This window comes from Parasporobacterium paucivorans DSM 15970 (assembly GCF_900141895.1).
Classification (GTDB): Bacteria; Bacillota; Clostridia; order Lachnospirales; family Lachnospiraceae; genus Parasporobacterium; species Parasporobacterium paucivorans.
This window is the reverse complement of record NZ_FQYT01000018.1, coordinates 1-57,671: the sequence shown is the minus strand read 5'-3', so window position 1 is coordinate 57,671 and position 57,671 is coordinate 1. Positions and strand designations below refer to the sequence as shown.

52 protein-coding genes, 1 tRNA gene, 1 pseudogene and 1 other annotated feature (1 of these 55 running past the window's edge) are annotated in these 57,671 nt (G+C 46.5%); of the genes and pseudogenes, 5 read left to right on the top strand and 49 right to left on the bottom strand.

Annotated elements, in window-relative coordinates; all coding sequences use genetic code 11:
* From BUA79_RS08915 to nifH, 12 genes are all read right to left on the bottom strand, one after another.
* On the bottom strand, nt 1-315 hold the start of the coding sequence (locus BUA79_RS08915) for a hypothetical protein (RefSeq protein ID WP_073994084.1). It extends 621 nt beyond the left edge of the window; only the first 315 of its 936 coding nucleotides appear in the window; it begins with the start codon at nt 313-315; the stop codon falls past the left edge of the window.
* Complete coding sequence (locus tag BUA79_RS08910; protein ID WP_073994083.1) at nt 308-961, bottom strand: Fe-only nitrogenase accessory AnfO family protein; 654 nt, start codon at nt 959-961, stop codon at nt 308-310. Before BUA79_RS08910 ends, BUA79_RS08915 begins: the two co-directional genes overlap by 8 nt.
* 1 nt (nt 962) lies before the next feature.
* Nucleotides 963-1,781 (bottom strand): beta/alpha barrel domain-containing protein, encoded by an 819-nt coding sequence (locus BUA79_RS08905; protein WP_073994082.1) that lies wholly within the window; start codon nt 1,779-1,781, stop codon nt 963-965.
* Nucleotides 1,756-2,739, bottom strand: a complete 984-nt coding sequence (locus tag BUA79_RS08900) for a homocitrate synthase/isopropylmalate synthase family protein (protein WP_073994081.1) — start codon at nt 2,737-2,739, stop codon at nt 1,756-1,758. Before BUA79_RS08900 ends, BUA79_RS08905 begins: the two co-directional genes overlap by 26 nt.
* 75 nt (nt 2,740-2,814) lie before the next feature.
* Nucleotides 2,815-3,123 (bottom strand): 2Fe-2S ferredoxin, encoded by a 309-nt coding sequence (locus BUA79_RS08895; protein ID WP_073994080.1) that lies wholly within the window; start codon nt 3,121-3,123, stop codon nt 2,815-2,817.
* Nucleotides 3,124-3,138: 15 nt separating this feature from the next.
* Nucleotides 3,139-5,790 carry a nitrogenase cofactor biosynthesis protein NifB gene (gene nifB / locus BUA79_RS08890; RefSeq protein WP_073994096.1) on the bottom strand — a complete coding sequence of 884 codons (2,652 nt, stop codon included), beginning with the start codon at nt 5,788-5,790 and terminating at the stop codon, nt 3,139-3,141.
* A gap of 8 nt (nt 5,791-5,798) precedes the next feature.
* Entirely contained in the window at nt 5,799-7,160 is a 1,362-nt protein-coding gene (gene nifE, locus BUA79_RS08885) for a nitrogenase iron-molybdenum cofactor biosynthesis protein NifE (RefSeq protein WP_073994079.1), read from the bottom strand.
* A gap of 26 nt (nt 7,161-7,186) precedes the next feature.
* Nucleotides 7,187-8,551, bottom strand: a complete 1,365-nt coding sequence (locus BUA79_RS08880) for a nitrogenase component 1 (RefSeq protein ID WP_073994078.1) — start codon at nt 8,549-8,551, stop codon at nt 7,187-7,189.
* Nucleotides 8,551-10,155, bottom strand: a complete 1,605-nt coding sequence (locus BUA79_RS08875) for a nitrogenase component I subunit alpha (RefSeq protein ID WP_073994077.1) — start codon at nt 10,153-10,155, stop codon at nt 8,551-8,553. The genes BUA79_RS08880 and BUA79_RS08875 overlap by 1 nt, the downstream gene beginning before the upstream one ends.
* Nucleotides 10,156-10,166: 11 nt before the next feature.
* Entirely contained in the window at nt 10,167-10,556 is a 390-nt protein-coding gene (locus BUA79_RS08870) for a P-II family nitrogen regulator (RefSeq protein WP_073994076.1), read from the bottom strand.
* 20 nt (nt 10,557-10,576) lie between these two features.
* Complete coding sequence (locus BUA79_RS08865) at nt 10,577-10,903, bottom strand: P-II family nitrogen regulator (RefSeq protein WP_073994075.1); 327 nt, start codon at nt 10,901-10,903, stop codon at nt 10,577-10,579.
* Between the two features lie 25 nt (nt 10,904-10,928).
* Entirely contained in the window at nt 10,929-11,747 is an 819-nt protein-coding gene (gene nifH, locus BUA79_RS08860; protein WP_073994074.1) for a nitrogenase iron protein, read from the bottom strand.
* 340 nt (nt 11,748-12,087) lie between these two features.
* Between nifH and BUA79_RS08855 the strand changes: the two genes are divergently transcribed.
* On the top strand, nt 12,088-12,507 hold the full coding sequence (locus tag BUA79_RS08855; RefSeq protein ID WP_073994073.1) for a hypothetical protein: 420 nt from the start codon (nt 12,088-12,090) through the stop codon (nt 12,505-12,507).
* 79 nt (nt 12,508-12,586) lie between these two features.
* Nucleotides 12,587-12,832, top strand: coding sequence for a hypothetical protein (locus BUA79_RS08850; protein WP_073994072.1), 246 nt, complete (start codon nt 12,587-12,589; stop codon nt 12,830-12,832).
* A 62-nt stretch (nt 12,833-12,894) separates the two neighbouring features.
* On the opposite strand, the gene pdxR is transcribed toward BUA79_RS08850, so the two are convergent.
* The 10 genes and pseudogenes from pdxR to BUA79_RS08795 all read right to left on the bottom strand — a co-directional run bounded on the left by pdxR (nt 12,895) and on the right by BUA79_RS08795 (nt 24,184).
* Nucleotides 12,895-14,310, bottom strand: a complete 1,416-nt coding sequence (gene pdxR, locus BUA79_RS08845; RefSeq protein ID WP_073994071.1) for a MocR-like pyridoxine biosynthesis transcription factor PdxR — start codon at nt 14,308-14,310, stop codon at nt 12,895-12,897.
* 1 nt (nt 14,311) lies between these two features.
* On the bottom strand, nt 14,312-14,950 hold the full coding sequence (locus BUA79_RS08840; protein WP_073994070.1) for a vitamin B12 dependent methionine synthase: 639 nt from the start codon (nt 14,948-14,950) through the stop codon (nt 14,312-14,314).
* Nucleotides 14,951-14,985: 35 nt separating this feature from the next.
* Entirely contained in the window at nt 14,986-15,828 is an 843-nt protein-coding gene (gene pylSc / locus BUA79_RS08835; protein ID WP_094757396.1) for a pyrrolysine--tRNA(Pyl) ligase large subunit, read from the bottom strand.
* Nucleotides 15,829-15,838: 10 nt separating this feature from the next.
* The gene (gene pylSn / locus BUA79_RS08830; protein ID WP_073994068.1) at nt 15,839-16,147 is read right to left on the bottom strand and encodes a pyrrolysine--tRNA(Pyl) ligase small subunit; all 309 of its coding nucleotides are present in this window, start codon (nt 16,145-16,147) and stop codon (nt 15,839-15,841) included.
* Between the two features lie 3 nt (nt 16,148-16,150).
* Complete coding sequence (pylD, locus tag BUA79_RS08825) at nt 16,151-16,966, bottom strand: 3-methylornithyl-N6-L-lysine dehydrogenase PylD (protein WP_143147899.1); 816 nt, start codon at nt 16,964-16,966, stop codon at nt 16,151-16,153.
* A 10-nt stretch (nt 16,967-16,976) separates the two neighbouring features.
* Nucleotides 16,977-18,122, bottom strand: a complete 1,146-nt coding sequence (gene pylC, locus BUA79_RS08820; protein ID WP_073994066.1) for a 3-methylornithine--L-lysine ligase PylC — start codon at nt 18,120-18,122, stop codon at nt 16,977-16,979.
* A 30-nt stretch (nt 18,123-18,152) separates the two neighbouring features.
* Nucleotides 18,153-19,226 carry a methylornithine synthase PylB gene (gene pylB / locus BUA79_RS08815; RefSeq protein WP_094757395.1) on the bottom strand — a complete coding sequence of 358 codons (1,074 nt, stop codon included), beginning with the start codon at nt 19,224-19,226 and terminating at the stop codon, nt 18,153-18,155.
* 17 nt (nt 19,227-19,243) lie between these two features.
* The gene (locus tag BUA79_RS08810; protein ID WP_073994064.1) at nt 19,244-21,808 is read right to left on the bottom strand and encodes an ASKHA domain-containing protein; all 2,565 of its coding nucleotides are present in this window, start codon (nt 21,806-21,808) and stop codon (nt 19,244-19,246) included.
* A gap of 319 nt (nt 21,809-22,127) precedes the next feature.
* Nucleotides 22,128-23,519: pseudogene (locus BUA79_RS12755) on the bottom strand (monomethylamine:corrinoid methyltransferase).
* 2 nt (nt 23,520-23,521) lie between these two features.
* Complete coding sequence (locus BUA79_RS08795) at nt 23,522-24,184, bottom strand: corrinoid protein (RefSeq protein ID WP_073994062.1); 663 nt, start codon at nt 24,182-24,184, stop codon at nt 23,522-23,524.
* Between the two features lie 452 nt (nt 24,185-24,636).
* Here BUA79_RS08795 and BUA79_RS08790 point away from each other — a divergent pair, with 452 nt between their 5' ends.
* Both BUA79_RS08790 and BUA79_RS08785 read left to right on the top strand, forming a co-directional pair.
* On the top strand, nt 24,637-26,025 hold the full coding sequence (locus tag BUA79_RS08790) for a uroporphyrinogen decarboxylase family protein (protein WP_073994061.1): 1,389 nt from the start codon (nt 24,637-24,639) through the stop codon (nt 26,023-26,025).
* A complete protein-coding gene (locus tag BUA79_RS08785) occupies nt 26,022-26,933 on the top strand; it encodes a CobW family GTP-binding protein (protein WP_073994060.1) in 912 nt (303 codons plus the stop codon). Before BUA79_RS08790 ends, BUA79_RS08785 begins: the two co-directional genes overlap by 4 nt.
* Nucleotides 26,934-27,012: 79 nt before the next feature.
* Here the strand turns inward: BUA79_RS08785 and BUA79_RS08780 are convergent, their stop codons facing one another.
* From BUA79_RS08780 to BUA79_RS08700, 16 genes are all read right to left on the bottom strand, one after another.
* Nucleotides 27,013-28,395, bottom strand: a complete 1,383-nt coding sequence (locus tag BUA79_RS08780) for an SLC13 family permease (protein ID WP_073994059.1) — start codon at nt 28,393-28,395, stop codon at nt 27,013-27,015.
* 34 nt (nt 28,396-28,429) lie between these two features.
* Nucleotides 28,430-28,924, bottom strand: a complete 495-nt coding sequence (locus tag BUA79_RS08775; protein WP_073994058.1) for a 4Fe-4S dicluster domain-containing protein — start codon at nt 28,922-28,924, stop codon at nt 28,430-28,432.
* A complete protein-coding gene (locus BUA79_RS08770; RefSeq protein ID WP_207647335.1) occupies nt 28,925-31,078 on the bottom strand; it encodes a molybdopterin-containing oxidoreductase family protein in 2,154 nt (717 codons plus the stop codon).
* A complete protein-coding gene (locus BUA79_RS08765) occupies nt 31,078-32,352 on the bottom strand; it encodes an NAD(P)/FAD-dependent oxidoreductase (protein ID WP_094757393.1) in 1,275 nt (424 codons plus the stop codon). The genes BUA79_RS08770 and BUA79_RS08765 overlap by 1 nt, the downstream gene beginning before the upstream one ends.
* Before the next feature lie 96 nt (nt 32,353-32,448).
* Nucleotides 32,449-33,147: a FadR/GntR family transcriptional regulator gene (locus BUA79_RS08760; protein ID WP_073994056.1), complete on the bottom strand. Its 699-nt coding sequence runs from the start codon at nt 33,145-33,147 to the stop codon at nt 32,449-32,451.
* 212 nt (nt 33,148-33,359) lie between these two features.
* A complete protein-coding gene (gene trpA / locus BUA79_RS08755) occupies nt 33,360-34,139 on the bottom strand; it encodes a tryptophan synthase subunit alpha (protein ID WP_073994055.1) in 780 nt (259 codons plus the stop codon).
* Complete coding sequence (gene trpB / locus BUA79_RS08750) at nt 34,132-35,316, bottom strand: tryptophan synthase subunit beta (RefSeq protein WP_073994054.1); 1,185 nt, start codon at nt 35,314-35,316, stop codon at nt 34,132-34,134. Before trpB ends, trpA begins: the two co-directional genes overlap by 8 nt.
* A gap of 30 nt (nt 35,317-35,346) precedes the next feature.
* Nucleotides 35,347-36,363, bottom strand: coding sequence for a 3-deoxy-7-phosphoheptulonate synthase (aroF, locus tag BUA79_RS08745; protein WP_073994053.1), 1,017 nt, complete (start codon nt 36,361-36,363; stop codon nt 35,347-35,349).
* A complete protein-coding gene (locus tag BUA79_RS08740) occupies nt 36,360-36,962 on the bottom strand; it encodes a phosphoribosylanthranilate isomerase (RefSeq protein WP_073994052.1) in 603 nt (200 codons plus the stop codon). The genes aroF and BUA79_RS08740 overlap by 4 nt, the downstream gene beginning before the upstream one ends.
* A 3-nt stretch (nt 36,963-36,965) precedes the next feature.
* Nucleotides 36,966-37,742, bottom strand: a complete 777-nt coding sequence (gene trpC, locus BUA79_RS08735; RefSeq protein ID WP_178138572.1) for an indole-3-glycerol phosphate synthase TrpC — start codon at nt 37,740-37,742, stop codon at nt 36,966-36,968.
* A 13-nt stretch (nt 37,743-37,755) separates the two neighbouring features.
* A complete protein-coding gene (gene trpD / locus BUA79_RS08730) occupies nt 37,756-38,769 on the bottom strand; it encodes an anthranilate phosphoribosyltransferase (RefSeq protein ID WP_073994051.1) in 1,014 nt (337 codons plus the stop codon).
* A gap of 21 nt (nt 38,770-38,790) precedes the next feature.
* Nucleotides 38,791-39,357 carry an anthranilate synthase component II gene (locus tag BUA79_RS08725; protein WP_073994050.1) on the bottom strand — a complete coding sequence of 189 codons (567 nt, stop codon included), beginning with the start codon at nt 39,355-39,357 and terminating at the stop codon, nt 38,791-38,793.
* Nucleotides 39,358-40,830: an anthranilate synthase component I gene (gene trpE / locus BUA79_RS08720; RefSeq protein ID WP_178138571.1), complete on the bottom strand. Its 1,473-nt coding sequence runs from the start codon at nt 40,828-40,830 to the stop codon at nt 39,358-39,360.
* A 55-nt stretch (nt 40,831-40,885) separates the two neighbouring features.
* Nucleotides 40,886-41,137: a binding site (T-box leader), on the bottom strand.
* A 120-nt stretch (nt 41,138-41,257) separates the two neighbouring features.
* Nucleotides 41,258-42,088 carry a deoxyribonuclease IV gene (locus BUA79_RS08715; protein ID WP_073994049.1) on the bottom strand — a complete coding sequence of 277 codons (831 nt, stop codon included), beginning with the start codon at nt 42,086-42,088 and terminating at the stop codon, nt 41,258-41,260.
* Between the two features lie 73 nt (nt 42,089-42,161).
* On the bottom strand, nt 42,162-44,051 hold the full coding sequence (locus tag BUA79_RS08710; RefSeq protein ID WP_094757392.1) for an AMP-binding protein: 1,890 nt from the start codon (nt 44,049-44,051) through the stop codon (nt 42,162-42,164).
* 161 nt (nt 44,052-44,212) lie between these two features.
* Nucleotides 44,213-45,859: an AMP-binding protein gene (locus tag BUA79_RS08700; protein ID WP_207647334.1), complete on the bottom strand. Its 1,647-nt coding sequence runs from the start codon at nt 45,857-45,859 to the stop codon at nt 44,213-44,215.
* A gap of 676 nt (nt 45,860-46,535) precedes the next feature.
* Here BUA79_RS08700 and BUA79_RS08695 point away from each other — a divergent pair.
* A tRNA-Ala gene (locus tag BUA79_RS08695) sits at nt 46,536-46,608 on the top strand.
* A 38-nt stretch (nt 46,609-46,646) separates the two neighbouring features.
* On the opposite strand, the gene BUA79_RS08690 is transcribed toward BUA79_RS08695, so the two are convergent.
* The 11 genes from BUA79_RS08690 to ltrA all read right to left on the bottom strand — a co-directional run.
* Complete coding sequence (locus BUA79_RS08690) at nt 46,647-47,405, bottom strand: hypothetical protein (RefSeq protein ID WP_073994048.1); 759 nt, start codon at nt 47,403-47,405, stop codon at nt 46,647-46,649.
* Nucleotides 47,406-47,458: 53 nt separating this feature from the next.
* Nucleotides 47,459-48,811, bottom strand: coding sequence for a ClC family H(+)/Cl(-) exchange transporter (locus BUA79_RS08685; RefSeq protein WP_330389238.1), 1,353 nt, complete (start codon nt 48,809-48,811; stop codon nt 47,459-47,461).
* Nucleotides 48,812-49,145: 334 nt separating this feature from the next.
* Nucleotides 49,146-51,854, bottom strand: a complete 2,709-nt coding sequence (locus BUA79_RS08680) for an ATP-binding protein (RefSeq protein ID WP_073994046.1) — start codon at nt 51,852-51,854, stop codon at nt 49,146-49,148.
* Nucleotides 51,851-52,933: a metallophosphoesterase family protein gene (locus BUA79_RS08675; RefSeq protein WP_073994045.1), complete on the bottom strand. Its 1,083-nt coding sequence runs from the start codon at nt 52,931-52,933 to the stop codon at nt 51,851-51,853. Before BUA79_RS08675 ends, BUA79_RS08680 begins: the two co-directional genes overlap by 4 nt.
* Before the next feature lie 143 nt (nt 52,934-53,076).
* A complete protein-coding gene (gene pgsA, locus BUA79_RS08670) occupies nt 53,077-53,622 on the bottom strand; it encodes a CDP-diacylglycerol--glycerol-3-phosphate 3-phosphatidyltransferase (protein WP_073994044.1) in 546 nt (181 codons plus the stop codon).
* Between the two features lie 24 nt (nt 53,623-53,646).
* The gene (locus BUA79_RS08665; protein WP_073994043.1) at nt 53,647-54,195 is read right to left on the bottom strand and encodes a flavodoxin family protein; all 549 of its coding nucleotides are present in this window, start codon (nt 54,193-54,195) and stop codon (nt 53,647-53,649) included.
* Nucleotides 54,196-54,217: 22 nt separating this feature from the next.
* On the bottom strand, nt 54,218-55,066 hold the full coding sequence (locus tag BUA79_RS08660) for a pirin family protein (protein WP_073994042.1): 849 nt from the start codon (nt 55,064-55,066) through the stop codon (nt 54,218-54,220).
* A gap of 104 nt (nt 55,067-55,170) precedes the next feature.
* A complete protein-coding gene (locus BUA79_RS08655) occupies nt 55,171-55,530 on the bottom strand; it encodes a nucleotide pyrophosphohydrolase (RefSeq protein ID WP_073994041.1) in 360 nt (119 codons plus the stop codon).
* Nucleotides 55,527-56,021, bottom strand: coding sequence for a VOC family protein (locus BUA79_RS08650; protein ID WP_073994040.1), 495 nt, complete (start codon nt 56,019-56,021; stop codon nt 55,527-55,529). Before BUA79_RS08650 ends, BUA79_RS08655 begins: the two co-directional genes overlap by 4 nt.
* 15 nt (nt 56,022-56,036) lie before the next feature.
* Entirely contained in the window at nt 56,037-56,348 is a 312-nt protein-coding gene (locus tag BUA79_RS08645; RefSeq protein WP_073994039.1) for a hypothetical protein, read from the bottom strand.
* A gap of 213 nt (nt 56,349-56,561) precedes the next feature.
* Nucleotides 56,562-57,671, bottom strand: a 1,110-nt coding sequence (gene ltrA, locus BUA79_RS08640) for a group II intron reverse transcriptase/maturase (RefSeq protein ID WP_073994038.1), incomplete at its 5' end; no start/stop codon positions are given.

The window sequence follows — 57,671 nt, the reverse complement described above, 5'->3', positions numbered from 1 at the left end:
AGTAGGAAATACTCTCCGTATACTGCCCCCTTCGTAGAAGGTCACCATCTCTGCCATGATTTTCCCAAAAGGCGTTTCTATTTGCTGCCTTTTTTCCAGGTATGCGCTTTTAAGTTCCCCCGATGCATAAAACTCCATGGCATTCCTGCTTTTGGTCCTTGTCTCATAGAAATCATATTTCGGAATCAAAATACCTGCTTCCGTACTGATCCGGTTTTCTTCAACCAGCCTGCACTCCCTCAGCTGTCCGTCCGGATAATAGCTGGCACGGGTGATTCCCTTTATCACTCCATACTTGGATTTAAATTCACTCATTGCACATTTCCTCCTGATTTCTGCAGATTTTATGGAAAATCTTAATTGTATACAGACCTTCGTTTCGTCTCGATTCCATTTGAAGATTGCTCTGTTCGAGGAAGGAATCTATCCACGGCATGATGTGGGTGCATATTATTGTTACGCTCTGGAATAGCTCATTGCTGAAAAATGGAAGCAGAGCTTTTTTCGAAGTGAGCTCCGGATATTTTTTCGCTGCCGCGGCATAATCAAAGTAGTAATTCCCCTCGTTATCTGTCGACACGGGTCCCAATGGGATCTCCTTTTTGTCCTCCTCCGCAGCACCCTCTTTTACATCATAGAAATCTGTTCCCATCTGTTCGAGAAGTTCGTCAGAGAATTCATCCGCCTCGCAGACTATGAATCTGTTTTTTTCCAGTATATAATAGGGTACTCCGGTTATGATGCTTCCCACCAGGGCTTTGCACTCACCCAGCCGGCATATGATTTCATTCATATGTGTCCGGATGCCCTCGCCGTCGCGCCCCTCCATCCGGACGCCCTTCAGTTCCTCCGCCACAGACCAGGAATCCCCCATTTTCCCATAAACCACAATGTGGTCTGCATGGATGAAATCAGTGATCTTATTCTCATTATCGAACAATACAGCTATCATCTTCTTCATGTCATCTGCTTCCTTTCGAATTATTTTCCAACAGGTCCAGCACTTCCTTTTCCAGGGAAAGAACCTTGTTCTTATCGATTCCAAAATCAAAGCAGCCTTCTGCCGCCTTAAGAAACTGATAAAAGTTGCAGTTTCCTCCCCGTTCGCCGATTCCGGCCAGAGTGCAGTCAATATATCTGACACCCGCAGCCGCGGCCACGATGGAATTGGCTACTGCCATCCCCAGGTCATTATGGACGTGGATTTCCAGATCGATATCCGTCTGGGAGGATATCTCTTCTATTATCCGTCTGGTCCTTTCGGGGGTAAGCACTCCAACGGTGTCCGCGATCCGGATGGTGTCCACTCCCAGATTTTTCAGCATTATTGCGGTATTTATCAGAAATCCGACATCCGCCCTGGATGCGTCCTCAAATCCCACTGTCACGCTTGCTCCTTTTGTGAGGGCTGCATCCACACATTCGCATAAGTTTTTCCGGAACCAGACCTTGTTTTTTCTGAGCCTGCTGTATATCTGGGCGTACGAGACAGGCGTTCCTATATGGATGATATCCGGGCATTTTGTGTTCATTCCCAAGATGTCTTCCTTGATTGCCCTGCTCCAGATGGATATTTTTGCATATTCCCTTCTGCGCATGATTTCTTCTATATAATCCCTCTGTTCCGCTTTAGAACCCAGTATACCGGCTTCAATCTCGCCGACATGGATTTCATCCAGCTTCAATGCAATCCTGATTTTATCCTCCGCGTTAAAAACTATGCCCGCCCTCTGCTCGCCGTCACGCAATGTGGTGTCAACTATCCATTTTTTTTCCTTCATCGGCACATACCTCGTTTACGATACTTAAGAATTCCACATCCTTCAGACCCCTCTTCAGGTCTGAACCTTGTTTTTTTACTTCCGAAAGAATGGCGAGTATATCTTTTTCCTCCTCCATCTTTATTCCGGCCTCGCCCAGTTTGTAAATGACTGCGTTCTTTCCGGAATGTTTGCCTACCCGGATGCCGAACTTCCGTCCTACCTGCTCCGGAAGAAACGGAACGAAATTTGATGGGTTTTTTATAATCCCATCCACGTGTACGCCTGCTTCAAACTCAAATATTGCTTCGCCTATCACTGGTTTGTTAGGGGAGACTCTCTCCGTCGTCACATCTTCAAACATTTCTTTCAGCCGGATCAGGGGAGAAAGGTCCTGATTCACCTTATACCTGGAAGAAATCCTTAAGGCCATCAGCACTTCCTCCGTGGCGGCCCTGTTTCCAATGCCGGTAAAGCTCGTTGATATTTCATTATTGCCGTCGAGAATCCATTGTACAGCCAGGGCGGTCGCGCACCCGAAGCTGTTTTCCGGACAGAATATTATCCTGGCTTTCCCGGCATTCTCCTTGATATTTTTCATGATTCCACTGTATTTGTGGCAGATCATATCATCCAGACCCTTGATCCGCAGGCACGCATAATCCTGATAGGATTTGATCTGTATTACCTCCCGGATATCGTTTATCTGAAGCTGGCAAATCAGATCTTCCCCTGGGATTCCTTTCTGGTGCAGGAATTTGTATATGCCCGGGTAATCATGTCTCTTTTCAGGCATGCCGATCATCATGTACAGACGTATGCCCTCCGGCAGTTCCCCCATCTTTCCATAGATATCCTCGGAGATTTCCAAATCCAGTATCCCGATGCTCTTCATCAGGCTGCAGAAATCAGCAATCTGGTCGGGAAGCCACTCGAATCGGTCCATCATGGCCAGTGTTGAATCAATAATTCTTATCATATATCAGCCTGCCTCTCAAAACGCCTTTAACCTGCCGCATTTATATGCAGCAGGCTATCGGATCAATTTCTTGTGTTATATCATGAGGTCCTTCACGGGGTTGCCATTTTCAAAATGTTCTTCGAAGATCCGTTCCACGTCTTCCTCGGATACACTCCCATACCAGACCGCATCCGGATAGACCACCACGATCGGGCCTCTGTCACAGATACCAAAGCATCCGGTATTGTTGATGACTACATCTCCCGAAAGTCCTCTGTCCTCTATCTCTTCCATAAACCTTTCCACGAGGTCGACGGCTCCCTTCGAATGGCAGAAACCCTTCTGCTGTCCGTTGATTCTGCAGCTCGTACAGATAAACACGTGATATTTTGGCTGAACCATACCATCACTCCTTTCTTAAATCATTGAAGTCGCCTTTTTGACGGCGTCCTCAATTCTGTCATAAGTGGGGTATACGAATATTCCCTTTTCCGTGAGTTTATTGCGGGGTTCTTCTCCGATTCTCATCGCTATCACCCCTTTGCAGTCCTCTATCATGCTTATGATGCTGTCGATCTTGCCTTCTTTATGGTCACAGTTTTCGGCACCCGTACAATACTGGTCGATCTTCCTTCTTTCGACAAATCTGACCTCATCATTTTTGCTCTCATATATGTATACTTCCTGGATCTGTCCGAAATGCTGGTCAACCAGCGTTCCGCTTTTTGAGGCTACGGCGAACCGGGCTGACTGTTCCTGATCCCTGCTCTGCTCCGCCGGTTCTCCCTGCTGTTTCTCGTTTACTTCAAGCGAAATGTCGTTGTCCAGCCTGCCGACTGCGTCGGCCCTGCACTGTCTGCAGTGGTACATCTGAAGCATTGTTTCGCCGCAGATATCCCTGATTGCATTGACTTCCTTGTTGCTTGCCGGAACCAGATTCTCGAATGCGCTGCCTTTTACGGGTATCATTGGCATGATGTTGGTGACGTAGCATCCCAGGCTTTTCATTTTGCTGACAACTTCCGGGATATGTGTATCGTTAATTCCCTTGAGCGTCACAATGTTGACCTTGCAAATTATTCCTTGGGAAGCAAGCAGCCGGATTCCGTTGAGCTGGTTCGACAGAAGGATGGCGCCGGCATTTTCCCCTGTGAATCGGATGCCCATGTAATCGATAAATTTATAGATTTTGGCGCTTATTCTGGGGTCAACTGCATTGATGGTTACCGTAACATGGCTCACGCCGAGTTTTATCAGCTCATCCGCATATTTCGGGAGCATGAGGCCGTTGGTGGAGAGACAGAATGTCACCTTCGGATCGTATTCCCTGATCAGTTCGAGCGTCCGCTTCGTATCCCCAAAATTGGCCAGCGCGTCTCCGGGACCCGCTATCCCCACGACAGAAAGATTTGGGACTTTTTCCTTGACGCTTATGTACCGGTCGAAAGCTTCCTCCGGGGTCATGACTTTCGTCGTCACACCGGGTCTGCTTTCGTTGGGACAGTCAAATTTTCTGACACAATAGTTGCACTGGACGTTGCAGTGTGGAGCGACCGGGAGGTGGATCCTTGCATACTCATGTGCCCCGCAGTTATAGCAGGGATGGGTTTTTGTCTTTTCTTCAATCTCCCGTTTTTTAATCGCAGCCGTATCCAGGACCTCTTCCCTTATCCCCTGGTCGATGGGGGTATCTTTATAATATTCATTATACAATTCTTTTCTGAATCCCCTTTCCTTACAGGCTAACACCGCGTTTGTAATCTCATCCAGGTACATAAGGCTTCCTGCAAATCCAAGCATCCGCAGGCGCTGGCCGCCAACCCTGTCATGAATGGGGAATCCCCTCCTGACTAAAGGTATGCTCATGTTCTCTTCAATCCTTCTGCCATCTGAATTGCCTATCATCAGATTGGCATTTCCTGAAACTGCCAGCTCTTCCATCGTCTTGAAATCTATATCATCAACTATGCAATAGTTTTCTTCAAATATCATATCTCCCAGCGGCTTGATTTCTTTTTCCAGAAGGGGCTTCAGCATCTTGCAGGTGCTGCCTGTTGCCGCTACTACCGGCATAACTCCATTTTCCACGCACAGCCTTACCGTAGACAGGACGAAATCAGGATCTCCATAGATTACTGCTCTTCCGTCACCGCTGTATTTATGGGAATCGATCATCGCATCCAGGTATCTGCCTCGCTCAAGTTCCACTTCCTCTGGGATTTTCATTCCGGAAAGCTCAGACAGCCCCCGGTAAAATTCATCCGTATCCCTGAGCCCAACAGGGAGCATCAGCTTTTTGAGGGGAACACCGAACCGGTCGGCCAGGTATTGTCCGGGGGAGTATTCCAAATCCATCCCCACAAACTCAACCGTGCAGGCCGCCCCTCCCATCTGCTCTATTTCGCTTACGGAAGTACCCCCTGATGGGAGCCGGCTGTATTTTTCCGAATATCCGCCGTCCAGATTGTCCGACAAATCAGACAGAAAAATCGCCTCCAGTCCGAATCTGGCAAATTCTTTCTTTAAAAACCGGATATCCGAGGGACTCTGCATTCCCGTCACCACGTTTATCTTATTGTTTTTTTCACATTCTCGCGCCAGATGCGACACGATCTGATAAAGCCCTCTGAAATACCCGTCGAACTGGGTACCGCCGTATCCGGGGGAATGGATGGGAATAATCCGAATGTAAGCATATTCCGGATTCAGTTCATAAAATTTCTCTATCATCCTTGCAATGTCCTCGCCAATCGTCTCGGACAGGCAGGTTGTGGAAACTCCGATAACTTCGGGATTGTATAGTTCTATAAGATTTTTCAGGCCTTTCAGGAGATTTTCCTCTCCTCCATACACGGTTCCATGTTCTGTCAGCGAGGTGGACGCAATATCCACCGGTTCATTGTAGTGAGTCGCCATATGTCTCCGTATATAAGTTGAGCAGCCCTGGGAACCATGAAGAATCGACATGGATTTCTTTATGCCGTACATGGCCGTGACCGCTCCCATCGGCATGCACATTTTACATGGATTCACATTCAAGCTGACCAATGGCTTTACTTTTGTTTTCATATGCACACCTACTTTCCGAGATATTTCCAAACAGGATTGTTTATACTTTTATTAATCTCGTGGACAAAATTCACTACACCTTCATATCCCGACAGGGGGTGTTTTCTTTCATGGTTGTGATCGCAGAACGCTATCCCCAGCTTATAGGCGAGGGGGCGTTCTTTGACTCCCCCCACCAGGATGTCGGCACCCTTTTCCTTCATGAATGTTTCAAGCTCAGCAGGATTGGCATCATCCAGGATTACGGTGTCTTCATCCGCCAGATTTTCAATAATTTCATAGTCATCCTTGCTGCCTGTCTGGGTACCTACGACAACGGTCTTCATACCCAGAAGGTTGAACTGCCGGATCAGTGAGATGGCTTTGAACCCTCCTCCCACATAAATCGCGGCCTTTTTGCCCTGAAGTTTGCTTCTATAGGCCTTTATGACCTCTTCCGCCTCCCGCTCCATCCGGGTTGTGAACTCGATGGCTTTCGCTCTCGCTTCCATGTCCCCTAGCGCTTCCGCAATGCGGATCAGGGAGCTGGTGGTATCTTCTGTCCCAAAGAAGCTGACTTTCAGGTACGGTATCCCGAATTCCTCCTCCATCTGTTTCGCCAGATAGGTGCTGGAACCTGCGCACTGTACAACGTTCAGGCAGGCTTCCGGTGCCCTGATCAGTGATTCATAGCTGGAATCCCCGGTAAATGTCGAGAGAACTTTTATCCCGATCTTATTGAAATAATTCTTTATTATCCAGATTTCACCGGCCAGGTTGAAGTCCCCCAGAATATTTATGGCTTTTATCTTCTTATCCGTTTTATAATTTCTGATAAGGGACATGATTGCGTTGCATGCCATCTTATACCCGGTTGACTTATTGCCCGAAAACCCCGGCGACTTGACCGGAATTATATGAGCATTATATTTTTCGGACATTGTTCTGCATACTGCCTCCACATCATCGCCGATAACACCCACAATACATGTTGCATATACAAATACGATCTTGGGAGAATATTTTTCCATAACCTCTTCTATAGCAGCCGTCAGTTTTTTCTCACCGCCGAATATGACATCTGTTTCCCTTAAGTCGGTGGAAAAGCTGGTCCTGAACAGGTCGTCACCGCTCGTCAGGCTTCCCCTTATATCCCAGGTATAGCTTGCGCACCCTATCGGACCATGTACGATGTGAAAAGCATCCGTAATCGGGTTAAGAACTACCCTGGCACCGCAGTACACACATGCCCTCTGGCTTACGGCTCCGGAAACACTGTCGGAATCGCATTTGATCCCGTTGCCGCTGCATCCATCCACTTTATATACGATTGATTTTTTCCTGTCCTCTAATATACCGGAATCCGACCTCTTAACTACCGCAGGTTTCATACTCAACACATCCTCTTCCATAAAGTCTACATTACCATCTCTACATCCTTTTCTTCACAATGGCTATCCTGATAATCCATGATTGCATTTACGATCAGCTCCGCCATTCTCATTCCACCCTTGTATCCTACAAGTGGCATGTAAGAATGGATGTATCTGTCAATAACCGGGAATCCCATCCTGACAAGAGGGATGCCTTCCGCCCTTGCAATATGCTTTCCGTGGGTTCCGCCGATCATTATGTCCACCGGCTCATTTTTCATAAGCTGATGCAGGTAAAAGAGATCCGCTTCTGCTTTTATAACAGAATCTTCTATTCCGAATTTTTCCATCATCGCTTCTGCGGCTGCCTTAAACTGTACGCCCGGCGTACCGGTAATGACATATTTGGGAATCATTCCAAGTTCCAGACAAAATTGGGTTATTCCCAGCACTGTGTCCGGATCCCCGTAGATAGCCACTTTTTTGCCATATGTGTAGGGATGAATATCCACCATCATGTCAACCAGCTGGCCTCTTTCTTCTTCCACTTCAAAAGGAACATCTTCCTTGGAAAACTGCTGCAGGGTCATGATGAATTTGTCCGTGTTTTCAATTCCCATTGGTAGCGGAATCGCATTGTAATCCACTCCACATTTTTTCTTAAGTGCCACCGCGCTCGGTTCGCTTGTCTGAATTCCCAGGGCCAGCGAGGATATACAGTCACCCAGTCCTTCGATCTCTTCGATGGTTGTTCCGCCGTCCGGGTACATCTCATATTTTCCTGTCATGGCTCCATCAAGGACTCCACTGGTGTCGGGAAGCATGGAGAAAGGCACTTTCATGGCTTTCATAAGCTTTTTGTACTCCCTGTAATCGCCCGGATTTCCCCAGCCCGGGAAGACACAAAGCTTGCCATTTGACGTTCCCGTCTTCCTGGAAAGGTAGTTTACAAATCCCGAAACCATGTTCGTAAAGCCGGTCACATGTGAACCCTTATAACTTGGTGTGTTGCAATGGACGACATATTTGCCCTCCGGTATGTCCATCTCTGTTATGATGGAGCCCAGGTCATCTCCTATCGTCTCAGACAGACAGGTTGTATGCACGGCGATGATGCGGGGGTCATACAGATCAAATATATTCTTTGCGGCAGTTTTCAGGTTGCTTCCGCCTCCGAATACAGATGATCCCTCTGTAAAGGAGCTGGATGAACCCATTACCGGTTCTTTAAAATGTCTTGTCAGGAACATTCTGTGGAATGCGACGCATCCCTGGGAACCATGACTGTGAGGCAGACATCTGTTGACACCCAGGGCCGCGTACAAAGCGCCTGCAGGCTGGCATGTCTTACAAGGATTGATCTTCAATGCCTCTCTTTCAACAACTTCTTTTGGTGTGTAATTCAGCATTATTCTGCACCTCCTAATGTTCCCTCGATACTTGGTATGCTTTTCCATGGTGCCCGGATATAGCTCCACGCCGGTGTGTATAGTCCCATGACAAGATCATGTCCAAAATTGACCGCGCCCTTAAATCCGGCATATGGACCGCTATAGTCATAGGAATGCAGCTGCCTGGAAAGCATACCGCTTTTCTGGGCTACAAATTTATCTTTGATGCCGGAGAAAAAGATATCCGGTTTGAGTACACGCAGGAACTCTTCTGTTTCAAAATGGTTCAGGTCATCACATATAATGGAGCCATCGTTCATGCCCTTAAACATGCCCTCATAATAGTTGAGCTTTACTCCTTTATTATCCAGTTCCGCTTTTTGCTCATCTGTCAGGAATACCCTGTAATGCTTTGGATCCGCCTCAACTTCCAGGCTCTCTATATTTTTGCTGTCTGCATCTGTTTTGATGCTTGGAATTACTTCCCTGCCTTCGTAATCATCCCTGTGGGCAAATTCATATCCCGCAAGAACCGTTTCAATGCCGAAGTCCTTAAGCAGAACCTGGTAGTGATGGGCTCTGGAACCGCCCACATAGAGCGCTGCTGTTTTGCCTTTCAGCTTGCTGTTGTAATAAGAAACATCATCCGCAATTGCGCTCATCTCGTCCGCGATTACTTCTTCTATCCTTTTTTTCAGCTGCTCGTCCCCGAAATATTCTCCCACATCCCTGAGTGCTTTCGCCGTGGATTCTATTCCGACAAAATTGACTTTTATCCAGTCGATTCCATATTTGTCCTTCATCATATCCGCAACATAGTTTATGGAACGGTGGCACTGCACCAGGTTCAGATTGGCAAGGTGGGAATTCTTCAGATCACGGTAGCTTCCGCCGCCCGTGAACACCGATACGACTTCCACGCCGCATCTCTTCAGGAGCTTTTCAACTTCCCATCCGTCACCGCCTATGTTGTATTCGCCCAGAACATTTACGCTGTACTTCGTTTTAGGCTCTTTATCTCCTGTTCCAATCACGTAGCGGATCAGCTGGTTGTTCGCTATATGATGTCCGGCTGACTGGCTGACGCCTTTATATCCTTCGCAGCTGAAGGATATGGCCTTTGTTCCCAGGTCGGATTCTATCCATTTTGCAACTGCGTTGATATCATCCCCTATCAGTCCTACCGGACACGTGGAACAGATCATTACAATCTTCGGCTTAAATATATCTACGATTTCCTGTGCCGCCTGCTTTAATTTCTTCTCTCCGCCGAATACGATATCTGCTTCCTGCATGTCCGTGGAAAAACAGTATTCCAGGTAGCAATCCGCCTCTTCATTGTCCCTTATGTCGCTTTCAGCCTTATGTCTCCTTGTTCCCCAGGCGTAATAGGAGCATCCGATCGGCCCGTGGACGATGATTGCCGCGTCCTTGATCGGCCCGAGCACAACGCCTTTACATCCCGCATAGCAGCATCCGCGCTGCGTTATTATCCCAGGTATGGTTCTGGTGTTTGCTGTAATCTCTGTTTCTTCCCCCACTGTTACCAGGTGGGGTTTTCTATTTTTATAGACCCTGGCGCTGTATTTGTCCAGAACCTTCTCTTTTAATCCCTCTGACATGATTTCACCTCCTAATATGATTCAGTATCTGTCTGAAGTTCACCGTTTCTTATCCGATATGACTCTTCGATAGGAAGTACAAAAATCTTTCCGTCTCCCAGATTGCCTGTGTGGTTCGTTTCTATTAAGGTTTCAACCACCTTTTGAACACACTCGTCAGGGACCATTAAGTTGAAATATCTTTTCGGAATCAATCTCTGGCCTTCCGTGAAGTATTCACCTACCGGGGAAACCGGCAGGTCTCCGTTCTCGATAATCGACTGGATCAAGGAAGGATCTACTGATTTTTTTCCTCTGCCCAAAACCTTTCTACAGGTAAAAGCCGGAAATCCCGCTGATGCTAAGGCTTCTTTTGTCGCATTCACTTTGTTCAGGCGGACAATTGCCATTATCTCTTTCATTCCACAATCCTCCTATGCTATTATAGTCCCTCTTCTTTTGTACTTATCGTGTATGCCTGCTCTACTCGTGTAATGAAAATTCTTCCGTCGCCGAAATTTCCATTTTCTCCGGTTCTCGCATACTTCATTATCATTTTGACTATGTCGTCTTTATCCTCATCTTTTACTACCATCAATAACATTTCTTTTGGAATTTCGTCATAAAATATATCTCCGACCTTGACGCCCTTTTGCTTGCCACGGCCATACACATCCATTTTCGTTACTGCCGGATATCCTGCGCTCAGTAACTCGGATAAAACCACCCCAACCTTCTCCGGTCTGATAATTGATCGAATTAATAACATATTTCGTATCCTCCTTTATTTTGTATTAGTCTAAGATTCCGTGTTCCATCAACAGCTGCTCAAGTCTTTCTATCTGCATTGGCTTTGGTATAACGAACATTTGGTTTCCGTCGATCTTTCTTGCCAGATCGCGGTACTCATCCGCCTGAGGAACTTCCGGGCTGAAATCGATGACTGTCTTCTTGTTGATTTCTGCTCTCTGTACATCATTATCTCTAGGAACGAAGTGAATCATCTGGGTACCGAGCTCTTTGGCGACGGCCCTGACCAGATCCGCTTCACCATCCACATTTCTTGAGTTGCAGATCAATCCTCCCAGTCTTACTCCGCCCGTAGTCGCATATTTCTGAATACCTTTTGCGATATTGTTTGCGGCATACAGCGCCATCATTTCTCCGGAGCAGACAATATAGATTTCCTGGGCTTTTCCTTCTCTGATCGGCATTGCGAAGCCTCCGCATACAACATCTCCGAGTACGTCGTAGAAGACATAATCCAAGTCATCCGTGTAGGCTCCCAATTGCTCCAGCAGATTTATGGATGTGATGATTCCCCTGCCTGCACAGCCAACTCCTGGTTCCGGTCCCCCGGATTCTACTCCTTTGATTCCGCCGTATCCTTCTTTAAGGACAAGATCCAGATCGATGTCGTCTCCTTCTTCCCTGAGAGTGTCCAGTACTGTCTTCTGGCACATGCCTCCAAGCACAAGCCTGGTTGAATCGGCTTTAGGATCGCAGCCTACAATCATAATCTTTTTTCCCATTTCAGCTAAACCAGCTGTTAAATTCTGAGTGGTCGTGGATTTTCCGATACCACCTTTTCCATAAATAGCTATCTGTCTCATAATTACTACCTCCTATTATCTTTTCCGTGTTGCCATAAGCAGCTACTACTTGTTACTTTCAAAGAAAAAATAAAAAGGTGCCGAAAATCCGTGTGGTACCGGAATCTTCAACACCTTTGTTGGCTGATAACTTTTAAATTTTCTCTTTGTTTTATGAATTCATTATAGCTCTACTTAATTTTTGTTTCAATGCATCTATCTTTATAAATCATACCTGCTTTTTCCCATTGCTTTGTGTACATTTACTGAAAAAGTGCTAAACCTTCCATTTATTGTTTTAATGACTGAAAATTGTGATATCATTTCACCATCACTGAATACTAATGAAAGGATGTGCCTTATGAAAAACGATAGCACCGTTACCTGCAGGCTCTATATTCCACAGAAAAATCATGAGAAACTGAACGAAGAAGGAAGAGAGGTCTTCACAAAAGCAGATGATTCCTCCCTCTATTTTACTGATTTCGCAGCCGGATTCGATGGGGGCAGCCTGTATGAATGCATAATCGCATTTTGCGAAGTCTGCCTGCTGACCCTGAATGACGTGTATGGAATTAAGGAAGATACAGACTTGAAAACAGAAATTTTTAAACTCGGTCAGACCGATAAGACTTTTTCCCTGCTTTCCACTATTAAATATGCCGGAAACGAAAAGGAGTACCATGAAATGCTGAATTTCAATCGGCTGGAAGTGCGGGATGACTTTTTCTCCTTTGAACTTCTGGGCGACCAGTCCATGTTCTCCCTGGATTTTCTGTAACAGTCCAGGGTTTACTTTTTAAGACCCGCGTTGTACAATGTTTACAGTCCGTAGACAAATATTACAATGGGAGGTTCACGTGGAAGATAAAGAATTTTTAACCGAGGAAGAACAATTCAGAAAAGTTTTAAGCAAGAAGGAAATCGAAAGGATTCAGGATCCCGCATTACGGGAGCTTCGAATGAACTTTTGGCAGGAAAAATATAAAATTGCCCTGGACACAAAGATAATCACATCCGACGCTCTTTTGGAAGAGGCCATGGCTAAGATTGCAAAAGAGGAAGAGACTGCCCTGGCGGAATACAAGAAAAAACTGAACAAATAAAGCAAAAGCAGAAAGGGGGTCTGACCCCACGCAGTGCGCGTGGGGTCAGACCCCCTTTCCCGCTAACATCCATCTCCCCAGACAATGGCTTCCATGGCGCAGGCAAACTCTATGCATGCATCTTCCAGATCCTCCTCCAAAAGGGAATTGTAGCCGATCATGAAAATATTCTCCGGTGCGTTTTCCTGGTCTATCCAATAGCTTTTTGTCCCGTAGATTCCTATGCCCTTTTCCTGCATTTTGCTTATCAGGGAGTCCTGGCTGGTGCATCCCTGGACCTGCATCAGGATATGGGATCCCGCCGGTGCCACAAAAAGCTTCACTTCCTCCGGGAGCCATTCCTTCATCACCCTCATAAGGATTTCGTATTTTCTCCTGTTTATCAAGGACATTTTCCGGACATGTTTTTCGAGGTATCCGTCCCGGATAAAATCCGCCAGAGCCTTCTGGTTATAGGTGGGGAGGGCAGCATAATAATGTTTATACTTGTCTTCATATATTTCCACCAGCGGTCTGGGAAGAACAAGATATGCGCAGCGGTGGGATGGGGACAGTACTTTTGATAATGTACTGAGATAGATCACTTTCCCCTCATCAAGGGACTGCATGGACGGCAGCGGCTTTTTCCCATAGACAAATTCATTATCGTAATCGTTCTCTATCACATAGGCGTTGTTTTTTTTGGCCCATTCCAGAATCTGCAGCCGTTTTTTAATCGATGTCGTAACCCCGGTTGGAAATTGGTGGGACGGAGTCAGATAAATCAGGTTGCAATCTGACCCATCCAGTGCATCCATATCTATGCCGGAATCCGTCATAGGCAGCGCCCTGATTCCATACCCTTTGTTTGAGAAGATTTTTCGCATCCCGTTGTACCCCGGGTCTTCCACTCCGACCACATAGTCTTTGATGGGCAATATGTTGGTAATGATATCCATGGCATACTGGGTTCCCGCGGAAATGATTATCTGATCCGGACAGCAGTTCACCCCCCGGCTGTTATTGACGTACTCGCAAATAACCTCCCGGAGTTTCGCATTTCCTTTGTTGCACTCGTAGCCGATTTCCTTTTCATAGGACTCTTCCAGAATTGCGTTCTGCATATACCTTCTCCATTTCGTCCACGGAAATGAAGCTGAATTAATATTCTCATATTTAAAATCATGCCGCAGCGGAGGAACCGACGCCAGTGCTTCTTCTTTCATGGCCGCCTTCGTGGCTGCACGCATCCCCTGAAGCGCCTCCAAATCCTCCACATAATACCCGCTTCCCGGGACGGAGCGGATATAGCCTTCCGCCACCAGCTGCTGATATACCTTGCTCACCGTATTATTGCTGACGTCAATTTCTTCTGCCAGCACCCTTATGGGTTTTAATGCACTGTCCTTTTTCATCTCGCCCTTCAGAATGCGCTGTCTCAGAACATCAAACAGCTGTTCATACAAGGGTATCCCACATTTTTTGTCCATATAAATCATGCTATTCCTCCTCACTGTCTTCCGGCGGGAAGTCCTGTTCGCTCTCCGCTTCGACAAAAAATCCTGCAAAGCTTTTCATGGGTGACATGAGTCCGCAATCAAGCAGCCTGACGTCGATCAGTTCAGCATCAAGAACTGTAAAGAACTTCTTCAGCTGGGATACTTCCATTCCATGGAATCCCGGTCCGTAACTGCCTGACATATATTTATTTTCATTGGGGTTTTGATTCTGCAGGTATTGTCTCAGGGTCTCCCTGCCGGCGAAGACATAGGCTGACTGCCAGAAATCATAGTACACTTCGTCCAGCGCACTGGCCTCCCCGTATTCCGCTTCCCCAGCCGTCAGAATATACAGATACACCTTCCTTATTTCCCCGGAAGGAATCCGCGCCAAAGCCTTACAGGTAAAAACCTCCCCGTCCAGCAGCATGCTCATCCCGTCTATGCATTCTTTCCCATATTCAGAAATCACTGCCCGGATCTGCAGCTTATCGTAAATGTCCTCAAGGGCCTTGAGGGTTCTTTCCATTCTTTTTTCCGGCATGGACTTCCCCCGGCTGTAGCCGCACAGATCCATAAAACGTTCCTGCGCCAACTCCCTCCCCGGTTTCTTATCCAACAGAATCACCTGATTCTTCATCAAGGCACCTCCCTATCACTTGAATTAAATACATGTCACTTTACTTTTAGGCAGGCCCCGTCAAGAAAAACTGTGCTCTTTGAATGTCTGTGGATGCCCGATTGCTTTTCCCTGTGCATCAGAAGGCGTTCTAGTCCGAATCCGATGCCAACCCAGGTGCAGTTTATTTTCCACGCGGCATCCAGAGGATGGGGTCCCATGGACGTGGACGCAAGCTCCATCCCTTCCCCGCTGACAATATCCAGTCCGGGGCCGTACACGACGGAATCCTCCTCTTCCAGCCGGTAATCCGAAATGCGGGCCGCCTTCAGTACTAATTCTGCAAATTCCTTCAGACTTTCCGAACGTTTTTCTTCCGGCGTTCCCCACTCCACCAGGTTCAGCATAGTGAATTCCTTCAGATGCGCATTTCCTTCCGATTCCTTCCGGAAGCAGGATCCTATTTCAAAGATCCGCAGTGGGAGTTTGATGCTTGTCATCAGCTGACGGGATACCTCATACAGGTTAGGGGCAAGCATCGGTCGCAGACAGGATTTTGAATCCAGCCAGAAGACCTGCTCATGAAGGGGATTTGTCTTGTCGATGGTCATTTTCTCCAGTTTGGACGCCGATATGATTATGGGAGTCGTCACCTGGGTAAACCCTTCGCCACACAGTGCGTCTGTCAGATCCTGCTGCAGCTGGCAAAGAGCCGGTTTATGGCTGTTTGCCAGCAGATGGCTCAAAGCCGCCTTATTTTCCTTTACCGCCATCTTCTCGGTCCTTGCGAAGGTCTGTTCCCTCTCTTTTGTTTCGTCAAAGGTCCTGGTCAAGATTTCGTTCCTCACGCCCAACTCAGTGAGTCTGTTTTTTTGTGATTCCGTAAATTCCATGCTCATAGGCTTCCTCCTATCTTCTGACATCTGAAAATACAGTCTGGGAATATTTCTCCAGCTTCCACTCCGGGATTTTACACTTTACGCAGGGTTTCCTGCACCATCGGTTACGCAGCCACCTGGCGCTCCGGCCATTTTTTGAATTCCACACCACGAAGGATTCTCCGCAGTGCGTGGTGATTATCATGGTGTTTCCCTTTGTCTCCACCGTTTTTACTCCATGAAGCACGCCGGTACGCGACGGCCATAATTTGATTTTATTAATCAGCTGGTACAAGCTCTGATTTTTATATAAATACCTTACAACTTTCTCATTAACCATGCCTTATTCCTCCAGCTGTTTCATGCAATCAAAATACATGGTGATAATCCCGAGTTCCAGGGGGTTATGTATCACGGTTGCCTTTCTTCCTGCTTCCTCCGTCGCCCCACACGGCATTCCCGGCGCAGCGACAATGGTCTCTTCCGTAACATCTTCCTCTTTGATCAGATCCGGCGAAGTGCTGGCATCAATCAGATATCTGTATTCTCGCAGCGGCGCAGGGGCGGACAGGAACACCGCATCTTCCAGTCCCGCGGCCAGCCTTGCTGCCTTATCCACATCTAGGTCGCAGATGACCGGGGATGCCTTCTGTTCTGCAATATATCCGGCCGCTGCCTGTCCCACCGGGCCGGCTCCTATGATCAGAATCGCTTCCCCCGCGGGGTCTATCCCCCGGGTCTTCATTGCTTCAACGAGCGCAGCGGCGTACCCCCTCCCGGTGGCTTCCCCATTATCTGAATGGGCTTTTTGGCCGATTCCGAATGCCGCACATACCTTGTCATCCGCAAGAAATGCCATTCCGCAGCCGGATAAATACGCCTGCTGCAGCCCGGCCACGTCTGTTTCCTCCGTTACAAGCGTTTCCACCTGGCAATGGTGAAGTATGGCTCCGACTGTCCGGGAAAAACCTGAAATCACTCCCAGTCCGCTGGTAACCGGCACCACTCCGGCCTTCCGCCTTTTTACCTTGCCGCTTATGCCTGCGGCTTTTCTTGCGATTGCCTCCATTGTATGCCCCGTTTGCCGGATAAACAGCTCTTCATATGTCTGAAGCTGCCTTTCGATCACGTCGATATCTGATTCCAGCAGTCTTGTCATGCCTTTCACCTCACCCTTCCGCCAGACGCCAGTTTGCCAGCCCTGTCTTTTCTTTCATATTCCTTATGAAGCTATGGAATTTCTCCATTGCAAGCTCCCTGCTCTTTCCTGTGACTATGATGATTCCCTTCCAGTCCCGGCTTCCCTCTTCATAATCCGTAACAGCCTCCGTGCATCCGAAAAAATCCTTATATATTCTCAGATGGCTGCAGGAGCCCATCATTTTTTCTCCCATCACCTGAATCTCTCCGCCGCGCACCTGTATCTGCTGGAGCAGACATACTTTCTGTGCCGGAAGAATCTTCACTTCATCTGCTCTGCCCAAAGCCAGGTCTGTCATCATCTCTACCAGATTCATTCCTGTTGAATGGTATATGCTGATAGGTGTCTGGCTGGGCAGTCTGGCATCGATTTCCAGCAGCTTCATTTTCCCTTTATGGCTGATGGCTTCAATGTCGAAGATCCCCTTGATTTTAAGGATGTCTGCCAGTTTTCGCCCGATTTCCAGCATCTGCCTCTCTTCTTCCGCATCCACCTCGGCCGGTGCGATTATTCTTTTACAGTCATGCCCGCCATCTACGACCACTTCCGTAATCAATGGAAAACAGAAATTTTCACCATCCCCGACTACCTCCAGGGATAGTATCCGGCCCTCCAGATACTCCTGGATTACCGTGCTTTTATCTGTATGGGCTTTCAGGTATTCTTCTGCCTCCCAGGGGAAGTCCGCTTTCTTCACATGCAAGCTTCCGCTCTCCCCGTCCGGTTTCAGTATGACCGGATAATCACACTCCGGATAAGTTCCGGGCACGGGCAAATGGTTTTCCACAAACAGATTATTGGATTTTTCCTTGGAACTGGAGATGCCATATGCCGTCAGATCAAAAATGACCTTCGTGCCGGTCCGGATTCCATATTCTTCCACTTTGGCAAGGACATCGTAATCCTCTATTACCGGCAGCACCACATCTGCCTTTAAGAACATGGGAAGCATCCGGTCTTCCTCATGGACATCCGCCACAACGAATTCATCTGCCAGGCCGGCACCCGGAGCCTGCGCGTTGTGATCGACAGCCACGACGTGGTAGCCGGCCTTTCCGGCCAGATACATCGCTTCCACCCCCTGCAGCTTTGCCCCAATAATCAAAATATTCATCCGCAATCACGCCCTTTCCCGGAAATCAAGTCAGCCGCACTTGATGCTTGACCATGTTTTACGGCATTTTCTCCTGTCAGCCACCCATTTTTCATATTCGCCAGCCGTTGCCTTCTCCATCCGGCATCTCCCCAGGGTCTCCTGAATCCCTTCCACTGTGCGGAATCCATCGTCAATATCATGCTCACAGCTTGCCACCCCGGCATATCCTTTTCTTGGGGGGATGATGGAGGTCACCACATTGGCTCCTGCCATCAGTCTTTTTTCAAGACCTTCCAGCCCCTCCACGTCCAGAGATGCCGGAATCAGTGCATCCGGAAAAAGGAGCCGCATCACTGCAATGTTCATCAGTTCATCCTCGAAAGGCGGATTTTCATCTCCCTCCAGGGGTGCGCCCTCCTGCGGGATGAAGGTCATGGTTCTTAACTGGGATGCCTGCAGCCTCCCCATTTCCCCGAACGAATGAGCTCTGTCATCCAGTGTGTCTCCCACTCCCGTCAGCAGCCCTTCTTCGATAAGCATTCCCAGATCCCTGGCATATGCTTTAATGAACATCCGCTCTTCATAGCTTTGTCCCAGCCGCAGAAGTTCAAAGAGGGACTTCCTGTGTGTCTCCTGGTACAGCGCATACCAGTCCGCACCCGCGTCCCGAATCAGCTTCAATCCTTCGGTGTCCAGAACCCCCGGCGATACCATCACAGGCAGACTGGTGGCTTCCTTTACTTCCTTGACGATTTGCGCCAGGCGCTTTGGATGCCCCGTATAATACGGGTCATCCCCGGTGGTCAGGTCGATCAGATGAATTCCGGATTCCCTTAATTCTTTTGCCGTTTCGACGACTTCTTCCAGCGTTTTACGGTAGCGGGGCGGATTCTCGTTGTCCTTTCTGTAATAGCAGAAAGAGCAGTCGTTTTTGCAATATGTAGAAAAATACACAAATCCATACAGAAATACTTTATTCCCGAATTCTGACTGTCGTGCTTCCCGTGCTGCCGCAAAAATCTGTTCCGTCTGTCTCTTGTCTGTCCGGCTTAGCAGATACACTATTTCCTCTTTTGATAATCTTGATCTTTTCCTGCATTTCTCCAGTATTTTCATCAGCATATGGCACATCTCCTTCTCTATAGCAGTTCCATCCGGTACAAAACAGGCACCGGCTGTATTGAATTATTTATACATGCATGGCCGATAAATTTTACGCCATGTTTTTCTGCCTCTTCAAACAGTATCTCCATATAGTCCCTTGCTCCATCCGTCCGAAACGGCCTGGCCAGCATAAATCCGGCCTTTTCCATGGAATAGGATGTTTTACCGCAAAGATGTATGACCGACTCTTTCAGGAACGGCTCCATCTCCTTGAAAAACCTCCGGTTCGCGCTTCCACTGAACTTCCTGTAAAAGCTTTCCCCCGCCAGCCCCATCACACCCGCCGGATCCGAATAGGATATGATTTTTATGCCATTTTCAACAGCTTTTTTTGCATAGGATGCAATTTCCCCTGCAATCAGATTCAGTGCCCTGTCCAACAGCTCTCCATGTTTCCGGCCAAAGCCGTAGAGGGAAACCGGGGATACCAGGCATCCCAATACAGAGAAGGGGCCCGGCAGATCCAGGAGGCCTTCCGGAAGGTTATCCCTTGAATTCTGAAGTATGATCGAATGCAGCAAGCTTCCGGAAATAAAATCACCTTCCTTCTCCAACAGACCTGCAGGATCCTTATACGGGTACTCCGGTGTTCCGGTATTCCCCTCCGGGGAATGGATCCCCGGGCAGGGAAATTCCACCGGCTTATTGGCTGTAAAGATGTCGGATTTATGCGGGATGAACATGGCCTGGGTAAACCGCTTGGAAAAACCGGCTTCCGATGCCGTATCGACAAATTCGACCATTCCGGCAACGGTTTTTGCCTCGGCCCTCTTCTCTGTACTCAGCAGGGCCATCCTTGCCCCGACACCTGCCGCATTCCCGGACACAGTGATATTTTTATAGGCACAATCCGGGAACAGCCCCAGATTGAGGGCGTTCTCCCTGTCAATGAAATTTCCGAAGGCGCCCGCCAGGACTACCTCATCCACACGGGCTATGCCGCATTGCATCATAAGGGTTTTGGCTCCTGCGTAGAGGGCCGCCTTTGCAAGCTGTACAGCCCGCACGTCAGCCATCGTGACGACAATGTCATGTTCAGAGGGGGTTTGCCTGAAATACAGGACATATTCCCTTTTCCCCTTCTCGTCTGTCCGTACCCGCCGGGAATTGACCCGGGAGGAAAACCGGCCGTCCGGCTCGATAATTCCCGTCGATGCCATCTGGGCTACCGCGTCCAGAATTCCCGATCCGCAGATGCCGGCCGGTACAGCCTGTCCCGTTTCTTCCCCGATTATTTTCAGCCGGGGCTCCAGCGTGACCGGGTGGATTTTTACGGCTTCGATGGCTCCTTTTGCCGCCCGCATTCCGCATTTGATCTGCGCCCCCTCCAGGGCAGGTCCCGTGGCACAGGATGTCGAGTATAGTTTCTCCCTGTTCCCAAGGCAGATTTCACTGTTCGTGCCGATGTCTATGATCAATTGCATCTTGTCCTGTTTGTAAGGCTCTTCTGCTATGAGCACTGCCACATTGTCCGCTCCCACAAATCCGGCTTCCGAGGGCAGGCAATGCACGTTCCCTCCCGGCATGATCCGGATGCCAAGATCCCTTGCAGGAATATCCAATGCCTCTGCTGCAGGGGAAACAAACGGGGATACACCCAGTGCGTCCGGTACGATTCCCAGGGCAATGCTCTCCATCACCGTATTGAACACCATGACCGCCTCGCATATTTCACTGGTCTGGATTCCCTGAGAGGAAGCCATATCCTGCAGGGTATCATTGAGCTGCTTCATCAGGATGTCCCGTAAAATGCCTGCCCCGTCAGGGTTGGTCATGCAGTATGATATCCTGGATATGACATCATCCCCATATCTTACCTGCGGGTTCATGAAAGACCCCGTCTGCAGCGTCCTCCCGCTGTTCAGGTCGCACAGATAAGCCACAACCGTCGTGGTTCCTACATCGATCGCAGCACCGTAGGTCTTTTCCGCCCTTCCCGGGGCCACGCCGATTATTTTCCTTCCATATAATATGTATATGGTAATCTTCCATCCGCCTTTCCGTATGGCTGCGGGCAGATCTCTCAGTGCGCATATATCAATAGATGGGTTTCCATCCACTTCCTTATAGGTCAGCAGGGAATCCTTTACCCGGGTCAGATCATCCCTTTTGTCCGACAGCGATGCCTTGTCCAGTTCCAGATAATACATTTTCACTGCCGGTTTTACAGATATTTCTTTCCCTTTTCCGTCTTCCAGTATTATCTGCGGCTGAATCTGGCTTTCGGCCGGGATTTCGACCACCATATCCCCCCCTATTTCTGCGGCGCATGCCAGACGGTATCCGGATGCAAGTTCCTCTTTCGAGAATTGTTTTCTTTCTTCCTGTGTCAGCGGGGACAGATGGCCCATGGAGGACCGGACCTGGTGCTTTTCAAAATAACCCTCGACTGCTTTTATCCTGCATTTTCCACAGGTTTTCCCGCCTCCGCAATAGACCGGTATATGGATTCCTGCTTCCCGGGCTGCCTCAAGTACGGTTTTCCCTTCCTGTATCTCCACCTTTGTTCCATATGGCTGAAATATGATTTTGCATAACATAGGCGCCTCCCTGAAAACACTATTTGCTGAAAATAAAAAGATGTCCATAAGTCAAAAACATACTGTGATTTCATTCTCAGGATGTTTCGGGCTTATAGGACACCTGTCCACTGACAATTATAATAACGAGCGAAGAGTCCGGGTGCCGCACCCGGCTGTACGGATTTAGAGTCCGTAAGATCACTGCGATCCACCCTCCGTATCAATCATCCGCTTTTGGCTAGGGATCCGGACCTGTGGGCTGCCCTGAGTCCACTGGCATGAAAATCCATAGCCGCCGGCAGATGAATATAATTTTAGTGATTATGCCTATTCGAAATTAATCATTCCAATATGTAAGGCCTAAATCAGTCATGACTTTCACGGCTTCATTGTAAACTCCGATGTATTCCTCCGTAGGACGGAGCTTCTTAGTATCATAGCACTCATGGAAGGTCTTTCCAGCCGGTGCGGTCTTGTAGTCGTTTTCATACATGGATACTAATTTATTCAGGAGTACGTTAGCTTCATGAACATCCATACCTGCTACTGCGTGGGCAACTTCTCCCATAAAGCGGGCTTCCATTGCCGTAAAGAGATCTGTAACAACTCCCTTGCCTGCAGCAACACCGGACAGAATTTCGCGTCCGCTGACCGTATCTGTTATCGCCTGTGCTGCTGTTTCCAGCAGACACATGAGAGTGCAGGGACCAGCCAGAGTATAATACTGATTGCCTAATATCAGATGTGAATTTTCTTCGATAGCCCGTGCTGCATGGCCTGCAACCGTAAGAGCCTCTCTCGCGGTTGTGATACCCCAACGGACGTGAACCGGTCCGTCAAGATGCCAGGTAGCTCGTAACATTACAAAAGAATTCAATGTCGTAGCGACGTCTACGATAGCGGTCTCTTCAAGACCACCGGCATATCCGCCAAAGATAGGCATCTGTTCTACCATCATGTTTACGCCTGCTGTAGTGTAATGTGCCGCAACAACCAACGCACCTACGTCGATTTTGAGCTCATTCAGCTGGGAAACCTCATGGGAATCAGATGGCCTCATACCGCCTTCGAAGTCAGCAGCTAAGACTCCGGCAGGACTTAATGATGTTTCGTTGCCCTACAAACCCATACCTTTACGTCCGGCTCTCATCTGTGCTTCACGCACCTGTAAGGCCTCCGAACGTACTGCCATGATTTCCCATGGAGAGCCAGGAACTGGATCCTTGCCCATGATAGTTTGCAATACACCATCTACGATAGTATCTATGATTGGTTCCTGTGCGTATGACTGGTGAATCGTCATAAACATTTCTTCTGAACAAGGAGACCCGGTAGGCCCTCCCTGGATAACAGGAGCTTTGGTTGAGTTAAATGGCCTTGGTACTACATTGATTGCCTCTTTATCCTCACCGTATCTGAAATGATCCGGGGCAGACTTGATGGCATGCAATACCTCGTCCCTTGAGTATTTGATTACACGTCCGGTATCGATGCAATAGACACCGCAATCCACAAGCATGTCCACACCTGCATTGAACAAGTTGTCAATCAGTTCCTTGTCTTCCGGAATGATGGTATTTTTATCCATCTTAATTCCGTATTTCTTCTTCAACGCTTTGGCCGTCTGGGGAATCAGCTTAAAATCCCAGTCTTTTTCTTCCATCTTAGGCCCCGTTTTCGCACGGTCATATACGTCAAAAACTGTTACTCCTTTTGCGATTGCTTCCATAATCAGGCACCTCTCTTCGTTTTTATTAGTTCCTTTGCCACAGTTACTGCTTCCGCTGCCGTATCGGAGTATCCATCTGCTCCGATTTCAGCACACCATTTTGCAGATACGGGAGCTCCGCCAAACATGACGATATATTTATCACGGATTCCGTCTTCCTTAAGCAGATTGACAATATCTCTCTGGGATGCCATTGTCGTTGTCATAAGAGCGGAACCACAGATAATATCAACCCCATTTGCTTCTGCCTCCTTGATTACTGTCGTAACAGGCACGTCACGACCCAGGTCGATTACCTCAAAGTTGTTGGCAGCAAACATCGTCTTAACGATGTTCTTTCCTATATCATGGATATCCCCTTCCACTGTGTGGATAAGGACTTTTCCACTGGAAGCCCTGCTTTTCTCTTCGGCAGTTAAGGCCCCCGTCAGAATTTCCACGGCTGTTTCAAAGGCTTCTGAAGCCATCATCAGGTCGGGCACAAACGCCTCCCCTTCATCGAACATTGCACTCATTATCGCCATACCATCGGATAGTCCGACACTGATACATTCCAATGGATCGAGTCCGGCTTCCATTGCTTCATTGGCAGCCTCTTGTGCCAAATCCGGATCCATGTCTACAATAGAATCTTTCAATTTAGCATAAATTTCTTCTTTGCCCATTTTTTTCCTCCTGATCACCATTCGTATTGACAGCTTATATTCATAGCACACACTGACTTGCTTCCTATCTCGTACCACCTGCAGGTATCGACTCGTAGATTCACAAGTCTTTAAATAAAAAAACAGAGGCCGCACTTATATGCGACCTCTTCGTCCTTTTACACTATTCTATACGAAATTCTCCACTTGTCAATGGGTGGAATCTATGCACCCGATTATATGATACAAATTTTGGTTTGAGAAGATACAATTTTGGTTTTTTTTACAGATACAATTTCTGCCTGTCCGATCGGATATTGTATCCTGAAAAATCTAACGAATTGTATCTTCCCAATTTCCTCCGCAGCTTTTATAATTCACTCATCTTAAGAAATCAAATACAATACACGAGCAGAGACGCTTCCATTATTCAGGAGGCGTCTCTATTATTTTATCAAAGGAGGATATGTACAATGGGAAAAGAATTATTAATGAAGGTATTGAATCATGAAGACACCGGGGGACAGCTCCCATGGGTACCCTTTGCGGGAGTACATGCAGGAAAGCTGAAAGGATATTCCGGAAAGGAAGTCCTGACAGATGCATCCAAATTAATCGAGAGCCTGCGCGAGGTGCACAAGCTGTATGAACCGGACGGAATGCCTATCGTCTTTGATCTGCAGCTGGAAGCGGAAATCCTGGGATGTGATTTACTGTGGGCCGACTACAACCCGCCTAGTGTAATTACCCACCTGTATGATAAGGAAAAAGGAATTCCCTGCAAATGCAAATTCCCAACTCCGGAAAGCGGACGTATTCCTATTGTACTGGAAGCCATGCGGGTCATGAAGGAAGAAGTCGGTGACGACACCGCGCTTTATGGATTAATCACAGGACCTTTAACCCTGGCCTCCCACCTGCGTGGCAGTGACGTCTTTAAAGACATGCGAAAAGACCCTGAATACGTAAAGATGCTTGCTTCTTTCTGTGCCGAGTATGCCCAGAAAATGGCTGAATTATACATCGATGCAGGAATGGATGTCATTGCAGTGGTAGATCCCCTGGTCAGCCAGATTGCTCCAAAGGTATTTTCCAACCTGTTCCATGATTCGTTTAAGGCTGTTTTCGATTTCATACGCATGAAAGGCGTCAAGTCTTCCTTCTTCGTCTGCGGAAATGCTTCTTATCAGATCGAAGTAATGTGCGAAACAGGTCCGGATTCCATGGCTGTGGATGAAAACGTGGATATGGTTCCAGCAAAAGCCACCACAGACAAATACAACATCGCCCTGAGCGGCAACATTCCCCTGACCACCACCATGCTGTTCGGTACCCAGCAGGATAATATGAAGGGTGTCCTGGACCTGATGGATAGTCTCGAAAACAAGAAGAACCTGATCATCAGCCCCGGCTGCGATATGCCTTACGATACCCCTATGGAGAATACGGTCGCCTGTGCGATGACCGTCCATAATCCGGAGGAAGCCCGGGCAATGGTTGTCAACTATTCCGCAACCAGTTTCGATGATATTGAAGTTGAGATCCCTGATTATGCAAACACGGATAAGGTCCTGATCGAATTGTTCACGCTGGATCCTGAGCAGTGCGCGGCCTGCACCTATATGGTAAAAAGTGTTACGGATATCTACGATGAAATCAAGGATATCGCCGATTACGTGGTATATAAATATTTCATCAAGGAAGATATTGCCAGAACCGCTAAAATGGGACTGACCAACCTTCCGACCATGTGCATCGACGGAGAGAGCGTCTATATTTCCATCATCCCGGACAGAGACGAGCTGATCCAGCAGCTGACCACACGCTATAATGCAAAAAAAGGAAAGCATGGTGAATTATGATCCAAATGATTCTCCTTACAGGGTTTTTGGGGGCGGGCAAGACCACGCTCCTGAACCACCTGTATGATTATTTCGACGGCACCAAAATGGGCGTCATTGTAAATGAATTTGGTGAAATCAATATTGACGCACGTCTGCTGAAGAAGGACGGGGTTACCATCTCCGAATTATCCAACGGATCCATATTTTGTGCCTGCATCAAGGAGAATTTTATAAAATCCCTGATCGAGATGTCTTCTTATGACATTGAATATCTGTTTATTGAGGCATCCGGGCTGGCTGATCCCAGCAATATGGACCAGATCCTTTGCACCATTGGGGGTCAGACCCCACATCCTTATCATTATGCCGGATCCGTCTGCGTGCTGGACGGGGAAGCCTTTATGGAACTGTACAATCTTCTTCCGGCTGTCCGAAATCAGCTGGTTTATGCCGGGGCGGTTGTTGTAAATAAAGAAGATTTGATTTCTCCGGCTGTCAGGGAGGAAATCCAGGCCGAAATCCGTTCTGTCAATCCGGATGCAACGGTTTATTTTACAAGCTTCTGCAACGTAGATGTCCGGGAGCTGATCCAGCAGATAAACCCCTCCGGGGTGCAGGGTGGGGAAAGCAGTAATACGGTTGAAAGCAGACCCCAGACTTTCGTGGTCAAGGTCCTTCCGTCCATAACGATGGAGGAATTCAAGGATTTCCTTCACTATATCTCTCCTTTTACATATCGCATCAAGGGTTTTGTAACGGTCGGAAGCCACTCCTATTCCGTAAGCGGCGTGCGTACCCATATAATGATCCTTCCCTGGTCCAGTGAGATTCCAGCTTCTGAAATCGTGCTGATCTCCGCCGTGGGCATCGGCCTGACCGGAGCCCTGGCAAACGGCCTAAAGACTAACCCCTCTTTGGGGGTCTGACCCCCGTTGACATAATACCAAAAAAAGCAGGCTCTGCCTGCTTTTTTTGTACTCCCGCTCTTTGTGATTTTCTACCTGATCAGAGCACAATCGCCATAATAATAACCATAACGATCGTCCAAACGATCGACAATGGCACTCCTGCTTTTGGGAGATCTTTCATCGTATAATATCCACTGGCATATGTTACTGCAAAAACCGGATCAAGCGGCAGCAGGAAGGCTGCATTTATTGCATAAGCTACCGGGAGCACGAGTGCCGCAACCGGGATACCTGCAGTCGGCGCAAATATTGCAATGACCGGAATCAGAATCGCTACAAGGGACGGATTTACCGGAACCAGCAGATGCATATAAATCGTCAGAAGTACAGCTACGGCAATCAAAATCAGAGGATTCATCTCCTTAAATGGAGACAGCACGGATTCAGCCAGCCATTTTGCCGCACCGGTCTGAAAGATTGTAAGAGCCAACGCTGTGGATCCACAGATCAGCATGATGATGTTCCAGTTGATTGCTTTCTTGAAGCCTTCTGCATTCAGTATCTCAATCTTAGGCAGGAAGAAAATTCCGCATGCAATTATGGCCGAAACAGGCATCGGAATATCTGTTACGAACCAGGAAAGGATTAACAGCGCAAATATTACCATAAACGAAATCTCTTTATATTTCAGTTTTCCCAGTTCCTTTACCTGTGCGTCCATATTAATGCTTACAAGTTCTTTGACTTCTGGTTTAAAAATTGCCACGATGGCAAAATAGGCAATCGGGGTCATGATGACCGCAAAGGGTATGCCCCATTTTACCCAGTCTAAAAACGTGATCGGCGTTCCGCTGATTTCTGAGGCAAGAGCCAAAGCCTGGTAATTCGGCAATGCACCAGCCGGTGTTCCAGCTCCTCCAATCGATATGGCAATAGGGATACCGATCAGCATTGACTTGGCAAAATTGCTTTCCTTGGGTTTCATATTATTTTCCTGAAAAATCTTGAGCATCAGCGGAACCATCATGGCAGAAAGGGCCAGATTCGCGATAACCAGGGAGATAAGAGACGTAACACACATACTCAGCAGCAGCATCCGTTTCGGCCTGTTCTTGGATGCCTTTAGCAACAGCACGACAATTCTGTTTCCCAGACCGGTATCCAGCAGAGCCTGGCCGATGATAAAGCAGGAAATACAGAAGAAAGTTGTCAGAGGCATAAAATTTGCAGCCATCTGTGGAGGTGTCGCCGTTTTGATAATAACCATCAGCACGGCAAAAAGCAGGGAGGCCGGCCCCATCGGTATCACTTCCGTAATCCATACGATCAATGCACAGATCATGAGCGCAATGGACTTCTGTCCTTCAATAGTCAGCCCCTGTGGCGTCGGTAAATTACTAAGTACAAAATAAAGAACGATGGTAATAATAACAATAATTGCATTGCGAGTACTGCTCGATTCTGTTTTTTTAACAGACATATCGTTTACCCCTCTTTCAAGTTTTTGTCCCTTATCACTTCGTGATCTTTCGTATTAACTGTGCTCTTTTCTGCTCTTCCAAATTTTCCTGTGTATCAAACTTCAACGCTCCGGTAGGACAGACACGTACACAGGCCGGTTCAAGACCATTTTCTACCCTTATGGCGCACCCGTCACACTTTCTGAGCCTCCCTTCCTGATCAAATTTGGGAGCCCCATATGGGCAGGCCACCGCACAGCTGTGACAACCGATACACAGGCTTTCTTCGACTACCGTCAGCCCATTCCCGTCTTTCCTCAATGCCCCCGTCGGACATCCCGTTATGCAAGGGGCATCTTCACAATGCATGCAGGCCATAGACAGGTACTCTCTCTTGCCCTTCGCCGTGTAGCAGGAATCTATGGGTGTAATCTGGCGGAAAGGTCTGTCGATTATGACGTCCGTGTCATTTTGATCCATGCATGCCACGACACAGGCAAAACATCCCACGCATCTGTCCAGATCCAAATCAAAATATTTCTCTGCCATCTACTTTTCCCCCTTTTTCACTTTTTCGACATTTCCCAGGAATGAATTGAATCCCGGAAAACCGGAGATCGGGTCACGATAGGTATAAGGCAAAAGACCGTTCACCTGTATGTCCGGATAGCCGTGATACACAAAGACCACACCCTCAAGAGCTATCTCCGTGACGTTTGCCTTGATAAAGATCTCCCCGTGAGGTGTGAAAATCCGAATGTCATCGTGCTGTTCAATTCCTAATCGTTTTGCATCTTCCGGGTTTATGTCTGCTGCGGCCACCGGACGCATGGCTGCTGTCCAGGGGAGCCGGAATGTCCTTGAATGCAGATACATTGGAAGCCGTCCACCCGTATTAATGATAAAAGGATAATCTCTTGCGATCTTCGGATCCCGCTGCGGACTGCTGACGGGATAAAGAAACTTCGGTAGAGCATCAATCCCCTCGATTTGGTCATATTTTTTTAGGATTCCTGAAGCAAACTCCATTTTCCCGCTTGGTGTTTTAAATCTGCTCTTTTTATATTTCTCAAATTCAGGGGCTTTTAAGAATGGAGCCATGAATCCTGACTCATGTTCTAGTGCCGATTTCATCGTTATTCCGGAAGGTTCCAATATCCAATTCAGATTCTCCTCATATCCTTTTGGCATAAGCTCATCATCAATATCAAGCCTTTTTGCCAGTTCAAAAACAATATCCAGATCTGTCTTCGATTCAAACAATGGCTCAATCGCAGGTTTTGTGTGGATGCAGTATCCATTTCCATATGACTTGAATTCTCCCCTTTCAACAGAAGTGCACACAGGAAGGATTATATCGGCATAGTTGCAGGTTTCCGTCTTAAAGATATCGATATTCACGAAAAAGTCCAGCTTTCTAAGGGCTTCTTTCATATGCTTTGTATCATTCCACATTTTCCGGTTCATTCCAAATCCAAGCACCGCCCTGATTGGATACGGATCCTCCGAAATAATCTGATCCGGAAGAAACATCGCCTGGGCCTCATTCGTCATCTCGCACCAGACAGGTACTTTATCCGCTCCCACCCGTGGCGCCATGTCGGCCGGGTCCTTAAAATGCATATAGGCCTCCTGATTCGTCGGAAATCCGGATGTGGATTCCAGATACGAATAGGTATTCATAATGTTTCCGCCTGCTTTGTCAAATTTTCCAGTGAGTCCGGAAAGCATGAATACCGCCCGGTAATTTTGAACCCCGTTGGTATGATGTACGACGGATGCAGAACTCGGGAGAATGGCTCCCGTCTTTGAACCGGCATAAGCCCTGGCTGCCTCCGCCATTAATTCTGCCGGTATGCCTGTAATCTGTTCGACCGCTTCCGGTGTATATTCTTTTACATATTCCGCGTAGTCCTCGAACCCAGCCGTCCACTCTTTTATAAACTCTTTGTCATGTAATTCTTCGGAAATAATCACATTTGCCATGCCAAGCGCGAGAGCTCCATCCGTACCCGGTTTGATCCTTAGGTGGATGTCTGCGATTTCTGCAATCGGAGAAAGCCTTGGATCGATAACTATGATTTTCGTGCCGCTGTCCTTGAGTTTGAAGATTGTCGAGGCCATCGGCGTGTTTGTATACAAAGGATTATTGCTCCATACCATAAGGCAGTCCGTAGACGCCATATGCGGGGTGCAAAAGCTTCCGCACAGAAGCTTCCAGGCAATATACGTAGCCTTGAAGCAGGTGCTTGACTCGGTGCAGTAGTTCGGGCTTCCGAAGGCCTGCGCAAGACGCTGGACATAGGGCCGCATCCATTTTGAATATCCAACAAAAAAGGATACAGCTTCAGGTCCAAAATCTATTTTATATCCGTTCAGCTTTTCAGCAATCAGCGAATATGCTTCCTCCCAGGATATCGGCACAAAGTCGTCCGTCCCTTTAGGTCCGACGCGTTTCATCGGCGTCTGAAGCCTGTCCGGACTATAGACATACTGCCGCGTTGCAGCTCCCTTTGAGCAAAGGGTGCCGCGGCTGACAGGATGTTCCTTCATTCCTTCTACCTTAATTATTTCTCCATCCTTCACATACAGATCAAATCCGCAGTGGGAATTGGGATTACAGATCGAACATATCGATTTTTTAACCTCGATACCAGTTTCTTTGCAGGGAATTTTTCCCTTCAACAGTTTTTCTTTGTCCATCATTTCCCCTCCCCTAAGATTGTTTCCAACCATGGATATTCTGAAAACGCCTGATTCAAGATAAGGCTGCTTCCCTGCAATTTTTCCGGTACGATTCCTTCATTCGTTTCGAGGACCTTCACAAAATAGTTTTTCAGTATCCCCGATACTTCCGGCATGTTCAGAAGATTCATTCCGCACAGCCGTTTTCCCTGAAAGCAGAAGGCAGCATATTTATCCCCTTCCTTATTTTCGGTCATTCGGTCACCAGAATGCATATCTCCCGCGCTCATAAACTCCATGTCAAAAAAATGTGTGGTATTATGCGGGATATTTCCTGGATATTTTTCCAGCTGTCCAGCCATATTCCGACCAGCTGTCCGGCCCTGATATCTGGCATTGGCCAGAAGTCCGATTATCTGATTCTCCCCGGTCAGCATATTCCTTCCCTGAGCCACATCCCCTGCTGCATAGACGTCCGATACGCTTGTCCTCATATATTCATCTACAAGGATACCTCGGTCGACCGAAATTTCATTTCTGTCCAGAAACCCAACACGGGGTCTGACCCCCACGCACATAATGACAAGATCGGTACTAATTAAATCCGCATATCCTGACAGCTGTACGACGGCACCATCTGAAGATTTTTGGATTTTCTCGATTGCATGATTAAAATAAAGGTCTATCTGCTTATTTCTGAGTCTTTCCTCAATCTCAACAGAACAGTTTTCGTGTGCTGCCAGCGAAAAAATATGAGGCGCCAGATCGACAAAACTGACATTGCTTCCTCGATTTGCCAGCATTTCCGCCATTTTCACCCCTACCATAGAGGCTCCGGCTATCACTGCATTTTTAACCGGTCTCGTTAACCTTTCTTCCAGAGCCTGCATTTCCTCCACAGTCCGCAACGTAAAGACCAGATCTTCCACTTCACAGTGAATCTTCGGTTTAATCGTTTCTGCTCCTGAGCAAATCAGGCATTTGTCATAGTGGATCTTTTCCCCGTTTGCATTGGTTACAGATTTTTTTTTAGTATCCAGCTCAATAACGGGCGACCCCATATGCATGTTTACGTCATATTCCCGTGCAAAATCTTCTGATTTTCCAAATGGAAACAATTCATTAAATTCAACTTTCCCTGACAGATAATAGCTTGTCAGCATAGGATTGAAGCCAAGCCATCCGGTATCAGAAAGCAAATGGATTTCGCCAGAAAAACCACTGCTTCTCATAGACATGATGCTTTCTGCCGCTGCATATCCACTCCCTATCACTACATTGACTGTACCCAAAATTACACCTCCCCTTTCGTATTTTTAAAACCCGACTTACATGTCAGCTTGTGTTGTTATATGCTTATCAGGTTATCATACATGTTCGGATAAATTTTATAAGGCTTCGAAAGCCAGGCCCACATTCTGCACATGTTTCATCATGGCTTTAAATGCCTTCTCCTCGTCATGGTCCTTAATAGCCAGGTAAATTTCATAATGTTCAGAGACCGTATCGTCTATCCTGTTGTCTACCTTAAGGACAACCTTTCGATTATCTTTTTCAATCTGTTTCGTTAAATTGAAGATATTCAAAATATAAGGATTTCTTACGATTTCCATTAATATAAGATGAAATTCCATGGAAAGTTGTTCAACGGTATTCTGCGAATTTCTTTTTTTCAAGGCTTCTTTCATCTGTTCAATGTTCCTGCCCAGACGCTCTATGTCTTCATCTGTTGCCTTTTTTGCAGCCAGACTGGCTACCGCCGGCTCCAGAATCATGTTATATTCCTGGACCAGCTGAAATCTGTTTTTGTAATTTTCCAGCATGTCTAGCGGATCAAGTGGTGTTTCGACCTGCTGTGTCGTACCGGTAATCACTGCTACTTTGCCTCTGGCCGTACGGATACAGCCGATTGCCTCTAATACAACCAGCGCTTCACGTACTGTGGAACGGCCGACTCCAACCATCTGCGCAAGCTCATCCACAGACGGAAGAGGGTCTCCGATCTTCAGCTCTCCCTTATCAATCAGATACTTGACCTGATCGACCACTTGTTCATATAGTTTTTTCTCTTTTACGTGTTTAAACATGTCTTCCCCCAAGTGGCAGTGTTGTTAAAGTTTGCTGATAACCTTACACCTTTATTTATAAAATATCACACTAATACACAAAAATCAATCTATATTCTCTGCCATTTATCCTCCGGCTTCTGCTTCACGACAAAAAAATCGGCGAAGCTTTTCGCAGGAGCCCTTAATCCCCTGTTGACCAGCTCCCCCCGATTTTCTCACCGTCCAGAAGGTCAGGAAATATCTCTCACCGCGTCTTTCATTTCCCTTACGTACCGGGCTATATACGGAACGCATTCTTCTCCGTGCTGTGCACATAATTTCACGATGGCAGATCCTACAATGACCCCATCTGCACATTCCGCCATCTTGCGGGCCTGCTCCGGCGTGGAGATGCCAAAGCCAACGGCACAGGGGATATCTTTCTGTTCTTTCACTTTTTTGACCATTGCCCCGATGTCGGTGGTGATCTCACTTCTGCTTCCCGTAACTCCCAGCGAAGACACGCAGTACACGAATCCGTTTGCTTCTTTTGCGATCATCCCGATTCTGGACTCGGATGTGGGCGCAATCAGGGAGACCAGGTCTATGTCATATTTTTTGCATAAGCCATCAAATTCTGCCTTTTCCTCAAAGGGTATGTCCGGGAGGATCAGTCCGTCCATTCCGATTTCTCTGCAGGTACGGATGAACCGTTCCGCTCCATAGGAAAAAACCACATTTGCATATGTCATGAATACCATGGGCACCCGGACTGTTTTCCTTAATCTTCTGACCATTTCGAATATTTTATCGGTTGTGACGCCGCCGGAAAGCGCCCGTATATTGGCTTCCTGTATGACGGGGCCTTCCGCCGTCGGGTCTGAAAACGGGATGCCCAGCTCAATTAAATCCGCTCCGGCTTTTTCCATTTCGATGACGGATTTTTCTGTTATTTCCAGGGACGGATCCCCACAGGTAATAAATGCGATGAACGCCTTTCCATTTTCAAACGCTTTTCTGATATTACTCATATAAATCCTCCCCTCTGTAGCGCGCGATGGCAGCACAGTCCTTATCGCCCCTTCCGGAGAGATTGATTACGATTATCGTGTCCTTGTCCATTCCCGGTGCAACCTTCATGGCATGGGCCACGGCATGGGCACTTTCGATTGCCGGTATGATGCCTTCCATTCTGGATAAGTATTCAAAGGCGCCTACTGCCTCGTCGTCTGTCACGGCCACATACTCTGCCCTCCCGACGTCATGCAGATGAGCGTGCTCCGGGCCGATTCCCGGATAATCAAGTCCGGCCGAAATGGAGTATACCGGAGCAATCTGGCCGAATTCATCCTGGCAAAAATAGGATTTCATTCCGTGGAAGATTCCCACTCTGCCCGTGCTGATGGTCGCTGCCGTTTCCGGAGTATCGATGCCCCTGCCGGCCGCCTCGCACCCGATCAGCCTTACTTCCCTGTCCGGAATGAAATCATAAAATGCACCGATTGCATTGGAACCGCCTCCCACACACGCCATGACCACATCCGGCAGCCTTCCTTCCATTTCAAGCATCTGTTCCCGGATTTCCCTGCCTATGACAGCCTGAAAATCCCGCACCATCTCCGGAAAAGGATAGGGTCCCATCACGGATCCCAGGACATAGTGGGTATCATCAATCCTTGAGGTCCATTCACGGAAGGTTTCCGATACGGCATCCTTCAGCGTAGCCGTGCCGGCATCCACCGGATGTACTTTGGCGCCAAGCAGCCTCATCCGGTACACGTTCAGCGCCTGTCTTTCGCAGTCTTCCCGTCCCATGAATATTTCGCATTCCATTCCCATCATGGCTGCCACCGTCGCTGTGGCGACCCCGTGCTGGCCGGCTCCGGTTTCCGCAATGACCCTTGTCTTGCCCATACGTTTCGCCAGCAGCATCTGTCCTATTACGTTGTTGATTTTGTGGGATCCGGTATGGTTCAAGTCTTCCCTCTTCAGATATATCTTTGGGCCGCCCAGGTTCTCAGTCATCCGCTTTGCATAGTAAAGGCGGCTTGGCCTGCCGGCATACTCGTTGAGCATTTCCGATAATTCCCTTTTAAATTCAGGATCATCCTTATATTTCTCATAGGCTTCCTTTAACTCCAGCATTGCATTCATCAGTGTTTCCGGAATATACTGCCCGCCATGGATTCCAAATCTTCCTTTTGACATATTTATTCACCTTCCAAATCTTTATTTTTATTAACCGAATATTTTGCCTTCAAATTCCACGCGCCTTTTTATGTCCTGCATAAGACTGTCGAACTGCAGCAGATCCAGGGACTGTGCCCCATCGCAAAGAGCCTGGGCCGGATCATTGTGCGTTTCTATCATAAGCCCGTCGACACCGACTGCTACAGCCGCCTTTGACAGCGGGGGCACGAGGGAGCGGATCCCAGAGGCATGACTTGGGTCGATTATGACTGGCAGGTAGGACTCTTTCTTTAAAAGCGGGACAGCCGAAACGTCCAATGTATTTCTGGTCATTGTTTCAATGGTGCGGATGCCGCGCTCACAGAGTATGATATTCTCATTTCCCCCGGCCATGATGTATTCTGCGCTCATGAGGAATTCTTCTATGGTATTGTTCAATCCTCTTTTTAAAAGAACCGGTTTCCTGCAGTGACCCACTTCTTTCAGCAAATCAAAGTTCTGCATGTTTCTGGCACCAATCTGAATGATATCCACATCATCGAAATTTTCCAGCTGCCTGATATTTGTCATTTCCGTGATTATCGGCAGTCCCGTTTCCTTCTTGGCAATCGATAATAGTTTTAAGCCGTCTTCCTGAAGACCCTGAAAGGAATACGGGGATGAACGGGGTTTGTATGCGCCTCCCCGCAGAATGGTTGCTCCGCTTTTCTTGACTGCTTTGGCCACCTCTATGATCTGCTCCTCGCTTTCCACGGAACATGGCCCCGAAATGACCTGAAAATGGCCCTCACCGAATATCACGTTGCCAATCTCCACGTTTTTATTTTCTGCATGGAATGACCGGTTTACCAGTTTGTAAGGCTCCGAAACCCTCGTACCGCTCCGTATGATATTATGGGTCTCAACGATATTGTGGGGATCCAGAGAGCTGGTGTTCCCAATCAGTCCGATTGCTGTCATCTGTGTGCCCGGGCAATATATGGTCTGGAACCCGAGCTTTTCGAATTCATCCCTGAATTCTCTTACCTGCGCTTCATTGACACCTGGATTTAATATAAACATCATAACCGCACCCGCCTCACAATCTCTTCCATTTTTTCTCTGTCTTTTCTGCCATCCGTTTCTACACCGCTGCTTACATCCAGGCAATAGGCTTTCGTTTCCATTGCCTTATCAATATTTTCCATCGATATGCCGCCTGCCAGGAAAAATGGCTTTCCAATGTCTCCCAGGATGCTCCAGTCAAAGCTTTTTCCTGTCCCACCGTATACGTCCTTCCGGTAGGTGTCCAGAAGCAGAAAATCAACAGACAGTTTTTCTGCATTTCTGATATCCTCCATATCCCTGACCCTGACGGCTTTGATGATTTTTGCGTCCGTCCTCTGGCGCAGATCCTGAATATATTCTTCCGTCTCGTCCCCGTGCAGCTGTATAATCTGAGTGATTCCCTTGTTGCAGATTTCTGCAATTTTTTCCGCGTTTTCATTCACAAAAACACCCACAGCCTCAATCTCCGGATCCAGAAGTTTTCGGAAGGCTTCCGCCTGCTCCACGCTCACCTGCCTTCTGCTCTTGGCAAAAACGAATCCCGCGTAGTGGGGTCTGACCCCATTTGTGTATATTACATCTTCTTCACGACATAATCCGCATATTTTTATCTTCATGGCTTAACCCCGCAATTCCTCTAACGCCTTAATTTTATCAGGTTTCCTCATGAGTGTCTCCCCAATCAGCACACCATGGATTCCCTCCTTCTTCAGCATCTGCACATCCTCTTTAGTCTGTATTCCGCTCTCCGCAACGAACAAAACGGGGTCAGGCACCATCCTGTGCAACCGGACGCTATTGTTGATGTCAACCGTGAAGTCCCGAAGATCCCGGTTGTTTACGCCGATGATCCGCGCTCCTGCATCCAGCGCCCTTTGGACCTCATCCTCATCATGGGCTTCCACAAGCACCGACATCCCCAGGGAGTCTGCCAGTTCCATATACTCCCTTAGCTGCTTGTCGGTCAATATGGCGCAAATTAAAAGTATAATGTCTGCACCCATTTTCTTTGCCTCGTAAATCATATATTCATCCACTACAAAATCCTTTCGAAGTACCGGGATACTGACCGCCTTCTTGATTTCCTCCAGATACCGGTCTTTTCCCTGAAAGAAATAGGGCTCCGTAAGTACGGAAATGGCTGCCGCGCCCGCCTTTTCATATTCCTTTGCAATATCCAGATAAGGAAATTCGGATGCTATCAGGCCTTTGGATGGAGAAGCCTTCTTTACCTCGCAGATAAAACTGATTTCTTTGTTTTTCAGCGCCTCTTCAAATGGGAACTTCCTGTCCCTCGGCAGCTTTTCAACCTCTTCCATCAGCCTCTCCAATGGATATGTTTCTTTAAGTCCGGCAACTCTTTCCTTTGTTTTATCGTTGATTTCGTCCAGTATCATTTCTTTTCCTCCATCAGTCATAACTATTTGTAAGGGCAATCACACGGTTTAATGTCTCCATGGCTTTTCCTGAATTAATCATTTCCCTTGCTTCCCGAATTCCTTCTTCCATGCTGACGCCTTTGGTTATATGAAGCGCCGCTCCTGCGTTTAGGCACACTGCATCTGCTTTTGGCCCCTTCAGTTCTCCCATCAAAATCCCTCTTGTGTACCCGGCATTTTCTTCCGGGCTTCCGCCTTCCAGATCCTTCTTCAGGCATCGTTTCATACCAAACTGTTCCGGTGTGATTTCATAGGATGTAAATGTCCCATCCTGGATTTCACACACAACGGTCGGACCGCAGAGAGAAATCTCATCCATTCCGTCCCGTCCATATACCACCATTCCTCTTCTTACACCGAGATTGGAAAGGACCCTGGCAAGCGGTTCCACCAGTTTTTCCTCATATACTCCAAGCAGCTGAAACTTTGGACCTGCCGGGTTGGACAGTGGTCCCATAATGTTGAATATAGTCGGTATCCTGATTTCCTTGCGGACGCTTCCTACAAACCGCATGGCGCTGTGGTATTTCTGGGCAAACAAAAATGCAAAATTTGTCTCCTTCAGTACTTCCAGGCTTTCTTCGGGCTCCAGATCCAGCCTCACTCCCATCATTTCCAGAACATCCGCGGTTCCGCATTTGCTGGAGGCCGCCCGGTTTCCATGTTTTGCCACCTTTACCCCAGCGGCGGCGGCTATCAGTGCTGATATGGTGGAAATGTTGATGCTGTGGGAGCAGTCTCCTCCGGTACCTACAATATCCAGCACTTCCAGATTATGTTCCAGTTTCAGGCAGTGGCTTCGCATAGAGCTGGCGCTTGCCGTGATTTCCTCAATTGTTTCACCCTTCATATGCATGGCCGTGAGATAGGCGCTCTTCTGGGCATCCGTTGCCTCTCCCTTCATTATTTCGTCCATGACGGCGACAGCCGCTTCATACGCAAGATTTTCTCTATTTGAAAGCTTTAAGATTGCTTCTGTAATCATGGTATTGATCTCCTTTCTGATCTATTGGTTCAGGAAGTTCCGGATTATCTGTTCCCCGGATTCCGTCAATATGGACTCCGGATGGAACTGCAATCCAAAAATCTTATCTTCCACATGTGACACCGCCATTACTTCTCCGTCTTCCGTCCTCGCAATAATTCTCAGACAGGCCGGGATGCTGGATTCTTCAGCGGCCAGAGAATGGTATCTTGCCACACTAATTGTATCTTCAAGGTCTTGAAATATCGGATCAAGGTTGTCGATCCGGGCCTGCGACTGCTTTCCATGCTGCAATTCTTTTGCATATATGATTTTTGCTCCGAAGACTTCGCATATTGCCTGATGACCAAGGCACACGCCGAGGATGGGAACCTTTCCCTGAAAATAGGCAATTGCCTCTTCACAGATCCCGGCGTCAGCAGGCCTCCCCGGTCCCGGCGACAGAATAATGTGTGTGGGTGCTTCTTTTTCTATTTCTTCACAGGTCATGGCATCATTCCGGATTATCCGGATGTCCGGATTCAGGTTGCCGACGATCTGCACCAGGTTGTACGAAAAACTATCATAATTGTCTATTATCAGTACCATCTATTTTCCCTCCTCTGCCGCCCGCAGTGCTTTCACAACCGCAGCGGCCTTATTTATGCACTCTTCATATTCTTTTTCCGGAACGCTGTCGGCTACAATCCCTGCCCCGGAACGGACGAATACTTTCCCGTTCTTCTTATATGCAATCCGTATGCCGATGCAGGTATCCATATTTCCGGCAAAATCAATATAGCCGATTGCCCCGCCGTAAATTCCCCTCTTATTGTTTTCCAGTTCATTGATGATCTGGCATGCCCTGAATTTTGGGGCCCCGGAAAGGGTTCCTGCCGGGAGCACGGCGGCTATGGCATCCAGTGCGTCATATTCTTTTTTGATCTGCCCCTGTACAGTGGAGCCGATATGCATAACATGGGAATATCGTTCCACTTCCATATACTTTTCCACCTTTACACTTCCATATTCGCTGATCTTTCCGAGATCGTTGCGGCCAAGGTCCACCAGCATATTATGCTCGGCGCGTTCTTTTTCGTCTGCCAGCAGTTCCTTCTCCAGTTTTCGGTCTTCTTCCTCATCTTTCCCTCTGGGACGTGTCCCCGCCAGCGGAAAGGTGTGGAGCACTCCGTCTTCCAGCTTCACCAGAGTCTCGGGAGAAGCCCCGGCCACCTCAATGTCATCCCCACTCAGGTAAAACATGTACGGCGAAGGGTTCATGAGCCGCAAGTTCCGATACGTCTGGAACAGGCTTCCTTCCATCTCAGCCTCCAGCCGGTTCGACAATACCACCTGGAAGATATCCCCTTCATAAATATATTTTTTCGCCTTTTCCACCATCTGCATGTACTGCTCTTTGTCAAATAAGGTTTTGAATTCTCCAACAAGCTTTGCTTTTGGTATAGGGATGACCTCTCCTTCCAAAATCAATTTTTCCATTGCTTCCAGCTCTTCTTTTGCTTTCTTTAAGCTGTCTTCTGCATTTTTCAGACATACGTTTACAATCAGCATTATCTTCTGCTTCAGGTTATCAAATACGATCACCTTATCAAAAAGCATCAGATCTATATCTTTAAAGTTTTCTTCGTCCACTGCATCCAGCACAAGCTTTGGTTCGCTGTATTTTATAAAGTCATAAGAGAAATATCCTACCAGTCCTCCGGTAAAGGTGGGTAACCCCTTGATTCTCGGGCTTTTATATTCTGCGAGTATGTTGCGGATGACGCGGATAGGATCTGCCTTTTCCATTATTTCGGTTTTCTGTTCCTTCAGATCCCGGATGGTTACGGTATCACCGACCGCTGTTATGGCCAGGGTCGGGTCAAATCCGATAAATGTATACCGACCCCATCTCTCCTGTTTCTCCATACTTTCCAGCAGATAACAGTGCCGGCTCCGGTTTTTCAATTTTTCGAGAAGACGGATCGGCGTCGTTATGTCCGCCATCAGTTCCCTGGTAACCGGGACGTAGTTGCAGGTGTCTGCATATTTCTTTATTTCTTCCAATTCTGTTTTATACATTTGTATTCCTCCTTCAGTCTGCAAAAATACAATAAAAAAAGCCCGTCCTTAATTTCTTAAGGACGGGCTGTAGTTATACTAAGCTCGCGGTACCACCTAAATTGATGCAATGCATCCACTCTATTATGTACTGTCATACATATTCCCTTGGTAACGGGCGGAAATCCCGTCGGGCATTACTCAGCAGAAGCCTTTCTTCCCAACCTTATGAGTCCATTCACTAAGTTTCTGTCTGCTGCAATCTCATCACCTGCAACTCTCTGTATTTCGATTGAACTTAGCTACTCTTCTCAATCATCGGTTTAACGATATATATTTTTCCTAATGATACACTCTTGTATCTATCCTGTCAAGATGTTTTAAAAGCAGGGGGGTCTGACCCCGCACGCCAGTGTGGGGTCAGACCCCCCCTCTTCCTTTTCATCTCTTATTTCCTTAGTTCTTTCAATATCCTGATTTCTTTCTCATATCCTTCTATCTCATTTGGCGTTTCCAGGAAAAACGGCAGTTGTCTTAGCGCAGAATGATTGATGATTCTTTCCATAGCGGCAATCCCTATGGTTCCATCACCTATCTTTTCATGTCTGTCCTTATGGCTTTCAAAAGGATTTTTGGAATCATTTATATGAATAGCTTTCAGCTTGTCAAGTCCTATAATACGGTCAAATTCCTCCAGTACCCCGTCCAGATCATTCACAATATCATATCCGGCATCATAAACATGGCAGGTATCCATGCAGATACCCATTTTATCTTTCAGCTCAACCTTATCCAGTATCAGCTTCAATTCATCAAAAGTCCTGCCTATTTCGCTTCCCTTTCCAGCCATGGTTTCCAGCAAAACCACAGTTGTCTGCTCCGGCTTCAATAATTGATTCAGCATGGCCGCTATATAATCAACGCCTGCTTCTACCCCCTGCCCCACATGGCTTCCAGGATGAAAATTATAGAAATTGCCTGGGGTGTATTCCATCCGCCGCAGATCATCTTCCATGGTGCTGATGGCGAATTCTCTTATTCCCCCATCTGCGGAACAGGCATTCAGGGTATACGGCGCATGGGCAAGAATAATTTCTATTCCATTTGCTCCTGCCAGCTCAAGGAATTGCTTTACATCCTTTTCATCCATTGCCTTCGCTTTTCCGCCCCTTGGATTGCGCGAGAAGAACTGGAAAGTATTGGCCCCAATCGCCAGCGCCTGCCTTCCCATTGCTGCATATCCTTTCGTTGTCGATAAATGACAGCCTATCGTAAACATAACTTTCTCCTTCCAAGCTCACCCTAACAGGAAAAAGGAGCCTTTTGGAAGCTCCTTTTCCTGAGTATATACTTTAAACGTCAGATTTTCCTATTGTTGGCACAGCAAGTTTCAGCATTCCCATTTCCTGGTCGTTAGCCGCCATCTCTTTTACAAGATAATGCTGCAGTTTTCCTGTGGCTGTCATCGGCAGTTCCTTTACGAACCTGTAATAGCGTGGGCGTTTATATGCAGAAAGCATATTTGAATCAAGACAAAAATCGGCAAGCTCTTCAACTGTCAGGGTTTCGTCATCAGAAATAATGTAGGCAACGACTGCCTCTCCACGTGCAGAATCAGGAACTCCCGTTACTGCAGAGAGATGGACTTTCGGATGCGCATTCAGCACTTCCTCGATGACCGGAGGGTAAATGTTTTCGCCGCCGGAGATCAGCATATCATCTTTTCTTCCTGCGATTGTAATATACTGCTGGGCATCCCAGGTACCGAGGTCACCGGTGTAAATCCAGCCCTTGTAGAATTTTTTGGCTTCTTCTTCAGAATTCTGGTAGTAACGGTAGGAAGACTTGGGTGTGCGTATTATGACTTCACCAACCTCTGTACCGTCCAGCAAAGCAAGGTCATCCGGCTCCGCTTTTCGTCCCTCGTAAATCTTCACAACGCGGACTTCATCATCAGTGCAGGCTCGTCCTGCACTTCCTGACATTTCCGGAAGATCATAAGGACGAAGGAACGTATTCCAGAAAGATTCCGTTGTACCATATCCGTTGAAAACATTTGGTGTCAGTACATTCTGGACCTTGATGCAGTCAGCCCTCTCAAATGGAGCTCCCATCGTCACGATTCCACGAAGAGAAGACAGGTCGGCTCCGAAGCGTTCCTGGCTTCGGACAAGCATCTTGATGACAGCAGGTACGCCAATCAGGAAAGTAATACCGTATTCTTCTGTATATTTAAGACATAATTGCGGAAGGAATGCCCGCAGAATAATGACCTTTCCGCCACAGAAAAAAGTCGGCGCAGGTCCGCCGGAGTGGATTCCTCCGCGATGGAACCAAGGGGTCATGTTCATGGTCACATCTGTTGCGTTCAAAGGGAAATGCATTGCAATGTCATGGCAGGTAAGCACCTCATTGGCGTTGTTCAGCGGTACTCCTTTCGGACGTCCGGTAGTGCCGGAAGTATACAATCGCATTACTTCACCGTAAATGTGAGGCACAAATTCCGTATCCGGTTCACTTTCCATGCATCCTTCCACATATTCATTGTATCTGAGATGTCCTGCCGGCAGCTCTCCATCTCCCGTCATAATGATAATATCCGGTTTATGTTTTGAAATTTCGATTGCTTTTACAGCCAGATCCTTGATTTCCACATCGTAAATATATACTTTCGGACGACTTGATTCGAAACATATCGCTGTTTCACCGGCAGAGAAATTATAATTAGCCGGGCTTGTCACGGCACCAATTTTTTGTGGAGAAAGGTAAGAAAATACAAACTCCGCGCTATTGAAAAGCTGATAGAGGACCACATCTCCTTTTTTAACACCGCTTTTCAGAAGGGCGTTGGCCAGACGATTCGCTTCCGCATTCAATTCGTAATAGGTCCAGCTTTTATTCTGGACTGGATCATACATAGCCGTATTATTTCCATAGCGACGAACAACACGCATGAAGCCGGCAATATAAGAGAAATTCTCCTCGAATACCTTTCGGAACATGTCCTTTTCCCCTGGATCACTTCCTCCAATCAGATAATCTACCGTTGTGCCAAGTGCTTTCGCGATTTCCGATGCATAGGATACCGTGGGTTCTGCCTGGCCGGCACAATATTTTTTAATCATGTTATAGGTTATACCTGTCTGATTTGCAAGATTCGTCATGCTCATCTGCTTTTCTTCCAGACGTTTTTTCAGGCTGTCACCAAAGATGATTGCCGAAGTTGCGGATAAATTGCTCATATATGCCCCCCATAATCGAATTATAATTCAGTTGGTTTTACTATATATTTCAATTTGTTATTCGTCAAGGCAATTATATTTCACTTTTTTGCCCTCGTTGGAATACCAAAAAAATGCCGGCACCTCAATTCCAGTGCCGGCATCCTGCCGATTCAAATATTCTATTTACGCCATATATTACGTCTGATTTTTCCACTGGTGGTTTTTGGCAGTTCATCAACAAATTCAATTATGCGGGGAACCTTATAGGGAGCAGTATGTTCCTTCAGGAATTCCCTGATTTCAATTTTCAGATTCTGTGTTGGTTCTGTTCCATTCGTGAGCACGATAATCGCCTTGATTGCGTTGCCCCTGAGCTTTTCAGGGACGCCGATAACCGCACATTCCAGGACATTCGGGAATTTCACTATCAGGCTCTCTATTTCAAACGGGCTGATTCGGTAGCCGGAACTTTTGAACACATCATCGTTTCTGCCCACGAACCAGTAGTAGCCATTCTCATCGCGCCATGCAAGATCTCCAGTATGATAAATTCCGTCATGCCACTTGCTCCGGTTCAGTTCATCCTCACCCTGGTATCCCAGGAACATTCCCGGGATTTCTCCGGGCTCCGCTTTTACGCAGATTTCACCAACATCACCTGTTGGAACGATCTGACCATCTTCATCCAGAAGCTCCATATTGTACTGCAGACTAGGCTTGCCCATTGCTCCAGCCTTTACGTCCATCCAGTGCATGACACCAATCATCAGAGTGGATTCGGTCTGTCCGTATCCTTCATAGATCTGTTTCCCTGTCATCCGCGAAAACTTCTCAATCACGTCGGGATTTAGGGCCTCACCAGCTACCGTGTAGTGCTTTACAGTGCTCAGGTTATATTTGCTGAAGTCCTCCAGCACCATTACGCGGTAAAAGGCTGAAGGTGCGCAAAGCGTGGTAATCTTATCTTCTTCCATTTTTGTAAGCAGCGCATGAGCCGTAAAAGAATCGTAATCAAGCACATAGATTGCAGCACCCATCAGCCATTGTCCATACAGTTTTCCCCACACAGATTTTGCCCATCCCGTATCCGCCACGGTAAAATGCAGTCCATCCGGATCAACATTGTGCCAGTACTTTGCAGTCGGAATATGTCCAACGGGATATCCAAAGTTGTGTCCCACAAGCTTAGGCATACCTTCCGTTCCCGAGGTAAAATACAGGAGCATTGTGTCGCCGCTCTCCGGTCTTTCCTCGAAGGTCAGAGGGACGAATTTCTCCGCCTTCTCCAGTCCTTCATCGAATTGATGCCATCCCGGCCTGTTCTCACGAAGGATGATTTTCATGAATTTCTTTCCAGACATCTGCTCTGCTTCATCGACACGGGAAGCCACGTCATTGTCCGGCGTGCAGATAACTGCCTTGATATCCAGCTTCTCGAAACGGTAGATATATTCCTCGAGTTTGAGCATATATGTCACAGGAACTCCGATTGCGCCAATCTTATGCAGACCCAGTATTGCAAACCAGAATTGATAATGACGTTTGACGGCCATCATAACACAGTCGCCTTTGCCGATACCCAGTGATCTGAAATAAGAAGCCGCACGGTCGCTCTGTTCCTTAATGTCACAAAAAGTGAATTCTCGTCTTTCTCCCTGCTCATTGCACCAGACCATCGCCCTGCGCTGAGGTTCCATCTCTGCTATTTTATCCACTACATCATAGCTAAAATTAAACTTATCGGGAATACTTAATTTGCAGGATTCAACATTGCCATCCGCTCCCATTTTTTCTTCCATATACTTTTTGTAAATTTCAATTGCCATTGTTAACTCCTATTTTGACCCCGCTTTTAACGAGTTTATGCCAGACGGGTCTCCCACATTCTGGGTGGCGTACGTCCAGCTCCTGTCACGGAAGGACCATACATGGTCATTAATCATTTTCGAATTATAATTCAGCATTTTCACTATATTACTTACTATGTTATACGTCAAGTCAATTATGATTCACCTTCAATTGCTGCTGTTATTAATCGAAAAAAGTCTCAAGGGGCAATCCATCGATTTTACTGACGGCCGCCCCCTAAGACATTGCTTCATTAGTCATTGTAATCCTTTCTATGGCTAATGTATTTTACAAAGTATTTTCTTTGAACATTCCCTTTCTTCAAAACTTGCTGCATTACATCCTTTACTCATCTGCCAAGTAGACATTTGACATCTAAGTTCTAACCATACTGCAACCAAAAACATAATTCTGAATACTGTTAACTGAATCCGAATCTCCATTTTTTAGATGAAAACTGAAACCAATCGGGATATTCAATTACTTCTACCTTGTAAGTAAAGGATAGCACTTTTTTTAGTACATGTAAAGATTTTTCCTGAAGATTTTTTATATTTTTCATAATATTTTTATACTCCGAAAAACCTTTGTAAAAAGTGAATTTGATATGGATTTATACCTCCGGATATGTTATGTTATATAAGTAATATTTATGGGGGTATAGCGCAGCTGGGAGCGCGCCTGACTGGCAGTCAGGAGGTCAGGGGTTCGAATCCCCTTATCTCCATTTTTTTATGCCAAAATTCCAAAATTCTGATACTCGAATCAAAATATTTTCTGGCACGCTATCTGATTTTCGATTTCTTTTTCATCTGAATGTAAAATTCCAGCAATGTATTCAACCGGATATCCCAGCATAAGCCCGAACACACAGTAGATGATCTTCACCGGTATATCTCCGTCCGCCTTGAAATATACATAGTCGTAGCAATACGAAAATAAATCCAGCATTTCAATAAGAAATATTCTTTTCAGCATATCCAGTTCTTTGCTGGTAAAAGTTACACCAAGGATTTCTAAAGCTGCAGTAAATTCCGCAAAGCTTATATAGTTGACCAGAGGTCCGCAGCTGGAAACCAAGGCAGCATAATACGCTTCTTTGCAGTCTCCCCCGTCAGCCGAACTTTCAGCCAGATAACTCACAATCTTATGCTGCAGGCTTTCATCCAGATTTTCCAGTATCTTCAGGACATTCTCCCCGCAGCCGGCTGTATCCCTGCCGCCGAAGGGCATGCCGCCGGCCAGGAACCTCGCATATGTGCACAGCCGTTTGCTGTCAAGTATATCCTCTATCATACAGGAAACGCCGGCCTGGGCACTTAAAAGATTGACGTTTTCCCAATCCGTATACGGCAGTCTGCCCACCTGGGCATCTTTTGTCCAGAACTCCTGGCTGGAAGCAGACTCCATGCCATCCCTCACATAGACTATCCTGTACAGGCTTTTATCCCCTGCTTTTTCTTTTATCAGCCGGGTTGTCCCCAAAGCCATATCCGGTCTTGTCTCATATACTATTTCCATCATCGTATCATCTTCTCCCTAAGTGTTTTGTTTAATCTCTGACTTCTATTATTTTTCTACAGTGGCTCATTCATTTCGTTGAGGATTTCCTTTATTCTGCACTCACTGTTTATGTCCGTAAGAACCGTAAGATAATCTCCCACTTTGATTTCCGTATCACCTTTTGGAATAATCACCCTATCTCCTTGTTTCACTCCTACAAGCAATGATTTCCCTGGCCAATTTATGTCTTTCACCTGCAGATTCTCGAATTCTGATCCGTGTCTGACTATGAGCTCTACCACGATTTTTTTGTGACTTTCTTCTTTTTCTTCTGAGTTTTCCTTACAAATCAAGTCCGCCAAAAGTGCTTCGTAAACAGGTGGGCTCTTTAATAAATCCGCCACAATATATGCTGTCACTGCAACTACTGTCAATGGCAATATATGGGTAAACGAGCCAGTCATTTCCATTATTAGGACGATTCCCGTTATCGGAGCCCTGACGATTGCAGTAAAATAACCTGCCATTGCAAAAATAATAAAATTATTAAATAACTCCTGGTCAAACCCCAGATACTCGATTGCAATTTTTGCAAAAATAGCTCCAATTGCGGCACCCAGTATAATCAGAGGGAAAAATATTCCTCCTGGCGCACCTGATCCGAAACTCACCATAGAAAAAATGAATTTTATTATAAACACAATAACCAAAAAACCTATTCCATTCTCTAGGGTCAGCTCTTCAATTATCCTATGTCCACCACCTAAAACAACAGGGAATATTATCCCTAAAATCCCAGCCATTACAAAAGGAATCATTATCTTGATTGTGGTATTAAGACTTTTCATTTTTCCATATAACATCTTCGTTTTTAATAGTACATAGTTGTAAAATGCGCCCATTCCCCCGAGTAAAATCCCCAATATTACCAGGATCCAGTAACTATTCAGGGGCATTCCTTGTGTAATCTCAAAATTGAAAATAGGCGCTAGTCCAAATACTTGTTTTGATACAAAATCCGCAGCGACTGCTGCTGACATCATTGACAATAAGATTACTGGTGAAAAGTACTTGAAAATCTCTTCCAGTGCAAATATTACGCCTGCCATCGGTGCATTAAACGCTGCTGCTAACCCTGCGCTCGCCCCACTTGCCATAAGTATTTTCTTTTCTAAACGTCCTTTTCCTATTTTTTTCCCCAACCCCTCAGCCACACATGCTCCAAGCTGAATGGATGGGCCCTCTCTCCCAAGTGAAAGACCTCCTCCTATCGCTATGGTCCCTCCCAAAAACTTGCTGCACAATGTATGCAGCCAGCTTTTTCTTTTTCCGAAATACCCTCTCAGCATTCCTTCTAACTGGGGAATTCCACTTCCTGAAATCATCCCGTCTTTCGAGACCAGAAATCCCAGAAAACAGGCTGCCATACAAAGCAGCAAAAGCACAAGAGGTATAAATTCAAGATTTTCTTTCAAAAAACCATACATTCCAAAAGCAAATTGTTCCGCATACGTCAGTGTAATCCTATAGAGAACGACAACCCCTCCCGCAGCCAATCCAATAAGCAGGCTCTTAAAAACAACCAAAATATTTTCAAAATAATTATCCGTTAGTAGCTTATAGTTATTTCCCATTTCACTCCAAGTCCTGAATCTCTCTATATTCATCAATATTAACTATCCATATTACACACAACAATCATCTCAGGATATTATAACCCAAAACGATTGTACCATATTTTTTTTGCTTTGACATTTCAACTTAAATCAATTGGAGGCGTAAATGCTCTGGTACACGGCTGTCATGGCAGACGAAATAGATCAACTGGTATTTTGCGGCAATTTCTTCCATTAGCCCGAGGACGTTTTTTAATTTTTCTCCATCCAGGTTGGAAAACGGATCATCCAGAATAACAAATGGCTTTTCATTTATAAAGAGAGCTTCTATCAGGGCAAACCGGGCCGCGATTCCTATCAGATCCCTGTAACCTGCGCTGAAATAATCAATGCTTTTTTGGGCGCCGTGGGAGGTCACATCGATATTGAACTGCACGTCGATGCTGGTTTCGCCCAGCGTTCCATTATCCAGTATTGAGATATACTTCTCAAATCCACGCTTCAGGCTTTCCATATAACGGGTGGCAAACCGATCTTTCGCTTCACCCAGGCATTCCATCGTCTCATTTATTATATTTAACTGTTTCTCTCCCACCTCAATCTCTTCTTTGAGCTGCTCGATCTCACCTTCCAGTTCGGGGCACCTGTCTGCCTCTTCACTCAGGGTCCTTATCTGTTCCCTGACATAATTCTCCTCTTCCGACTCGGCCTCCCGCTTCCATTCCAGATTCTTCTCTTTTTCCTTAAGTTCCGACAGGCTGCACGGAGGAGCCACGGCGTTATTCATTGCCGGTATATCATTTTCTTTAGTAAACTGTTCCAGCTTAATCCGGCTTGTTTCGAGTTCACTTTTTAATCGTATATACTCCCTTCGCCTGTCTTTAAGCATTCCGACCTTTTCCATCTGCTCTTCCAACGGAGTGTCAAAATATTTATCCAGAATTCCAGAAAGTGCACTTTCACGATCCCTGTATTTTTGTGTTATCTCTTCAAAGTTTGTCACCTTACGCAGAACGTCCTGATATTCATTCTTATATTTTTTGACCTGCTTCCATATATTTTCCTTTTCAGCAAACGGAATAGAAAGATCAGGACAGTAAGGTCCAATGCAGCGGTCTATTTGTTCAGCCAGCGCAGATTGCGTGGACCGGAGGGCGGACTGCGCCAAATTGCCGCGTTTTGCCTGAATATCCTGATATTCCCGCGTCCTTGTCTTAATCATGCTCAATATGGAATAGTAGCTGTCCGGATTCAGTCCGGTTGCATAATTCGAAAGGAATCTCTGCAGTTCAGATTCAGTGCGGTTCTTTTCCGCAGTCAGTCCGTCAATTTTCTCCTGGACCGCCTGCAGTTCATCAGACTTCTCTTCCTGCACTTTGGCAGCATCTTTTGCTTTCCGTTTTTTAATCGACATTATCCCGATAACGAAAACTACACAGCCAGCCAGAATACACACCAGCCCGGGTACCACTTGCGTGGCTGCCCATAACAAGCCGAAAACCGCCGCAAATAATCCAATTGAAAGCAGTACAGCCGTTTTGATTATATCCGCGGACTTTCCAACTCCCCTGCCTTTTTCATAGGCAGGATTTCTCCGGTCCTGCAGTGCCTTTAATAGTTCAAGCTGTTTTTTCTCGGAAATCAGCTCCTTTTCAAGGTCATTCATTTTGGGCAGTTCATCTATAAACTGGTTGATTTCGGACTCTTCCGGCACTCTGCTCCTGAAAAAGCTTTCCAGACCGGCCATTCTCCGTCTCTCATCCTCCGTAAGCTCGCCGGCCCTGATCCTGATCTGGTTCTCCCTGTACTGCTCAAACAATCTATCATTCGCTGCAATGCTCTGTTCCTCAGGAATGCCTGTGGCAAAAAAATCTTCCAGATTTTTTCTGACCGCATAATCACGATCTGTCAGCCCGACGGATTCCAGCTCGCCCTTCAGTTTCAAAGAATCCAGAACAAGGGAGTCGCACAACTTTAACTCATCGTCCGAAGGCACACGGTCCTTGAAGAACAGCTGCAGAGGCTCCAGTCCGGCCCGCAGTCTATCCTCTGTTTCGAAAAGTTCCCTGTATGCCTGTAGCCGTGCAACCTGGGCTTCAAAGATGCCGGTCTCTTCAATCTGCCCTTTGACAATCTTCAGGTTTTCTTTTGTATCTTTCTTTTGGAGCAGAAGCGTATGCAGCTTTCTATTCCACTCCATGGATGCCTCCGCCTTCAGGCTGCATCTTTCCAGCTCCGCTTCCAGCGAAGTGAGCTGATTTTTCATCAGGTTGAGCTTTCCTCTCCCGCCAATTTTAAAATATTCTTTTTTGCTGTTTTCAAGCAGTTTCATCGCCGATTCATAGTTGTTGATGTCATTCTCATCGGTCTTTTCGATTAAGCTGCTTAATTTTGCGTTTATACTGTCATTGGACATTACAGAAACCGCATTTTGAGGGATATATGTGCTCCTCGAATAGGCGGCCGTGTCCAGATGGAACATCTCTTCCCCGATATTTTCTGAATAGTCGTTGCTGACCAGCCCGGTGGCCTGATTGAAAAGTTTGAACACATCATCTTTTGCTTTTGTTCCGAAGAAGCGCTCAATCTTATATTCCCTGCCCTTTAATTCAAATTCAATACTCCCGCCATAGGCGCCGCCCTGCCAGGGTTTATACTTTTTTCGTTGCTCGTCCTCCAGGTTTTTCCTGGAACGGGTGCCCTCCATCCCATAAAACATAGCTTTTATGAAAGCGGCAAATGTGCTTTTTCCCCATCCGTTCAATTCATTTATGGTATTTATCCCGTCCTTGAACTCATAGGAAAAGTGATGCAGGGTGCCAAAATTTTCAATATTGCATCTAATCAGCTTCATGATCCGATTGCCTCCCCTGCCAGAGATTTCAGGCCGGCTTCAATGATTTCCTTCTGCATTTGTTCCGGGTAGTTTTTATCCAGCACCAGCCGGATGAATTCGCCCTTCAGAGATGCATCGTATCTGTAATCCTCGATATATATTGCATATCCGGTCTGGTCATATATTTTGAACGAATAAAAAACATCACTGAACTTTTTCTTCAGGTAATTGATGTTCCTTTCAGACTCCACACTGACTTTTCCGTTCAGGACCACTTTCACCAGGCTTTCTTTTGGCGTCGCCGCGGTCTCTCTTTCAATAGCTTCAGCAGCCTCGTTGGTGGTTTCCATACCCGAAACATCCACGGATATTTCATAAATCACCCTTCGGGAGAACGGTATGAATTCACTTTTCAAAGCGCCGCTTCCGGTATCCAGAAGAACGAATCCCTTCCGTCCGGTTTCATCATACCCTCTGCCTTCCAGACAGCCGCAGTAGCAGTACATCCCCCGTTGGTCAAGGGGAGCCAGCTTGTAGCTATGGATATGACCGAGAGCCAGATAATCTATGTTCTTGTTCTTCAGAGCCCCCAGGTTGATGACTTCCGTCCTGTCTTTTCCCGAATACCGGGATTCCTGCCCATGCATCATCACGATATTGGTGTCGCTTCTATTTAAGACCAGGGAGTCATAAACGGCATTGCTGTTTCCTCCGTTCAGCTCAACCCCGGTTATTACGATGTTGTCATATCGGAAGGATGTCCAGATTTCAGAAAAAAGTTTCAGGTTCTCCGGTGTTTCCTCAAATCCGTTCAGAAAATTCTCTGCGTCATGGTTCCCTCGCAGATACAGAAAATCAATCTGCGGGTTCTTTTCTATGCAGGCAATCACGACGTTTCTGGTTTTAATCGAAATATTTTTCGTATCAAATAAATCTCCCGCAATCATGATTACACTTATTTCATTGTTTTTTGCGAATTCAATCATCTTTTCGAAGGTAAGGAGAATCTCGTTTTTTCTTTCCCTTGCCTGTTCCGCTGTCAAATTGGTCTTCATGACCGAATCCAGATGAAGGTCGCCACAATGTATTATCTTCATTCTTTTCCCCTTTAGCAGTGCCGGTTTCTATAACGCAATTATAACAAAAGCCATTATAGATTGCAAACATTTGTTCTTTTTTTCTTCGACAATGAAAACCGGGGCCGGTGTGCAGGCAACCATTTGCACATCAGCCCCAGTCATCAGCTATTTTTCTTCTTTGCCGCTATTGATCCGTTTATAAATTCTTTCGTATAGTATGTAAAGGATATCACCTTCAAGGCCAGGGCAACCCAGAGCAGAACCTGTGTAAATAAATGATTCGGAATCAATATGAGCAGGACCACAACGACAGTAAAAAATACGGTCGCCGCCTTTCCCGTCTTGCCTGCGGGCACCACATCCCTGGTTTTATGCATATACAGATAAATGCCGCCCACAATCAGAGCACCTTCTAATACAAGCATGATAATCAGGGCAGGGAGAGGAATGATTCCTTTATATACGAAACAAAGCAGAGCAGTAAGCAGCATCAGCTTATCCGCAAGGGGATCCAGCACGATTCCGACAATCGAAACGACGTTGTATTTCCTGGCGAGATACCCATCCAGCAGATCCGTAAATCCGGCCAGCAAAAAAATCCCTACCGCATAAACCGGTGCATTTTCATATTCAGAGAGGTACACATAGGCAAAAATCGGAATCAGAACCAGCCGCATCAGTGTGATTGCATTTGGCACATATTTCATGGCTATACCTCCATGTGCATTTCTTTAGCCGTTAAAGAACTCCGCCAGTTCCTTTACCTGCTGCAGCACTTCCGGCTTATCGGCCGGATGTCCATGATTGGTATCACTTCCGTAAACGTATGGAAACACATCTCTTGCGTTCATATGCTCAAGCAGCATGCGGGATGACTGCAAAGGCGCATCCAGCTTTCTTATCCCTCCGCTTACCAGTATGATTCCGCCTTTTTTAGCTTTTGCTACAGGTTTTTCTTTCCTGAAATAGCTCGCGCTGTAGTAGGTCTGCAGCCGGCTTCCCACCGAGAGCAGCTTTCCGGTGATTTCGGCAAAGTGCAGGGGGGATGCAATCAGCACGTTATCGCATTCCTGGACATAATCATATATTTCCTGCATCCCGTCCTGTATAAAACAGCCGGGATTTTTCCAGCACCACCTGCAGTCTATGCAGGCAGCTACGTTGCAATCATATGCGGTGACGATTTTATATTCGCCGTCAAGGTGTTTCAGGAATTCCGAAATCAGACTGACCGTGTCCCCTTTTTCCCTGGGGGAACCGTTAAAAATTAATGTTTTCATATGCAGCCTCCTTGTTATCGATTTATTTTATGAACGTCTGGCTGTCAAGTTCCCTGAAAGCCAGATCCAGTTCCTCTTTTGTATTCATTACAATCGGACCGCCCCAGGCAATCGGCTCCTTTAAAGGTTTTCCAGACAATAGAATAAAGCGGACCGGCTGATTGGCCGCCCTGATCCAGAATTTTTCTCCTGGACCAAACAGAACAGCCTGTTTTTCATCAATCAGATCCTTTGGGCTCTCTTCGGAATCAAAAAGCACTTTTCCAGAAAAAATATAGATAAAAAGAGTCTCCTCCGGATTGTTTGAAAAGGACCATCCCTGTCCCGCCGCAAGCGACACATCCAAATAGGTGGCTTTTATATACTTTCCTTCAAAAGCTCCTTCTATACCTTTATAACTTCCGGCAATCACACGGATTTTCGCCCCGTTTTCCGTTACCTCCGGAATGTTTTCCGATTTGATGTCTCCGTATGACGGCCTGGTCATCTTGTCCTTAGCCGGCAGGTTCAGCCAAAGCTGCGCCCCCAGCATGCGGTTTCTTGCTTTAGGCATTTCCTGGTGGATAATTCCGGATCCTGCCGTCATCCACTGGCAGTCTCCGTCAAGAATGCTCCCCTTGTTCCCAAGACTGTCGCCATGTTCGATATCTCCCTGAATCAGATAAGTTATCGTCTCGATTCCACGGTGCGGATGCCATGGAAATCCTTTCGTATAATCGTCCGGATTTTCCGAATCAAACGCATCAAGCATCAGGAATGGATCGTAGTCCTTCGTATCGTTATATCCTATAACCCGGACCAGCTTAACACCGGCGCCATCCACTGCAGACTTGCCTTTTGTGATTTTTGCTATTTTTCTCACGGTATCCATTGTTCTTTCCTCCTAATTTTGATTTTGTGCGATTTGAAACTATTATAGAATAAGTATACCACACAAGACCGGGAGAGGAAAATGGAACCTAAAAACGTACGTCGCTAGAATTCATTATATTTTTTGTTCTGTCCTTTTGCCTGTTCGACCGGATATTTTTTTGCATTCTTTTCAATTTTCGTTTCCAGTGCATGCTTTAATTCTATGTTATTCATCTGCGCAAACCGAAGGACGAAAAACAAGACATCTGCCAGTTCTTCCTCTATGTGTTCTCTTTGCTTTGGTTCTTTAAACAGCCCCATCATCTCTTCCGCATTTTTAAAACGGAAAATGTCCAGCAGTTCATTGGCTTCTGTTGATATTCCAATGGCGAGATCTTTGGGATTGTGAAACTGGTCCCAGTCTCGTTCTCCACAGAACGCCCTCACCATATCAGTCAGTTCTTTTATTGTATAATCCGTCATGGTTTTTCAATCTCTCCTTCAAATAAATTTCCCTGTGCTATTATCTCTACCTGTGAAAGCGGCAGCTGCGTCCTCTCTGCCACCTGCTCCACCGCCATCCCTGACTTCAGAAATCTGCGGGCCACATATTCCATCGACTCTCCGATTTCAATTATATGCTTGTCCGGATCATAGATCCGTATCACCCTCTGTCCCCAGTCATGCTCTATACACTTGTTCATATATTCTATGGGTGAATTGCTTTTCTCCAGTTTTTCCAGGAAACCATCAATGTCATTTTCTTCAAAATAAAGCTCTGCATCATTGCCGCCTGCACGGACATTTCTTTTTGTGAATTTTTCCCAGAGTGTCTTTTCCTGCAGGACAAGCCCTTCCGTTAAAATCACATTTTCACCAAAGTCAGTGACTACTTCCAGACCAAAGAAATTCCTGTAAAACATCTTAGATTTTTCTATATCTTCAACTACAAATAATATGTTTTTAAGCTTCATCGGATCTCCCTCCCATTATGTATTTCCAGCAACGATGTTCACATTTCTATTATATCGGAAGTTTTTTTCATTACAATACAAATTTACAGAATTGGATTGCGAGATGCCAACAACGATTTTCGGATATATAATACTGCCAATCGCAACAAACAGGGTAAATGGCAACATTGCTGATCCAGTTACAACACCCAAATCTAACCCCATGGCTTCCGAAATATTACCAACTAAAGGCGATGGAGCGATTAAAACCATTCCTGTGGCCGCAGTAGCAATAAGCATAGTAGCCAAAACATACCACCTATACTTCAGATATTTAATTTCTGACATTTTTCTCCTCCTCATATTTTACTTTTATATATTTATATTATATGTAGCTTGAATTTTTTTGTAAAATGCCTAAACAATACCTCGTCATGCCTGCAGGGCATGACGAGGTATGCTCTATAAATCAGAATGGTAGAATCGAGTAGGAGGCTAACCATTAATTGATTAGCCGTCCTCTCACACCACCGTGCGTACCGTTCGGTACACGGCGGTTCCTTAGTTTTCATAAACTATCAGATAATAGTCGAGTAGGGATGTATATCCCAGCTTGGCTATTATTTTATTTGAAAAGACTTGGTTAAGCACTTGTGCCATACGCCAATAGCCCTTTCTACTCCACGCCAGTTCTAATGCTTTCCAATGTTCCATACCCAATGCTTTTAGCATTCGGTATCTCGTTTTGATTTTCTTCCATTGTTTCCAGTAGACCGCTCTTATTCTTCGTCTTGCCCATTCATCTGTGGTTTTGAGTAGGGATTTCATATCTGCAAGTCGGAAATATTCTACCCATCCTCGCACATACTGTTGATACCTTTCTTCTCTTATCACATTGCTCATTCCATTGTTTCTATCTGTTAGCTCTCTGATTTTATCTTTCATCTTAGAAACTGATTTTGGATGGACTCTAAATCTGCATTTGCCTTTGTATCTATAGAAACTATATCCGAGATACTTGACTTTACTGATATGAGCTACTTTGGTTTTCATCGTATTTACTTTTAGGAAAAGTTTTCCCTCAATAAATGGAAGTATGTTTTCTAAGGTTCTCTCTGCACTTTTCTTACTCTTGCAAAAAATCATGCAATCGTCTGCATAGCGGACAAATCTGTGTCCTCTGCGTTCAAGTTCCTTATCCAACTCGTTCAGCATAACGTTACTAAGTAATGGACTAAGTGGTCCACCTTGGGGTATTCCTATTTCTGTTCTCTCAAACATTCCGTTTGCAATAACTCCCGCATTCAGATATTTATGGATGAGTGAAATCAGTCTACCGTCTTTAATGGTTCTGCTAAGTACCTCAATCAGTTTACTCTGACTTACAGTATCAAAGAACTTTTCCAAGTCCATATCCACCACATATACATAGCCATCGTTTACATTCTTTTGGCACTGCTTGAGGGCACCGTGTGCTCCTCTTTTTGGTCGAAAACCAAAACTGTTTTCTGAGAATTGTTCCTCATAGATTGGTGTAAGTTCCTGTGTGATTGCCTGTTGAATAACCCTGTCAACTACAGTTGGAACTCCTATCTTTCTAAACTCACCTTTTGTTTCTTTGGGTATTTCTACCCTTCGAACTGGGTTTGGCTTATATTTACCATTCCTTAT

What these genes read in the sequence shown, in the direction of transcription:
- BUA79_RS08910 (WP_073994083.1), bottom strand. Translation starts at nt 961, where the DNA reads ATGAAGAAGATGATAGCTGTATTGTTCGATAATGAGAATAAGATCACT.
- BUA79_RS08905 (WP_073994082.1), bottom strand. Translation starts at nt 1,781, where the DNA reads ATGAAGGAAAAAAAATGGATAGTTGACACCACATTGCGTGACGGCGAG.
- BUA79_RS08900 (WP_073994081.1), bottom strand. Translation starts at nt 2,739, where the DNA reads ATGATAAGAATTATTGATTCAACACTGGCCATGATGGACCGATTCGAG.
- BUA79_RS08895 (WP_073994080.1), bottom strand. Translation starts at nt 3,123, where the DNA reads ATGGTTCAGCCAAAATATCACGTGTTTATCTGTACGAGCTGCAGAATC.
- nifB (WP_073994096.1), bottom strand. Translation starts at nt 5,790, where the DNA reads ATGAAAACAAAAGTAAAGCCATTGGTCAGCTTGAATGTGAATCCATGT.
- nifE (WP_073994079.1), bottom strand. Translation starts at nt 7,160, where the DNA reads ATGAAACCTGCGGTAGTTAAGAGGTCGGATTCCGGTATATTAGAGGAC.
- BUA79_RS08880 (WP_073994078.1), bottom strand. Translation starts at nt 8,551, where the DNA reads ATGCTGAATTACACACCAAAAGAAGTTGTTGAAAGAGAGGCATTGAAG.
- BUA79_RS08875 (WP_073994077.1), bottom strand. Translation starts at nt 10,155, where the DNA reads ATGTCAGAGGGATTAAAAGAGAAGGTTCTGGACAAATACAGCGCCAGG.
- BUA79_RS08870 (WP_073994076.1), bottom strand. Translation starts at nt 10,556, where the DNA reads ATGAAAGAGATAATGGCAATTGTCCGCCTGAACAAAGTGAATGCGACA.
- BUA79_RS08865 (WP_073994075.1), bottom strand. Translation starts at nt 10,903, where the DNA reads ATGTTATTAATTCGATCAATTATCAGACCGGAGAAGGTTGGGGTGGTT.
- nifH (WP_073994074.1), bottom strand. Translation starts at nt 11,747, where the DNA reads ATGAGACAGATAGCTATTTATGGAAAAGGTGGTATCGGAAAATCCACG.
- BUA79_RS08855 (WP_073994073.1), top strand. Translation starts at nt 12,088, where the DNA reads ATGAAAAACGATAGCACCGTTACCTGCAGGCTCTATATTCCACAGAAA.
- pdxR (WP_073994071.1), bottom strand. Translation starts at nt 14,310, where the DNA reads ATGATTTATATGGACAAAAAATGTGGGATACCCTTGTATGAACAGCTG.
- BUA79_RS08840 (WP_073994070.1), bottom strand. Translation starts at nt 14,950, where the DNA reads ATGAAGAATCAGGTGATTCTGTTGGATAAGAAACCGGGGAGGGAGTTG.
- pylSc (WP_094757396.1), bottom strand. Translation starts at nt 15,828, where the DNA reads ATGAGCATGGAATTTACGGAATCACAAAAAAACAGACTCACTGAGTTG.
- pylSn (WP_073994068.1), bottom strand. Translation starts at nt 16,147, where the DNA reads ATGGTTAATGAGAAAGTTGTAAGGTATTTATATAAAAATCAGAGCTTG.
- pylD (WP_143147899.1), bottom strand. Translation starts at nt 16,966, where the DNA reads ATGACAAGACTGCTGGAATCAGATATCGACGTGATCGAAAGGCAGCTT.
- pylC (WP_073994066.1), bottom strand. Translation starts at nt 18,122, where the DNA reads ATGAATATTTTGATTATTGGGGCAAAGCTGCAGGGGGTGGAAGCGATG.
- pylB (WP_094757395.1), bottom strand. Translation starts at nt 19,226, where the DNA reads ATGCTGATGAAAATACTGGAGAAATGCAGGAAAAGATCAAGATTATCA.
- BUA79_RS08810 (WP_073994064.1), bottom strand. Translation starts at nt 21,808, where the DNA reads ATGTTATGCAAAATCATATTTCAGCCATATGGAACAAAGGTGGAGATA.
- BUA79_RS08795 (WP_073994062.1), bottom strand. Translation starts at nt 24,184, where the DNA reads ATGGGCAAAGAAGAAATTTATGCTAAATTGAAAGATTCTATTGTAGAC.
- BUA79_RS08790 (WP_073994061.1), top strand. Translation starts at nt 24,637, where the DNA reads ATGGGAAAAGAATTATTAATGAAGGTATTGAATCATGAAGACACCGGG.
- BUA79_RS08785 (WP_073994060.1), top strand. Translation starts at nt 26,022, where the DNA reads ATGATCCAAATGATTCTCCTTACAGGGTTTTTGGGGGCGGGCAAGACC.
- BUA79_RS08780 (WP_073994059.1), bottom strand. Translation starts at nt 28,395, where the DNA reads ATGTCTGTTAAAAAAACAGAATCGAGCAGTACTCGCAATGCAATTATT.
- BUA79_RS08775 (WP_073994058.1), bottom strand. Translation starts at nt 28,924, where the DNA reads ATGGCAGAGAAATATTTTGATTTGGATCTGGACAGATGCGTGGGATGT.
- BUA79_RS08770 (WP_207647335.1), bottom strand. Translation starts at nt 31,078, where the DNA reads ATGGACAAAGAAAAACTGTTGAAGGGAAAAATTCCCTGCAAAGAAACT.
- BUA79_RS08760 (WP_073994056.1), bottom strand. Translation starts at nt 33,147, where the DNA reads ATGTTTAAACACGTAAAAGAGAAAAAACTATATGAACAAGTGGTCGAT.
- trpA (WP_073994055.1), bottom strand. Translation starts at nt 34,139, where the DNA reads ATGAGTAATATCAGAAAAGCGTTTGAAAATGGAAAGGCGTTCATCGCA.
- trpB (WP_073994054.1), bottom strand. Translation starts at nt 35,316, where the DNA reads ATGTCAAAAGGAAGATTTGGAATCCATGGCGGGCAGTATATTCCGGAA.
- aroF (WP_073994053.1), bottom strand. Translation starts at nt 36,363, where the DNA reads ATGATGTTTATATTAAATCCAGGTGTCAATGAAGCGCAGGTAAGAGAA.
- BUA79_RS08740 (WP_073994052.1), bottom strand. Translation starts at nt 36,962, where the DNA reads ATGAAGATAAAAATATGCGGATTATGTCGTGAAGAAGATGTAATATAC.
- trpC (WP_178138572.1), bottom strand. Translation starts at nt 37,742, where the DNA reads ATGATACTGGACGAAATCAACGATAAAACAAAGGAAAGAGTTGCCGGA.
- trpD (WP_073994051.1), bottom strand. Translation starts at nt 38,769, where the DNA reads ATGATTACAGAAGCAATCTTAAAGCTTTCAAATAGAGAAAATCTTGCG.
- BUA79_RS08725 (WP_073994050.1), bottom strand. Translation starts at nt 39,357, where the DNA reads ATGGTACTGATAATAGACAATTATGATAGTTTTTCGTACAACCTGGTG.
- trpE (WP_178138571.1), bottom strand. Translation starts at nt 40,830, where the DNA reads ATGTATAAAACAGAATTGGAAGAAATAAAGAAATATGCAGACACCTGC.
- BUA79_RS08715 (WP_073994049.1), bottom strand. Translation starts at nt 42,088, where the DNA reads ATGTTTACGATAGGCTGTCATTTATCGACAACGAAAGGATATGCAGCA.
- BUA79_RS08710 (WP_094757392.1), bottom strand. Translation starts at nt 44,051, where the DNA reads ATGAGCAATTTATCCGCAACTTCGGCAATCATCTTTGGTGACAGCCTG.
- BUA79_RS08700 (WP_207647334.1), bottom strand. Translation starts at nt 45,859, where the DNA reads ATGGCAATTGAAATTTACAAAAAGTATATGGAAGAAAAAATGGGAGCG.
- BUA79_RS08690 (WP_073994048.1), bottom strand. Translation starts at nt 47,405, where the DNA reads ATGATGGAAATAGTATATGAGACAAGACCGGATATGGCTTTGGGGACA.
- BUA79_RS08685 (WP_330389238.1), bottom strand. Translation starts at nt 48,811, where the DNA reads ATGGCAGCCTGTTTTCTGGGATTTCTGGTCTCGAAAGACGGGATGATT.
- BUA79_RS08680 (WP_073994046.1), bottom strand. Translation starts at nt 51,854, where the DNA reads ATGAAGCTGATTAGATGCAATATTGAAAATTTTGGCACCCTGCATCAC.
- BUA79_RS08675 (WP_073994045.1), bottom strand. Translation starts at nt 52,933, where the DNA reads ATGAAGATAATACATTGTGGCGACCTTCATCTGGATTCGGTCATGAAG.
- pgsA (WP_073994044.1), bottom strand. Translation starts at nt 53,622, where the DNA reads ATGAAATATGTGCCAAATGCAATCACACTGATGCGGCTGGTTCTGATT.
- BUA79_RS08665 (WP_073994043.1), bottom strand. Translation starts at nt 54,195, where the DNA reads ATGAAAACATTAATTTTTAACGGTTCCCCCAGGGAAAAAGGGGACACG.
- BUA79_RS08660 (WP_073994042.1), bottom strand. Translation starts at nt 55,066, where the DNA reads ATGGATACCGTGAGAAAAATAGCAAAAATCACAAAAGGCAAGTCTGCA.
- BUA79_RS08655 (WP_073994041.1), bottom strand. Translation starts at nt 55,530, where the DNA reads ATGACGGATTATACAATAAAAGAACTGACTGATATGGTGAGGGCGTTC.
- BUA79_RS08650 (WP_073994040.1), bottom strand. Translation starts at nt 56,021, where the DNA reads ATGAAGCTTAAAAACATATTATTTGTAGTTGAAGATATAGAAAAATCT.
- BUA79_RS08645 (WP_073994039.1), bottom strand. Translation starts at nt 56,348, where the DNA reads ATGTCAGAAATTAAATATCTGAAGTATAGGTGGTATGTTTTGGCTACT.